Source organism: Rhodococcus sp. NPDC003382 (assembly GCF_053589135.1).
In genome coordinates, this window is sequence record NZ_JBSFRH010000004.1 from 115,151 (window position 1) to 172,821 (window position 57,671).

Genomic DNA, 57,671 nt, shown 5'->3' on the forward strand with positions numbered 1-57,671 from the left:
GGGTGCGGTGCGGGAGGCCGGGCTCGGTCAGGCGCTGGTGACCAACACCGGCCGCCGGTTGTGCGATGTGGCGCTCGAGACCCTGGGCCGTACCCATTTCGACCACACGGTGTGCGGGGACGAGGTGCCGGCGGGCAAGCCGGATCCGGCGCCGTACCTGCGGGCCGCGGAGCTGCTCGGGCTGGACCCGGCGCAGTGCCTGGCGGTGGAGGATTCCCCGACCGGGGCGGCCGCGGCCGACGCCGCGGGCTGCACGGTGCTGGTGGTGCCGTCGCTGACGACGGTGCCGGGTTCGCCGCGGCGGGTGTTCCGGTCCACCCTGGAGGGGTTGACGGTGGCCGACCTGCGGGGACTGCACGCCGCCGGGGAGCGCTGAGCATGGCCGTCCCGAAGATCGTGTTGTTCTACAAGTTCACGCCGCTGCCCGATCCGGAGGCGATCCGGTTGTGGCAGCACACGCTCGCGTCGGCGCACAACCTGACCGGGCGCATCCTGATTTCCGAGCACGGCATCAACGGCACCGTCGGCGGGGACATCGCCGATGTGAAGAAGTACGTGCGGGGGTTGCGCAGCTATCCGGCGTTCAAGGACACCGACGTGAAGTGGTCGGACGGCACCGGCACCGATTTTCCGCGGTTGTCGGTGAAGGTGCGTCCCGAGATCGTCACCTTCGGGGTGCCGGACGAGGTGAAGGTCGACGAGCACGGCGTCGTCGGCGGCGGGGAGCACCTGTCGCCGCTGGCCCTGCACGCGTTGATGTCCGAGCGCGGCGACGACGTGGTGTTCTTCGACGGCCGCAACCGGTTCGAGGCGGAGATCGGCCGGTTCCGGGATGCGATCGTGCCGGACGTGGCCACCACCCGCGATTTCGTCGCCGAACTCGACAGCGGCCGCTACGACCACCTCAAGTCGAAGCCGGTGGTCACCTACTGCACCGGTGGGGTGCGGTGCGAGGTGCTGTCGGCGTTGATGCGCAACCGCGGTTTCGACGAGGTGTATCAGCTCGACGGCGGCATCGTCCGCTACGGGGAGACGTTCGGGGACGGCGGCCTGTGGGAGGGCTCGCTGTACGTGTTCGACGGGCGCATGAACGTCGAATTTTCCGACGATGCGGTGACCTTGGGGCGGTGTTCGCTGTGCGAGGCGCCGACCTCGCGGTACCGCAACCATCCGGACGTCAACGGGCGGGCGCAGACGCTGGTGTGCGAGGACTGCGTGCCCGATCCGGTCGGTTCCTGACCGTGCCGGCCGCGCCGCTGCCGATCCGGGACGGGCTCGGCCCGGACCGGGTGCGGATGCCCGCCGGGGCCGCCGCGCGCACCGTCGTCGAATACCTGCATGCCGCGCATCCCGGGGAGGACTGGGCCGGGCGCATCGCGGCCGGGGAACTGGTCGACGAGCACGGCCGCGCCGTGGACGTGCACACCCGCTATCAGCCGACCCGGTTCGTGTACTTCTACCGGGAACCGCCGCCGGAGGTGCCGGTGCCGTTCGCGGTGGACGTGCTGTACCGGGATGCGGGGCTGGTGGTGGTCGACAAGCCGCATTTCCTGGCGACGATCCCGCGGGGCGCGCACATCCGGGAGACGGTGGTGGTGCGGCTGCGCCGGGACCTGGGGTTGCCGGATCTGGTGCCGGTGCACCGGCTGGACCGGATGACCGCGGGGGTGCTGTTGTGCACCGCGGATCCGGCGTTGCGGCGGCCCTATCAGGAGTTGTTCGAGCAGCAGCGGGTCCGCAAGGTGTACGAGGCGATCGCCCCGCACCGGCCCGGGGTGCAGTTCCCGCGGGTGGTGCGCAGCCGCATCCGGAAGCGGCACGGGGAGCTGACCGCCGTCGAGGTGGAGGGGGAACCGAACGCCGAGACCCGCATCGAACTGGTCGAGCGGGCCGGGGACCGGGCCCGGTACCGGTTGTTTCCGCGCACCGGCCGCACCCACCAGCTGCGGCTGCACCTGAATTCGCTGGGGGCACCGATCGTGGGGGACAACTTCTATCCGCAGTTCCGGCGCCGCGCGCCCGACGATTTCACCGATCCGCTGCGGCTGCTGGCGCGCACCCTCGAGTTCGACGATCCGCTGACCGGGCGGCCGCGGCGTTTCGACAGTCGCCGGGTGCTGGATTTCTGACGGGGGACGCCGCGCGCAGGGCATCGGGCCGGTCATGAAACAATGGGCTCCCGTGAAGACCTTCGAATCCCTGTTCGCCGAGCTGTCCGAGCGTGCCGTGACCCGTCCCGAGGGGTCCGGCACCGTTGCCGCGTTGGACGCCGGCGTCCATGCGCAGGGCAAGAAGGTGATCGAGGAGGCCGGCGAGGTGTGGATCGCCGCCGAGTACCAGAGCGACGAGGAGTTGGCCGAGGAGATCTCGCAGCTTCTGTACTGGGTGCAGGTGCTGATGGTGGGGCGCGGTCTGAAGCTCGAGGACGTCTACAAGCATCTGTGATCGTCGATCGATCCCAGCCTGTTTGCCCGCATCGTCCCGCCCCCGTTTGTCGCTGTTTCCCCAGAGAGGCCGAGTCCCGAATGCTGCGCGTCGCCGTTCCCAACAAGGGTTCCCTGTCCGAGTCCGCCGCCGAGATCCTCAGTGAGGCCGGGTACCGGCGTCGCACCGATTCGCGGGATCTGACGGTGCTCGACCCGGTCAACGAGGTCGAGTTCTTCTTCCTGCGTCCGAAGGACATCGCGATCTATGTCGGGTCCGGGGAGCTGGATCTGGGGATCACCGGGCGGGATCTGGCCGGGGATTCCGGTGCGCCGGTGACCGAGCGGTTGTCGCTGGGGTTCGGCCGGTCCTCGTTCCGGTATGCGGCGCCGAAGGGCCGGGACTGGAAGGTGGAGGATCTGGCGGGGCTGCGGATCGCCACGTCGTACCCGAATCTGGTGCGCAAGGATCTCGCGGCGCGGGGGATCGAGGCGACGGTGATCCGGCTCGACGGTGCGGTGGAGATCTCGATTCAGCTCGGGGTCGCGGATGCGATCGCCGATGTGGTCGGGTCGGGTCGCACGCTGCGCCAGCACGAGCTGGTGGCGTTCGGGGAGTCGCTGTGCGAGTCCGAGGGCGTGCTGATCGAGCGGGAGGGCTCGAACCGGGACGACGCGGCCCGCAACCAGTTGATCGCGCGGATCGAGGGTGTGGTGTTCGCGCAGCAGTACGTGATGCTCGACTACGACTGCCCGAAGCACCTGCTGGACGAGGCGGTGAAGGTGACGCCGGGGCTGGAGTCGCCGACGATCTCGCCGCTGGCGAACGATGATTCGGTGGCGGTGCGGGCGATGGTGCCGCGCAAGGGCCACAACGCGGTGATGGATCGGCTCGCCGAGATCGGGGCCCGCGCGATCCTGGCGTCGGATATCCGCTCGTGCCGGGCGATGCGCGGCGTGGACTGACCCCGCCCGCGCGTGTAGACGAAACGCCGCGGCGCCGCCCCCGTATCGGGGGCGGCGCCGCGGCGTTTCTCGGGGTCGGTCGCGGGTCAGCGGGCGCGGACCTGCACGTTCTGCACGATGCGGCCGAGGGGGCCGTGTTCGTCGTGGAGGGATCCGGCGGTCATGCCGACACCGTCGGGGCCGTAGGAGGTTTCGGCGCGGATGCCGGTCCAGTCGCCGGTGGGGGCGCGGAACAGGTGCACGGTCAGTTCGGTGTTGAGGAACAGCCACTTGCCGGGATGCAGCTTCGAGCCGACCCCGTTGGCGACGTCGGCAACGCTGAACAGTTTCTCGAGCCCGGTGGGTTCCTCGCCTTCGACCAGGGCGGTGTCGGTGCGCAGCCACGCCGAGGCGGGGCCGGGGCGGCCGAGCGGGGTGAGCAGCCGCCAGTCGAGGGTCTCGACGTAGCCGTGGTGCCAGAAGTCGCCGTCCGGTTCGGCGGGGGTGGCCTCGGACACCGGCGGCAGCGGTTCGTCGGCGGCGTTCGCGACCTCGGGCAGTTCGACGGTTTCCAGGCGCCACGCGGAGCCGCGCGCCACCGCCCGGTGGGTGCCGTCGGGGCCGGCGGCCCACAGTTCGGCGACGACGAGTTCGATCTTGCGGCCGGGCCGTTCGATCCAGGAGCGGACCTCGAGGTCGGTGAGCGGGACCGGTCCGAGCAGGTCGACGGTGATGCGGGTCAGGCGGGTGCCGGGGCGGGCGCCGCACCGGTCGAGGGCGCGGGCGAGCAGCGCCGACGGGGGCGCCCCGTGCTGCAGGGTGGTGCCCCAGGTGCTGACGGTGCGGTCGGTGGGGCGGAACCACTCGATGTGGACTGCGCTGTCGGTGGTGCCGGCCGGGCCGGTCGTCGGCACGTAGTAGGCCGCGTCGCTCACTTCGGTTCTCTCCTCGGGACTTCGCGGCGGCCGGGGGTGAACCGCCGTCCGACGATGATGACACCGGGTGCCGGAACGAGGCGGCGGTGGGTGGGGTGTGTGCAGCGACGCTCGGGTGACCTGGCAGGCTGTGGGACGGTCCGGCGCAGTGCCCGGGCCGATTCGACAGGCGAGCAGACGAGGGTGGACACGGCGATGGCAGCAGGCGGACTCGGGCGTAGCGGACCGTTCCAGGTCGGTGATCGCGTGCAGTTGACCGACGCCAAGGGCCGCAAGTACACCGTGGTGCTCGAGCCGGGCAAGGAGTTCCACACCCACCGCGGCGGGATCCTGCACGACGATCTGATCGGCACCGACGAGGGCGTGGTGGTGACCTCCACCAACGGCACCCCGTACCTGGCGTTGCGGCCGCTGCTGGTGGACTACGTGATGTCGATGCCGCGCGGGGCGCAGGTGATCTACCCGAAGGACGCCGCGCAGATCGTGCAGGAGGGCGACATCTTCCCGGGGGCGAGGGTGCTCGAGGCGGGCGCCGGGTCCGGGGCGTTGACGTGTTCGCTGCTGCGGGCGGTCGGGTCCACCGGCCGGGTGATCTCGTACGAGGTGCGCGAGGACCATCTCGAGCACGCCGAGCGGAACGTGGCCACGTTCTTCGGGGAGCGCCCGGAGAACTGGACGACGCAGCTGGCGGATCTGGCGGACTACGACGTGGAGACCCACGGGCGGGTCGATCGGGTGGTGCTGGACATGCTGGCGCCGTGGGATGTGCTCGAGACGGTGAAGAAGGCGCTGGTGCCCGGTGGGGTGCTCATCGTCTACGTGGCGACGACGACGCAGCTGTCGCGGGTGGTGGAGGCGCTGCGGGAGCAGACCTGCTGGACCGAGCCGCGGTCGTGGGAGTCGATGGTGCGCGGCTGGCACGTGGTGGGGTTGGCGGTGCGTCCGGAGCATCGGATGCAGGGGCACACCGCGTTCCTGGTCAGTGCCCGCCGGTTGCAGGACGGGGTGGAGACCCCGAAGCCGCAGCGCCGCCCCAGCAAGGGCTGAGCGTCCCCACCGGGGTGGTGCCGTGGCCCGGTGCGTCCGGGCCCCGGCGTGCCGGTGTCAGCTGCAGGGCAGGTGGCCCATCTCGAAGATCGAGCAGACGCTCTCGTCGGCGATGACCCATTGGCCGTCGACCTGTTCGAAGGTCAGCGGCATGGGGGCGCCCCCGTGCGGGCCGGCGACCTCGGTGGTGGCGGTGACGGTGTCCTCGTCCACGGCGGCGACCTCGCCGACGGTGCCGGTGAGCGGGTAGCCCGCGAGCACCCCGTTGAACTGCTCGAGCACGGCGGTGCGGTCCGCACCGTTCTCGACGACGGCGGCCTTGGCGTCGACCGGGGCGGCCGGGTCGAAGAAGGTGTTCACCTGCTGCTGCAGGACCTCGGCGGTGACCGCGGCGTCCGCGGCCGCGGCGCTCGTGGTGGCACCGGTGGCGGCGCCCGACGTGGTGGCCGAGGCGGTCTCGGTGGAGTCGTCGTCGCTGCTGCACGCGGTGAGGGCGGCGAGGGCGGCGGCGGTGGCCGCGGCGGCGGCGAGCTTGCGGATGGTCACGGAGGACACCTTTCGTGTGAACCGTCGGAACAGAAACCAAAAGATAGGTAAGGCTAACATCGTGGGCGCGGGTGGTTCCGGCCCCGGCGGTGTGAGTGCGGCGACACATGTTCGGAACACGGCTGTTTCGTGTCCCCCCGCACATCGGCCCGACTGCCGGTAGCGTGGAAACACCCACAGTGGAGGGAGTCGCACATGTCAGAGAACCCGGATTCGGTTGCCGCCCGTGAGATCGACGAACTGCGAACCGAGGTCGCCGCGTTGCGACGCCGGCTCGCCGAGCCGTCCGACCAGGTACGCGACCTCGAGGCACGCCTCGACTCCCTGACGGTCCGCAACGGCAAGTTGATGGAAACGCTCAAGGAGGCCCGCCAGCAGCTGATCACCCTCCGGGAGGAGGTGGACCGGCTCGGGCAGCCACCGAGCGGCTACGGGGTGCTGCTGAGCACCTTCGAGGACCAGACCGTGGACGTGTTCACGTCGGGCCGCAAGATGCGGGTGGCGGTGTCGCCGAATCTCGACACCACGGATTTCGAACCCGGACAGTCGGTGCGGCTGAACGAGGCGCTCACCGTCGTCGAGGTCGGCGGTTTCGAACGCGTGGGGGAGATCACCGCGCTGCGGGAACTGCTCGACGACGGCACCCGCGCTCTGGTCGTCGGGCACGCCGACGAGGAACGCGTGGTGTGGCTGGCCGCGCCGCTCGCCGCGGCCGCCGCGCGCACCCTGGACCCGGGGAACGCGGACCTCGCCGACACCGACGACAACTTCAAGCTGCGCCCCGGCGATTCGCTGCTGGTCGACAGCAAGGCCGGGTACGCGTTCGAACGCATCCCGAAGGCGGAGGTCGAGGACCTCGTCCTCGAGGAGGTCCCGGACGTCGACTACGGCGACATCGGTGGCCTGGGCCGGCAGATCGAGCAGATCCGCGACGCGGTGGAGCTGCCGTTCCTGCACAAGGACCTGTTCCGCGAGTACGCGCTGCGTCCCCCCAAGGGCGTGCTGCTGTACGGGCCGCCCGGCTGCGGCAAGACGCTGATCGCCAAGGCGGTCGCCAATTCGCTGGCGAAGAAGATCGCCGAGGCCCGCGGGCAGGATTCGAAGGAAGCCAAGTCGTACTTCCTCAACATCAAGGGCCCGGAGCTGCTGAACAAGTTCGTCGGCGAGACCGAACGGCACATCCGGATGATCTTCCAGCGGGCCCGGGAGAAGGCGTCCGAGGGCACCCCGGTGATCGTGTTCTTCGACGAGATGGACTCGATCTTCCGGACCCGCGGCTCGGGCGTGTCCTCCGACGTGGAAACCACCGTGGTGCCGCAGCTGCTGTCGGAGATCGACGGTGTCGAGGGTCTCGAGAACGTCATCGTCATCGGCGCCTCCAACCGTGAGGACATGATCGATCCGGCGATCCTGCGGCCCGGCCGCCTGGACGTGAAGATCAAGATCGAACGTCCGGATGCGGAAGCGGCGCTGGACATCTTCTCGAAGTACCTGACCGAGGCGCTGCCGGTGCACGCCGACGATCTCGCCGAGTTCGGCGGCGACCGCGGCGCGTGTGTGCGGGCGATGATCGAGCGGGTCGTCGACCGGATGTACGCCGAGTCGGAGGAGAACCGGTTCCTGGAGGTGACCTACGCCAACGGCGACAAGGAGGTCCTGTACTTCAAGGACTTCAACTCCGGCGCGATGATCCAGAACATCGTCGACCGCGGCAAGAAGTACGCGATCAAGTCGGTGCTCGAGACCGGCGCCCCGGGTCTGCGGGTGCAGCATCTGCTCGATTCGATCGTCGACGAGTTCGCCGAGAACGAGGACCTGCCCAACACCACCAACCCGGACGACTGGGCCCGGATCTCCGGGAAGAAGGGGGAGCGGATCGTCTACATCCGCACCCTGGTCACCGGCAAGAACGCCAGCACCAGCCGGGCCATCGACACCGAGTCGAACACCGGCCAGTACCTGTAGCGGCGTGAACCGACGGGGTGGGCCGGGAGGGTGTCTTCCGGCCCACCCCGTCACGGCTGCAGCAGGTCCGCCAGCAGCACCCGGCTGTCCGGCACGAACGGCCACGCCGGGTCCCGCACATGCGCGCGCAGCTCGTCGAGGGTCCACCACCAGCCCGCGGCGATCTCGCTGTCCTGGTGCCGCACCTCCCCGCCCCAGCAGGTTTCGAACGCCCACAGGTGACACCGCAGGGGATGGCCGCGCCAGCTGCCGTCCCACGAGGCCTCGGCCAGCGGCGTCAGATCCACTCCGGTCACGCCGAGTTCCTCGGCCAACTCCCGGCGGGCCGCCTCGATCGGGGTTTCCCCGGCGTCGATGACCCCCCCGGCGAGACAGTCGTGGTGCGCCGCGAACACCGTCTTGGTGGTGGAACGGCGGTGCACGTAGACGCGGGTGCGGTCCGGGGAACGCAGCAGCACCCCGGCGCTGCCGTGCCACAGCCCCTGCGCATACACCTGCGAACGCGGGGCCTGCCCGGTGCAGCGGCCGGCGTCGTCGTACACGGCGACGAGTTCGTCGGAGCCGCGCTCGAACCAGGGTGTCGCATCCATTGGGATCATGCTGCCACCCGGGCCCGGACGACGGCCGGGCGGCGTAGCGTCGAGGCGGTGCGCCCGGCCCACCCGGAGGGAGCCCCGATGCCGCTGCCCGCCACCCTGGCCCGGTTCAACCGGGTCGTCACCAACCGTCTGCTGCGGCCACTGGCGGCGCACCTGCCGTACATGGCGGTCGTCGAGCACCGCGGCCGCCGTTCCGGGCGGCTCTACCGCACCCCGGTCAACGTCTTCGTCGACGGCGACCGGTACCGGTTCGCGCTGACCTACGGCACCGACGTGGACTGGCTGCGCAACGTGCGGGCCGCCGGCGGCTGCACCGTGATCACGCGCGGCCGCGCCGTGCCGGTGGCCGACCCGCGGCTGGGCCACGACCCGCACGCGGCGTGGGCGCCGCCGCCGGTGCGCTGGGTGCTCACCACGATCGGGGCCCACCACTACCTGGACTGCACCGCCGTGGCCGGGTGATCGGGGCCGCCGCACTCCCGCCGCGGCGGTGATCACCTAGTCTCGATGCCATGCAGCGGATCATCGGTATCGAGGTCGAGTACGGGATCTCTTCACCCAACGAACCCACGGCGAACCCGATCCTGACCTCCACCCAGGCGGTGCTGGCCTACGCGGCGGCCGAGGGGGTGCCGCGCGCCAAGCGCACCCGGTGGGACTACGAGGTGGAATCGCCGCTGCGGGACGCCCGCGGCTTCGACCTGGGCCGCTTCAACGGGCCGGCCCCGATCATCGACGCCGACGAGGTCGGCGCCGCCAACATGATCCTCACCAACGGGGCGCGGCTGTACGTCGACCACGCGCATCCGGAGTATTCGGCGCCGGAGGTCGCGGACCCGCTGGACGCGGTGATCTGGGACAAGGCCGGCGAACGCGTGATGGAGGCCGCGGCGCGGCACGCGTCCAGCGTGCCGGGGGCACCGCGGCTGCAGTTGTACAAGAACAACGTCGACGGCAAGGGCGCCTCCTACGGCACCCACGAGAACTACCTGATGTCGCGGGACACCCCGTTCTCGGCGGTGGTGGCGGGCCTGACCCCGTTCTTCGCGTCCCGGCAGGTGATCTGCGGGTCCGGCCGGGTCGGGATCGGGCAGTCCGGGGACGAGGCCGGGTTCCAGCTCTCGCAGCGCGCCGACTACATCGAGGTCGAGGTGGGGCTCGAGACCACCCTCAAGCGCGGCATCATCAACACCCGCGACGAGCCGCACGCCGACGCCGACAAGTACCGGCGGCTGCACGTGATCATCGGCGACGCGAACCTGGCGGAGATGGCCACCTACCTGAAGGTGGGCAGCACCGCGCTGGTGCTGGACCTGATCGAGGCCGGTGTCGACCTGTCCGATCTGCAGCTGGCGCGGCCGGTGACCGCGGTGCACCACATCAGCCACGACCCGACGCTGCGCAAGACGGTGGCGCTGGTCGACGGGCGGGAGCTGACCGGGCTGGCGTTGCAGCGGATCTACCACGAGCGGGCCGCCGAGTTCCACGACGGCACCGAGGACAAGCGGGTCCTCGACATCCTCGACAAGTGGGCGATGGTGCTCGACCTGCTCGAACGCGACCCGATGGAATGCGCGGACCTGCTGGACTGGCCGGCGAAGCTGCGGCTGCTGGAGGGTTTCCGCAACCGGGAAGGGCTGGCGTGGTCCGCGCCGCGGCTGCACATGGTGGATCTGCAGTACTCCGACGTGCGCCTGGACAAGGGCCTGTACAACCGGCTGGTGGCCCGCGGGTCGATGCAGCGGCTGGTCACCGAGCAGCAGGTGCTCGACGCGGTGCACACCCCGCCGGCGGACACCCGGGCGTTCTTCCGCGGGGAGTGCCTGCGCCGGTTCGGCGCGGACATCGCCGCGGCCAGCTGGGATTCGGTGATCTTCGATCTCGGCGGGGAGTCGCTGGTGCGGATCCCGACGCTCGAACCGCTGCGCGGCAGCCGCGCGCACGTCGGGGCGTTGCTCGAGTCGGTGGAGTCGGCGGCCGAGCTGGTGGACCAGTTGACGCACTGACCGGGGTGCGTGCGCGCCGACACACGGGCGCGCCGCACCACAAGTCGCACTCGGTACCGGGTCGGCTCGGTAGGGTGGAGTTCTGAGCAGGATGGTGGCCCGTCCGGTCGTCGACCGGAGCCGGACACCCCAGTGATCGAGGAGGTCGCGGCTATGGCGCAGGAGCAGACCACACGCGGCGGTGGTGGCGACGACGACGAGGTCGTCGGCGACGGTGGTGCCGGTCAGGAACGGCGCGAGAAGCTGGCGTCGGAAACCGACGATCTTCTCGACGAGATCGACGACGTGCTCGAGGAGAACGCCGAGGACTTCGTGCGGGCCTATGTGCAGAAGGGCGGCCAGTGACAACGGATCGTTCGTCCCTTCCCTATCGCGAGGTGCAGCCCCGGCTGCACCTCGCGTCTGAGATGTCGTCGTTCACCGAGCATCTGCGGATGCACGCCCCGGAGTTGCTGCCGGAGAACCGGTTCGCCGGTCGGCTCGGGACGCTCGGCGAGATCGCCCCGCACGGCACGACGATCGTGGCGGTGACCTTCGACGGTGGGGTGCTGCTCGCCGGTGACCGGCGCGCCACGATGGGCAGCCTCATCGCGAGCCGCGACGTGGACAAGGTGCACATCACCGACGACTACTCCGCGGCCGGCATCGCCGGGACCGCGGGCCTGGCCGTGGAGATGGTGCGGCTGTTCGCGGTCGAGCTCGAGCACTACGAGAAGATCGAGGGTGTGCCGTTGACGTTCGACGGCAAGGCCAACCGGCTGTCCTCGATGGTGCGCGGCAACCTCGGCGCGGCCATGCAGGGTCTGGCCGTGGTGCCGCTGCTGGTCGGGTTCGATCTCGACGCCATCGATTCGCACCGCGCCGGCCGCATCGTCTCGTACGACGTGGTCGGCGGCCGGTACGAGGAACGCGCCGGCTATCACGCCGTCGGGTCCGGGTCGTTGTTCGCCAAGTCGTCGCTGAAGAAGCTGTTCCGGGCGGACGCGGACGAGCAGTACGCGCTGCGCACCGCGGTGGAGGCGCTGTACGACGCGGCCGACGACGACAGCGGCACCGGCGGCCCCGACACCACCCGCGGCATCTATCCGACCGCCGCGGTGATCACCGCGTCCGGGGCGACGATGGTGCCCGAGGCGACATTGTCCGAACTGGCCCGCGCGATCGTGGCCGACCGCACCGCAGGAGGTGGGCAGTGACGCTGCCGTACTATGCGTCCGCCGAGCAGATCATGCGCGATCGCTCGGAGCTGGCCCGCAAGGGCATCGGCCGCGGCCGCAGCGTGATCGCCCTGATCTACGCGGACGGGGTGCTGTTCGTCGCGGAGAACCCGTCGAAGGCGCTGCACAAGATCAGCGAACTGTACGACCGGGTGGGTTTCGCGGCGGTCGGCAAGTACAACGAGTTCGAGAGCCTGCGCCGCTCCGGGATCATGCACGCGGACATGCGCGGCTACGCGTACGACCGGCGGGACGTGACGGGCCGGTCGCTGGCGAACGCGTTCGCCTCCACCCTCGGGTCGATCTTCACCGACCAGCCCAAGCCGTACGAGGTGGAGATCTGCGTGGCCGAGGTGGGCCGGTCCGACACCGAGGACGCGCCGCAGCTGTACCGGATCACCTACGACGGGTCGATCGTCGACGAACCGCAGTTCGTGGTGATGGGCGGCACCACCGAGCCGATCGCGACCGCGCTGCGCGAGGCCTATCGGCCCGGTCTCGAGCTCGATGCCGCGGTCGCGGTGGCGGTGACGGCGCTGCAGCGCGGCACCGGCTCGGAGGCGACGCCGCGGACCCTGGGCATCGGGGAACTCGAGGTCGCGGTGCTCGAGAAGCCCCGGCCGCGCCGCGCGTTCCGGCGGATCACCGGCGCCGCGTTGGAGGCGATGCTGCCGACCACCGGCGACGGCGCCGCCGCGGCGGACACCCCGGAGACGGCGGAGACGCCGGGCACCGACACCGACACCGGCACCGCCGGTCAGGACGGGTCGGGCAGCCGGTAGAGCGTCAATGCCGCGGGGGCACTGCGGAATTCGAAGACGGTGCCGTCGGTGACGACCTCGCCGTCGGTGGCCAGCGCCACCGGGGGCCCGTCGATCCGCACCGACACCGCGGCCACGTTCTGCTGCGTGTAGGTGGGGGACCGGTCCAGGCTGCCGGTGACCACCGCGGTGAGCAGCCGCAGCCGGGACCAGCGCCGGTCCGCCCGCAGGTACCGCAGATCGAGGGTGCCGCCGGTCAGCGCCGGCCGGGACATCGGGACCCGATCGGTCGGGGTGTACCGGCCGTTGCCGACGAACAGCAGCCACAGCGCCATCTCGGTGCCGTCGATCCGCACCGTCAGCGGTGACGCGGTCGCCAGCACCCGCGTCATCGCCGCCGCCGCGGCCGGCCACTTGCCGATGCGCGGTTCCCAGCGTTCTCGCAGCCGCACCGAATCGGGGTAGCCGCCGAGACTGGCGGTGTTGACGAAGGTGTACTCGGTGCCGCCGTCGCCGGTGGCGGTGCCGGTGCCGGGGGCGTCGGGGACGGTGACCCGCCCGAGGTCGATGCGGACGGCGTGCCCGCCGGCGACGGCGCGGATGGTGTCGCCCGGTTCGGCGGCGCCGGCGTCGCGCGCGAAGTGGTTGAGGGTGCCGCCGGGGAACACCGCCAGCGGCAGACCCGCGGCGACTGCGGCCGCCGCGACCGCGACGACGGTGCCGTCGCCGCCGTCGACGCCGAGCGCCACCGGATGGTGCTCGGTGATCAACCGGTCCAGTTCGGCGGCGAGGTCCTCGCCGGTGGGCAGCGTGACGATGCGCGCCTCGGGCAGCGCCGCCCGCAGGTCCTCGTGGTCGCTGTCGTCGGGTCCGGAGCCGGGATTGACGACGACCAGCAGCCCGCGGCCGGTGGGCAACGCCGGGGCCTCCACCGCGGTCCCGGCGACCGCGGGTTCGTCGACGCGCACCGCCCACCAGCGGCGGGTGCCGAGCGCGACCGCGGCCCCGGCGGCGGCGCCGACGAGCACGTCGGTGGGCCAGTGCACCCCGGTGTGCACCCGCGAATAGGCGACCGCGGCGGCCAGCGGCGCCACCACCGCGGCGGTGGCGGGGGATTCGAGCGCCACCCCGGTGACGAACGCGGCGGCGGAGGCGGAGTGCCCGGACGGGAACGACGACGAGGTGGGCATGGGCACGGTGCGGCGCCGGAAGTGCGGTTCGACGCGGGCCGGGGGGCGGCGGCGCGGCAGCAGCGGCTTGAGGACCCCGTTGGCGAGGGCGCTGGCGCCGGCCACCGACAGCAGCCCGCGGACCACGGCGCGGCGGGGGGTGCCGCCGACGGCGATGCCCACCGCGGCGCACCCCATCCACAGCACGCTGTGGTCGGCGAGGCGGCTGAGAATCCGCAGCGCCGGGTCCGCGGGGGACGGGCGCAGCGCGCCGCTGCGTTCGAACAGGACACGGTCTGCGCGGCTGTACCGGGCGGCATCGAACATCACAGGTTGACCGTAGATGCCGTTGCAGCCGATGGTCGGTTGTTCGGAGCGGTACTGTCGAAGTGTGCAGCGACGAATCATGGGTATCGAGACGGAGTTCGGCGTCACGTGTACCTTCCACGGGCATCGCCGACTGAGCCCCGACGAGGTGGCGCGCTACCTGTTCCGCCGGGTGGTGTCGTGGGGCCGCAGCTCCAATGTGTTCCTGCGCAACGGGGCGCGGTTGTACCTGGACGTGGGGTCGCACCCGGAGTACGCGACCGCCGAGTGCGACGACCTGTTGCAGCTCGTCGAGCACGACCACGCCGGGGAACGGGTCCTCGAGGATCTGCTCGTCGACGCCGAGCAGCGGCTCGCCGAGGAGGGCATCGGCGGCGACATCTACCTGTTCAAGAACAACACCGACTCGGCCGGCAACTCGTACGGCTGCCACGAGAACTATCTGGTGGCGCGGGTGGGGGAGTTCTCCCGCATCTCCGACGTGCTGCTGCCGTTCCTGGTGACCCGGCAGCTGATCTGCGGCGCCGGGAAGGTGCTGCAGACCCCGAAGGCGGCGACGTTCTGCCTGTCGCAGCGCGCCGAGCACATCTGGGAGGGCGTCTCCTCGGCGACCACCCGGTCCCGGCCCATCATCAACACCCGCGACGAACCGCACGCCGACGCCGAGAAGTACCGGCGGCTGCACGTGATCGTCGGTGACTCGAACATGTCCGAGACCACCACCATGCTCAAGGTGGGGTCGGCGTCGCTGGTGCTCGAGATGATCGAGGCCGGGGTCGCGTTCCGGGACTTCGCGCTGGACAACCCGATCCGCGCGATCCGGGAGGTCAGCCACGACCTGACCGGGCGGCGCCCGGTGCGGCTGGCCGGGGGTCGGCAGGCCAGCGCCCTGGACATCCAGCGCGAATACCACGCGCGGGCGGTGGACTATCTGCGCAGCCGGGAACCGGACCCGCACGTGGCGCAGGTCGTCGACCTGTGGGGCCGGGTGCTCGATGCGGTCGAGTCGCAGGACTTCGCGAAGGTCGACACCGAGGTCGACTGGGTGATCAAGCGCAAGCTGTTCCAGCGCTACCAGGACCGCTACGGCATGGAACTGTCGGACCCGAAGATCGCCCAGCTCGACCTGGCGTACCACGACATCAAACGCGGCCGCGGCGTGTTCGATCTGCTGCAGCGCAAGGGGCTCGCCGCGCGCGCCACCGACGACGAGGCCGTCGACGCGGCCGTGAACACCCCGCCGCAGACCACCCGCGCGAAGCTGCGCGGCGACTTCATCGCGGCGGCGCAGGCCGCGGGCCGGGACTTCACCGTCGACTGGGTGCACCTCAAGCTCAACGACCAGGCGCAGCGCACCGTGCTGTGCAAGGACCCGTTCCGGTCCGTCGACGAACGCGTGGAGCGGCTGATCGCCTCGATGTAGAACATCGCGTCACGGAGATCATCGCCGGCAGGCGTGTCGCGCGACCACGCCTGCGGACGGCCGCGGGCGGGACACTAGGCTTGCGGGCGTGGCGATCTCGAAAGTCGAACGGCTGGTCAACCTGGTCATCGCGTTGCTGTCCACACGCCAGTTCCTGACGGCGGAGAAGATCCGGGCGTCCGTCGCCGGCTACGCGGACTCGGCGAGCGACGAAGCGTTCAGCCGCATGTTCGAGCGCGACAAGAACGAACTGCGCGACCTGGGCATCCCGCTGGAGACGGGCATGCCGTCGCGGTACTCCACCGTCGAGGGCTATCGCATCAACCGGGACGCCTACGAGCTGCCCGACATCGAGCTGACCAGCGCGGAAACCGCGGCGGTCGCGGTCGCGGCGGCGCTGTGGTCGTCGCCGGAGCTGACGTCGGCGGCGCAGAGCGCGTTGCTGAAGCTGCGGGCGGCCGGGGTGCAGGTCGACGCCGATCCGACCGGCACCGTGACCTCGCTGCCGGCCCGGGCCCGCGGCTCCGAACCGGCGCTGGGCGCGCTGCTCGCCGCGATCGACGCACGCCGCGCCGTGCAGTTCGACCACCGCGCGTCCCCCACGGACCCGTGGACGCGGCGCACCGTCGAACCGTGGGGCATCGTCACCGTGCACGGCCGCTGGTATCTGGTCGGGCACGACCGCGACCGCGACGCCACCCGCACCTTCCGGCTCTCCCGCATCGGCGACGAGGTCACCGCGGTCGGTCCCGCCGGTGCCGTCACCATCCCGGCGGGGGTGGATCTGCGGGCGCGGGTGCTCGAGGCCACCAGCACCGGCGATGTCACCGGCGCCGCCCGGGTGTGGGTGCCGGACGGGCGGGCCGCCGAGCTGCGCCGGCTCGGCACCGAAACCGCACGCCGCCGGATCGGGGACCGCGACGGCACGGTGCTCGAGGTGCCGGTGCGGTCGTGGAGCTGGATCGCGCGGGTGATCGCCGGGCAGGGCGCCGATGCCCTGGTCCTGGCGCCGAGCGAGCTGCGGGAGCAGGTGCGGGCCATCCTGACCCGGGTGGTCGCCGGCACGGCCGTGGAGGGGGAACGGTGAGCACACGACTGTCGGAGCGGCTGACGCGGCTGCTCAATCTGGTGCCGTATTTCACGGCGAACCCGGGGATCAGCGCGGCCGAGGCGGCCCGCGACCTGGGGGTCACGCCGAAACAGATCATGGACGATCTGAACCAGCTGTGGGTGTGCGGTCTGCCCGGGTACGGGCCCGGGGATCTGATCGACCTGTCGCTGTCGGAGGACAGCATCGTGGTCACCTTCACCGCCGGCATCGACCGGCCGCTGCGGCTGACCTCCACGGAGGCGACGGCGCTGCTGGTGGCGTTGCGGTCGCTGCTGGAGATGCCCGGGGTGGTCGATCCGTCGGCGGCGCAGGGCGCCATCGCGAAGATCGAGGCGGCCGCCGGCAGCGCCGCCGCCGACCGCGACACCCCGGTGCCGGTGTCCGACGATCCGGTCGCGGCGACCGTGCGGGCCGCGGTGCACCGCGGCCGGGCCCTGCACCTGACCTACTATTCGGCGTCCCGGGACACCGTCTCGGAGCGGGACGTGGACCCGATCCGGGTGGTGCTCATCGACGAGCACACCTATCTGCAGGCGTGGTGCCGCACCGCGGAGGGGGTGCGGTTGTTCCGGTTCGACCGGATCGATGCGGCCGAGGAACTGCCGGAACCGGCCCGGCCGCCGGTCGCGGTCGACGAGGAGGACAGCTTCGAGTTGTTCGCCGGGGATCCGACGCTGCCGGCCGCGCGGTTGCGGATCGATCCCGGCTACAGCTGGCTGATCGACTACTACCCGCTCACCGAGGTGCAGCTGCAGCCGGACGGGTCGTGCACCGCGGTGCTGCGGTTCGCGTCTCCGGAGTGGATGACGCGGCTGGCGGTCGGGCTCGGCGGCGGGGTGACGGTGCTGGGGCCGCCGGAGCTCGTGGCGGCGGTGCGGGCCCGCGCCGCGGCCGCGTTGGAGGCGTACGACACACTGCCGCTCGACGAACCCGCAGCCGGGCGTGTAACGGAGCTGTGAACCCTGCGCGAACTCCCGGTCAAACGGCTGTGGGCCGGGATCGGGCGTGTTCGGGTCCGGTAGCATCGGCAGCACACCATCTGTGGAGGTAGATAATGGGTGCAATGAGCCCGTGGCACTGGGCCATCGTCGCGATCGTCGTCGTCATCCTGTTCGGCTCGAAGAAGCTTCCGGACGCCGCGCGCGGTCTCGGCCGGTCGCTGCGCATCTTCAAGAGCGAGGTCAAGGAGATGCAGAACGACGACGCCCGTCCGGCGCCGCCGCAGCAGGCTCCGAACTCGCTGCCCGCCGGTCAGCCCCCCGCCCAGTCCGTGGACGCGACCGTCACCGACCCGACGCAGACCCACCCGCGGTCGGCCTGACCATCGACCACCCCACCGGGGCATCCGCGACGGGTGCCCCGGTCCTCCGCTGATCCGGGGGCTTCGACAGGAGCTGAGAACCGCACGTGCGCATCCCGTTCGATCCGCGCCGCAGCCGGCGCAAGACCAATCCCGACGGCACCATGTCGCTGGTCGAACATCTGTACGAACTGCGCACCCGTCTGCTGATCGCGCTCGCCGCGGTGCTGGTCACCACCGTCCTCGGGTTCGTCTGGTACAGCCGCAACCTGTTCGGCCTGCCCAGCCTCGGCTCGATCCTGCTCGACCCCTACTGCTCGCTGCCGGCGTCCTCGCGCGCCGACATCAGCGCCGACGGCGGCTGTCACCTGCTCGCCACCGGCCCGTTCGAACAGTTCATGCTGCGACTGAAGGTCGCCGCGACCGCCGGCGTCGTGATGGCCTGCCCGATCTGGCTGTACCAGCTGTGGGCGTTCATCACCCCCGGCCTGTACGCGAAGGAACGCCGCTACGCCATCGGGTTCGTCGTCTCCGGCGCCGCGCTGTTCGTCACCGGCGCGGTGCTGGCGTACCTGGTCGTCACCCACGCCCTGTCGTTCCTGCTCACCGTCGGCAACGACGTGCAGGTCACCGCCCTGTCCGGATCCGAATACTTCGGATTCATGATCAACCTGCTGGTCATCTTCGGGGTGTCCTTCGAGATCCCGCTGGTGATCGTCGCGCTCAACGCCGTCGGGGTGCTGTCCTACGCCAAGCTCAAGTCCTGGCGACGGGGCCTGATCATGGCGATGTTCGTGTTCGCGGCCGTCGCGACCCCCGGCCAGGATCCGTTCTCGATGATCGCGCTGGCCGCGGCGCTGACGCTGCTGCTCGAGATCGCCATCCAGATCGCCCGGATCAACGACAAGCGCCGCGCCCGCCGCGACCGCGAGGACGGCTGGGCCGATCTCGACGACGACGAGAGCTCCCCGATCGCCGCGCCCACCCCGGTCGAGCGCCCCACCCCGACGCACCCCGACTACTCCGACACGCTGTGACCGATCAGCCGGCCCCGGCCGCCACGCCCGATCGGCTCACCGCCTTCGCCGCGGCGCTGCCGTTCCCCCTCGACCCGTTCCAGGTGCAGGCCTGCCACGCCCTCGACGGCGGCCACTCGGTGCTGGTGTGCGCGCCCACCGGCGCCGGGAAGACCGTGGTCGGGGAGTTCGCGGTGTACCTGGCGTTGCACGGCGGCGGCAAGTGCTTCTACACCACCCCGATCAAGGCGCTGAGCAACCAGAAGTACGCGGACCTGTGCGCCCGCCACGGCAAGGACGCGGTCGGGTTGCTCACCGGCGACCAGTCGATCAACCCGAACGCGCCGGTGGTGGTGATGACCACCGAAGTGCTGCGCAACATGATCTACGCGTCCTCGACCAGCCTCATCGGGCTGACCTACGTGGTGATGGACGAGGTGCACTTCCTCGCCGACCGGTTCCGCGGCGCCGTGTGGGAAGAGGTCATCCTGCACCTGCCCGAGGACGTCCGGCTGGTCAGCCTGTCCGCGACCGTGTCCAACGCCGAGGAGTTCGGGGACTGGATCACCACCGTGCGCGGCGACACCACCGTCGTCGTCGACGAGGTGCGGCCGATCCCGCTGCACCAGCACATGATGGTCGGCCCCCGCATCTACGACCTGTTCGACCGGCGCGCCCACCCCGACGACGGCGGCCGCCGCAGCGTCGTGGTCAACCCCGAACTGCTCTCGCAGGTGCGCCGCCGGCTGACGCTCGACCGCGCCGACGCCTGGGACCGGGGCCGCGGCCCCGGCGCCTTCCGGCCGCTCCCACGACCCGAGGTCATCTCCCGCCTGGACCGCGAGGGGCTGCTCCCGGCGATCACCTTCGTCTTCAGCCGTGCCGGCTGCGACGCCGCGGTCGCCCAGTGCCTGCGCGGCGGCATCCGGCTCACCTCCGACGAGGAAGCCGCCCGGATCCGGGCGATCGTCGACGAACACACCCGCGACCTGCCGCGCGCCGACCTCGAGGTGCTCGGCTTCTCGCAGTGGCGCCTCGCCCTCGAACGCGGCATCGCCGCGCACCACGCGGGCATGCTGCCCGCGTTCCGGCACACCGTCGAGGACCTGTTCGTGCGCGGGCTGGTGCGGGCGGTGTTCGCCACCGAAACCCTCGCGCTCGGCATCAACATGCCGGCCCGCACCGTCGTCCTCGAACGCCTGGTCAAGTACAACGGGGAAACCCACGCCGAACTGACCCCCGGCGAGTACACGCAGCTCACCGGCCGGGCCGGGCGGCGCGGCATCGACGTCGAGGGGCACGCGGTGGTGCTGTGGCAGCCCGGGGTGGAACCGGCCGCCGTCGCCGGGCTCGCCTCCACCCGCACCTTCCCGCTGCGCAGCTCGTTCCGCCCGTCCTACAACATGGCCGTCAACCTCATCGACGCGGTCGGGATCACCCGGTCGCGGGCCCTGCTGGAGATGTCGTTCGCCCAGTTCCAGGCCGACAAGTCGGTGGTGGGCCTGACCCGCGGCATCGAACGCAACGAGGCGGCCCTGGCGGAGCTGCGGGACCGGCTCGGCGGCGACGACAGCGACATCCTCGACTACCTGCGGCTGCGGGCGCAGCTGACCGACCTGGAGCGGGCCCGGGAACGGCAGGGCCGGCAGGACCGGCGGCGGGCGGCCGTCGAATCGCTGCTGGCGTTGCGGCGCGGCGACATCGTCGCGGTGCCCGGCGGGCGCCGCGCGGGACTGGCCGTGGTGATCGAACCCGACCAGAGCGTGGACGAGCCGCGCCCGCTGGTGGTCACCGCCGACGCCTGGTCCGGCCGGTTGTCGGCCGCGGACTTCCCGGCGCCCGCGCAGGTGGTGGGCCGGTTGCGGTTGCCGCGGCACGTCAACCACCGCACCGGGCGGGGACGGCGCGATCTCGCGTCGTCGCTGCGGTCGACGGGCATCCCGGTGCCGCGCCGCCCGAAGCGCACCAAGACCGGCGGCGCCACCCGGGAGATCGACGCGTTGCGGCGCCGGCTGCGGCAGCACCCGGCCCGCAAGGACCCCGAACTGGAGAAGCTCGCCCGGGTCGGGGACCGCTACAACCGGCTGGCGCGGGAACTGGCCCAGCAGCGGCAGAAGGTCGCGGCGACGACGAACTCGCTGGCCCGTACGTTCGAGCGGATCGTCGCGCTGCTCACCGAACGCGGCTACCTGACCGCCGGACCGGACCCGGAGACCACCGAGGCGGGGGAGCGGCTGGCCCGCATCTACGGCGAGGCCGATCTGCTCGTCGCCGAATGCCTGCGCAAGCGGGTGTGGGCGGGGTTGTCCCCGGCGGAGCTCGCCGCGGTGGTGTCGGCGGTGGTGTACGAGTCGCGGATCGAAGGCGGCGGCGAGGTGATGCGCGGCCCGACCGAACCGGTGCGCCGCGCGCTCGCCGAGACCGTGCGGTTGTGCGACGGGCTGCGCGCCGACGAGGTGCGGCACAAGCTGCCGCCGACGCGCGAACCGGATCTCGGGTTCGTCGCGGCGCTGTACACGTGGGTGAACACCCAGTCGCTGGCCGAGGCGCTGCTCGCCGCCGGGGGCGGCAGCCGGGACCTGTCGGCCGGCGATTTCGTGCGCTGGTGCCGGCAGGTGATCGATCTGCTCGATCAGATCCGCACGTGCGCGCAGGACCCGGAGATCGTGAAGACGGCGGGTCGGGCCGTCGCCGCGATCCGGCGCGGGGTCGTCGACGTGGACGCGGTGTGATCGCCCCGGCGGGGTGATTGCCTGGGCGGCAGGGCGTTGCGGTTCGGCTCGGCGGACACCGTCACGGCCGGATGTGGTTTGATTCGCGCTGCGGCACGGCTTCCACGCGGTGGATGGGCGCGAAGTGGATCAACGAAGTGAAGGTGAGTGGGAGGCGACGATGAGCGGGCCGAACGAACCCCAGGACCAGTCCGGAAACGCGGCCGGTCAGGAACCGACCCAGCAGTGGGCGCGCCCCGGCAGCGCCGCCCCGGGTGCGGAGCCGACGCAGGCGTTCGACGCCTCGTCCGCCGGTCACTCGCCCGCCGGGCAGGCCCCGCAGTGGGGCCCGCAGCCCGGTCCGGGTGGGGCCGCCGGTGCGCAGGGCGGTCAGGCTCAGCCGCAGTGGGGCCAGACCGGCCAGGCGTGGGGCCAGCAGCCGGCGCCCGGACAGCAGCCGTGGGGTCAGCCGGCCGCCGCCGCACCCCAGTGGGGTCAGCAGCCCGCCCAGCCCCAGCAGCAGTGGGGGCAACCGCACCCGCAACCGGGTCAGCAGTGGGGGCAGGGCGCTCCCGCCGCCGGCCAGCAGTGGGGACAACCGCAGCAGCAGTGGGGAACGGCGCAGCCGCAGTGGGGACAGCCCCCGCAGCCCGGTCAGCAGCCGCAGTGGGGACAGCCCGCGGCCGGTCAGCAGCCCTGGGGCCAGCCGCAACCGGGCCAACCCCAGCCGGGTCAGCAGCCGCAGTGGGCGCCGGCCCAGGCCGGTCAGCAGCCACCGAAGTCGAAGAAGCCGCTGATCCTCGGTCTCGGGGCGCTGGCCCTGGTGCTGATCCTCGCGATCGTCGGGGTCCTCGTCGCCACCTCCCTCGGGTCGAAGACCCTCGATTCCGCGGCCGCCGAGGCCGGGGTCGCGAAGGTGCTGACCCAGTCCTACGGCGCCACCGCCGTCGACGACGTGTCCTGCCCCGACGGCCAGAAGGTCGAGGCGGGCAACAGCTTCGAATGCACCGTCACCGTCGACGGGCAGCATCGTTCGGTCACCCTGACCTTCACCGACGACGAGGGCACCTACGAGGTCAGCCGCCCCAACTGACCGGCCCCAAACCGATCGGAGCGGACGGTCCGGTCAGCCCGCGGCCGCGGCCAGTGCCGTGGTCAGCGTCGTGACGGACCGTCCGATCCCGAGCGTGTCGGCCAGCGCCGCCAGCGCCGGCGCGTCGACGGGCGCCGCGGGCAGGGTGTCGGCACCGGACAGCTGCACCGGGGCGTCGCGCGCGACCCGCACCACGGGCAGTGCCGCATCCAGATAGTCTGCGGCCGCGGCGAGTTTGGCGCGCATGCCCTTGGCCATGCCCGATTCCGGATCGGCCGCGGACGCCCGCATCCCGTCGAGCGATCCGTACAGCAGCAGCAGGCCCGACGCGGTCTTCTCGCCGATGCCCTTGACGCCGGGCAGCCCGTCGGACGGGTCGCCGCGCAGCAACGCCAGTTCGGCGTAGGCGGCGCCGGCCCGCTCGGCGGGCACCCCGTACCGGTCGGCGACCTCGGTGGGCCCGAACAGTTCGGCCTTCGCCAGTCCGCGCCCGGCGTAGAGCACCCGCACCGGGACCGGGTCGTCGGCGACGACCTGCAGCAGGTCGCGGTCGCCGCTGACCACGACGACCGGGTCGGTGGTTTCCCGGGCGGCGAGGGTGCCGAGCACGTCGTCGGCCTCGAACCCGGCGGCGCCGCCGGTGGCGATTCCGGCGGCGGCCAGCACGTCCAGGATCATCGGTACCTGCGGGGTCAGGGTGTCGGGAACCTCCTCGACGGTGCCGTCCGAGCCGGCCGCGACCCGGTGCGCCTTGTAACTGGGCACCGCCGCGACCCGGAACGCCGGACGCCAGTCCAGGTCCAGGCACACCACGAGCCGGTGCGGCCGGTACCGGGTGATCAGCGAGGCCAGCATGTCGGTGAAGCCGCGCACCGCGTTGACGGGACGCCCGTCGGGGGCGGTGATCGAGTCGGGCAGCGCATAGTAGGCGCGGAACCACAGGCTCGCCCCGTCGAGCAGCAGCAGCGGGCGCCGCCCGGTGTCGCCGTCCGGGGCCGTCACAGGAGTCGTCACGGTCCACATCCTGCCATCCCCGACTCGCACTACGCTGATGCCCATGAGTGCTGCCGCATCCCGATTTCCCGCCGCCCGTTACGCCGAACGTCTCACCCGCGCAGCCGAGCTCGGTGCCGCCGCCGGTCTCGATGCGCTGCTCGTGACGCCCGGACCGGACCTGCGGTACCTGCTCGGGTCCCGCGCCGAATCCTTCGAACGGCTCACCTGTCTGGTGATCCCCACCGACGGCAGCGCGGCGACGGTGGTGGTGCCGCGTCTGGAGCTGGCGTCGCTGAACGATTCGGCGGTCGAGGAACTGTCGGTGCCGGTGCGGGACTGGGTGGACGGGCAGAACCCCTACGAACTGGTGGCGGCGCTGCTGCCGGGCGCCGCGCGCACCGCGGTGACCGATGCGATGCCGGCGCTGCACCTGGTGCCGCTGGCCGGGTTGTTCGGGTCGGTGCCGGTGCTGGCCACCGATGTGCTGCGGGAGCTGCGGATGATCAAGGACGACGACGAGATCGAGGCGCTGCGGCGGGCCGGTGCCGCGATCGACCGGGTGCACGCCCGGATGGGTGAGTGGCTGCGGCCCGGCCGCACCGAGGCGGAGGTGGCCGCGGACATCTCCGCAGCGATCCTCGAGGAGGGCCACACCGCGGCGGCGTTCGTCATCGTCGGGTCGGGTCCGCACGGCGCCGACCCGCACCACGAGGTGTCCGATCGGGTGCTCGAGTCCGGGGACATCGTGGTGATCGACATCGGCGGTCCGGTCGAACCCGGCTACAACTCCGATTCGACCCGCACCTACAGCCTCGGCGAACCGGATCCCGATGTGGCCGCGAAGATCGCGTTGCTCGAGGAGGCGCAGCAGGCCGCGGTCGACGCGGTCAAGCCCGGGGTGACCGCCGAGTCGGTGGATGCCGCGGCGCGGGATCTGCTGGCGGCGCAGGGGCTGGGGGAGGTGTTCGTGCACCGCACCGGGCACGGCATCGGCCTGTCGGTGCACGAGGAGCCGTACATCGTCGGCGGGAACACCGACGAACTGCGGCCGGGGATGGCGTTCAGCATCGAGCCGGGCATCTACTTCCGCGGCGAGTGGGGCGCCCGCATCGAGGACATCGTGGTGGTCACCGCCGACGGCTGCGAGCCGGTGAACCGCCGGCCGCACGGGTTGACGGTGCTGCCGGGCTGAGCGGCCGCTCGTTTCCGAACGAATGTACCCTTCGTCTCCTCAGACCGACCGAATGTACCGTTCGCTCGGACTCGGGGTGGGTCGACACCGGTTCCGGGCGCGGTTATCGGCCGTCCGGAGCGGTGACCCGCTCGGTGTGGGCGCGCAGGGTCCGGGTGACATCGGTGAGGAACGCGGTGATCGCCGCCTGCTGGTCGTCGCTGTGGGCGGCGAACAGTTCCGCGACATCGCGCGCGAACGGCTCGTAGAGGGGCTGCAGGCGTGCTGCCATCCGGTCGGCGGCGACGACCAGGAGGATGCGGCGCCGGTCGGTGGTGTCGGGGACGCGGGTGACGTAGCCGGCGGCGGCCAGTCGGTCCGCGATGCCGGTCACCGCCCCCGGGGTCAGGTGCAGGGCCCGGGCCAGATCCCCGGCGGTGGTCGGCCCGGACCGGGACAGCACGTCCAGGGCCCGATTGTCGGTGGCGGTCAGGCCGAGTCGGTGCGCGACGGCCTCGTGGAACATCACCACGGCCGTCGCGAAATCCCGGCCGAGGAGGTCGCCGGGTGTGATCGGTTCGTTCGTCATGCCTACCCCAAATTATTTCAGTGTTCTAAACTATATACCGCACTGAATCGAAGGAGGGTGAGATGACTGCATCGACCCACGACACCGTCGGTGTGGACCGGGCACTGGCACGCGTCGCGGCTGCCTGGGAAGAAGGAAATCCCGAGTCCTACGCGCAGGCCTTCACCGCCGACGCCGACTACACGGCCTTCGACGGCACCCGCATGAGCGGACGCAGAGCCATCGCCGACGGTCACCGCGCACTGTTCGCGGGCATCATGCGCAATTCCCGCATGGTGACCGAACGTCGCGACGTGCGTTTCCCCGCTCCCGACGTCGCGGTCGCGTGCGAACGCGGCGGAATCGTCATGTCCTGGCAGAAGCGGCGCACCGTCCCGACCGCGAAGCGCCGCTCCTCGGTGACCTTCGTCCTGGTCCGGCGGGACGGCACCTGGCTGGTGGACACCTTCCACAACACCCGCTATCGGCCGTGGTCGAACACCCTGCTCGGGCGCCTCACGCGGCGAGGCAACCCCACCTGACCCGAGCGAATGTACCGTTCGTCTCCTCAGATCGACCGAATGTACCGCTCGCTCGGAACAACCGGGGGCAGGTAGGGGACGGAAACGCCGATGTGGGTCGGTCCAGCACCGGGATCAGTCCAGCACCGACCCCATCACCCGGTCCACGGCGATCTCGACGACCACGCGAGTCGGGTTCTCCCGCGGCGGCCGGTACCGCCGGGTGTAGCGGTCGACCCCCTCGGCGACCGCGGCGACGTCGCTGCACACCCGCGCCGAGCCCTCCAGGGTGAGCCAACGCCCGCCGTCGACCTGCGACACCGCGGCGTAGCCGCCCCGGTCGGCGTTCAGGGCCTTCTGCGAGCCGGCGTTGGTGATCACCCGCACCACCCGGGCCTGCGGATCCCAGGTGAACCCGACCGCCACGACGTGCGGGGTGCCGTCCTTGCGCAGCGTCGTGAGGGTGCCGAGGTGGTATTCGGACAGGAACTGCAGTGCGCGCTCGCCGAGCGCGTCCGGGGTACGGGCCATACCCGCGAGCCTAGAGCGCCCGCCCTGTCCCGGGCACCGGCCCCGACCACACCCGCGCACGGCGGTCACGGAACACTGGCAGCCATGACCATCGCGCAGGGAAGCATCGTGATCTTCGGGGGCCGCAGCGAGATCGGACTCGAGGTGGCCCGCCGGCTGGCCCCCGGCCGCACCGTGATCCTCGCCGCGCGCCGCGCCGGCGACCTGCACGAACCCCGGGAGGCGGTGCTGGCGGCGGGCGCGAGCGCGGTGCACACCGTCGAGTTCGACGCCGACGATCTCGACAGCCACGAGCGGGTGCTCGCGCAGATCACCGCGGCGCACGGGCCGATCGACGTGGCGGTGCTCGCCTTCGGGATCCTCGGCGACCAGTCCCGCGCCGAAACCGACGCCGCGCATGCGGTCGCGGTCGTGCACACCGACTATGTCGCGCAGGTCGCGCTGCTGACCCGGCTCGCGACGCGGCTGCGCGCGCAGGGTGCGGGCCGGATCGTGGTGTTCTCGTCGGTGGCCGGGGTGCGGGTGCGCCGCGCCAACTATGTGTACGGGTCGGCGAAGGCCGGGTTGGACGGGTTCGCGTCCGGGCTGGCGGACGCCCTGCACGGCAGCGGGGTGTCGTTGCTGCTGGTGCGGCCCGGTTTCGTGATCGGCCGGATGACCGAGGGGATGAGCCCGGCGCCGTTGTCGAGCACCGCGGATCAGGTGGCCGACGCGACCGTGCGGGCGTTGGGCCGCGGTCGCGGCGAGGTGTGGGTGCCGGGCCTGCTGAGGCCGGTGTTCTTCGGGATGCGGCTGCTGCCGCGGGCGATCTGGCGGCGGCTGCCGCGCTGACCGGCCGTCACAGTTTGTAGCCGATGGTGCGCAACAGCGCCTTGCGGTCCGCGACGTCGGCGTCGGATTCCACCCCGAGCGGCGGGCTGCCGTCGATGACACCGATGATGCCGCGGCCGAGATCGGTTTCGGCGATGACGATCTCGACCGGGTTGGCGGTGGCGCAGTAGATGCCGCACACCTCCGGGACCAGCTTGATCGCGTTGAGGATGTTCACCGGGTAGCCGTTGTCGACGAACACGACGAAGCAGTGTCCGGCGGCGAGCGCGAGGGCGTTGCGGGTGGCCAGGTCCGTGAGCGTGTCGTCGTTGCCGGAGTGCCGCACCAGGCGCACCCCGGACGCTTCGCAGAACGCGATCCCGAACCGCAGGTGCGGGCTGGATCCGGCGAGCGTTTCGTGCAGGTCCTCGACGGTCTTGATGAAGTGGGACTGGCCGACGATCACGTTGGTGTCCTCGGGTTTGTCGATGGCGACGACGCTCAGCTCCACGGGGTTCTCCCTTCGGGTCGCGGGTCAGGGCCGGCGGGTTTCGAGCAGGCGCAACCACACCTCGCTGACCGTCGGATACGACGGGACCGCATGCCAGAGCGTGTCCAACGGCACCTTCCCGACGAGCGCCACCGTCGCCGCGTGCACGAGTTCGGCGACCTCGGTGCCGGCGAAGGTGGCGCCGACGAGGGTGTCGGTGGCGCGGTCGACGACGAGCGCGGCGTGCCCGGCGAAGTCGTCGCGGGCCAGCGCCGAGCCGGCCACCGCCAGCTCCACCTCGAGGGTCTCGACGTCGAGGCCGGCGTCGCGGGCAGAGGCGGCGGTGTGCCCGACGGACGCGATCTCCGGTTCGGTGAAGATCACCTGCGGCACCTGCCCGTGGTCGGCGGTCGCCCGGTAGCGGGGGTGATCGAGGTCGCGGCCCTCGGCGCGGGCGGCGATCACGTCGCCGCACACCCGCGCCTGGTATTTGCCCATGTGCGTCAGCGCGGCCCGGCCGGCGACGTCCCCGACCGCGTACAGCCAGGTGCCGTCCACCCCGGTGACGTTCAGGTGATCGTCGACGGGGGTGGCCGCCCCCGGGTCCAGGCCCAGCACGTCGAGCCCGAGGTCCGTGGTGGCGGGGCGGCGGCCGGCGGCGACCACGATTTCGTCGACCTCGACGGTGGTGCCGTCGTCGAGCTGCACGGTCGCCGGGCCGCCGTGGATGCGCCCGATCCCGGTGTCGCGGGCGTCTTCTCGGGTGACGCGGCTGATCTCGGTGCCGAACCGCACGTCGACGGCGTGGCGGCCGAAGGTGTCGGCGACGGCGGCGGCCGCGAACGGTTCGACGCGCGGCAGCAGCCGTGATCCGCGCACCGCGACGGTGAGTTCCTCGACGCCGAGCTGGCGCAGCCACGTCGCGGCCTCGCACGCGACCACCCCGCCGCCGACGAGCAGCACCCGCCGCGGAATCTCGACGAGGTTGGTGGCGTCGCGCGAGGTCCACGGCAGCGCCGCGCGCAGTCCGGGGATGTCGGGGACGGCCGCGACGGAGCCGGTGGCGAGCACCACCGCGTGCCGGGCGCGGAGGGTGCGGGGGCGGTCCCCGTCGACGGCGACGGTGCATTCCCCGGTGATGCGGGCGTGTCCGCGCAGCACGTCGATGCCGACGGAGTCGGCCCACAACACCTGGGAGCTGTCGTCGCGGCGGTGGGTGAACTCGTCGCGGCGGGCCAGCACCGCGGCGGCGTCGACCCCGTGCGCGTTGATCTTCTGCTCGACGCCGTGCATGTGGCGGGCGGCGGCAAGGATCTGACCGGGACGCAGCAGCGCCTTGCTCGGCATGCACGCCCAATACGAGCATTCGCCGCCGACGAGTTCGTGCTCGATCAGCGCGGCGGTGCGGTCGCTGCCGTTGATCGCGTAGTGTGCGGCGTTCTCTCCGGCCGGGCCGCCGCCGATCACGATCACATCGAAGACGTCGTGGTCGGAGCCGGCGGTATCGGGACTCACCCGTTCTACGGTAGGCGGATCCGGCGCCGTCCGGACCGGTTCGGCCGGTTCACTCCACGTGCGGGGAGTCCGCGTCGAAGATCAACCCCATCGGGGCGAGGACCCGCACGACCTGTTCGGCGGCCCATTCGTCGAGGTCACACAGCAGCAGCGAACGCCACGGGGTGATCACCACCGGGCGTTCGACGGCGGCGAGGAATTCGGCGGTGCGGGCCGGGAGCACCCCGCCGGCGAGGGCGGCGGCGAGCACGACGGTGCCGTCGGCGCGGTCGAGCCAGCCGATGGGGTGCGGGGGTGGGGTCGGCAGCGGCGCCGTGTCGGTGTCCGGTGCCGTAGCGTCGGCGGGTTCGAGCAGCACGTCGACGACGTCGCCGGTCTCGACCCGCACCCCGGTGTCGCGGCCGCCGCGGGTCAGCATCCACGACCCGTCGGGCAGCGCGCACACCGCCACGTCGGGGGACAGGGCCACGATGTCGCCGCTGCCGTCGTCGACGCCGAGGACGGTGTCTGTGCTCGCGGTGACCCCGTGCACGGGGTCGGCGGTCGCGGCGGTGCCGTGCAGCCGCCGGTGCAGTTCGGCGGCGATCGCGCGCACGTCGGCGAGCCCGCCGATCCGCCCGGACAGCGGGGAGGCGACGACACTGCGGCGGTAGGCGCCGTGCACGGTGAGCCCGGCCGCGTGGAGGGACCCGGTCAGGGTGTCGCGGTCGCCGTGCATCCGCAGCCCGGCGTGATCGGTGAGCAGCAGTTCCGCGTCGCCGTGGGCGTGGGCGAGTTCGGCGAGGGCCTGCAGTTGCGCGGCGGTCAGGGCACCGCCCGGCAGGTGCACGTCGACGGCGGATCGGGACTCGGACATGCCGTCCAGGCTAGAACGGTTCCGGTCGGCGCGCCCCGGCGGCCCGCGCGCCTGCGTAGGGTGTGGTCATGTCCGATGGGGATCTCACGCGGCCGTCGTTCGCCGACCTCGCCGCCGCCAAGTTCGTGCTGCTCAGCACCTTCCGCAAGAACGGCACCGCGGTGCCCACGGCCGTGTGGGCCGCGGCCGACGGTGACCGGTTGCTGGTGTGGACCGAGACCGACTCGTACAAGGTGCGCCGGTTGCGCCGGGACCCGCGCATCACCCTGGCGGTGTGCGACGCGCGGGGCGGGCCGCGCAGCGCCGCGGTCGCGGGCACCGCGGTCGTGCTCGACGACGCCGGCACCGACCGTGCCCGCGCCGCGATCGCCCGCAAGTACGGGATCCTCGGGTGGCTCTTGGTCAAGGCCAGCCTGCTGCGCCGCGGCCGGTCCGGCACGATCGGTCTCGCCTGCAGCGTCGACGAACCGTAGTCTCGCCGTGGGCGGCGATCTTGGTTCGGTCGCCACGCCCGCCCCGTTCCATCCACCCGACCACGAGGAAACGATTCATGAGCGTGCACAGCTTCACCGTCGCCACCGCCGACGGCACCACCGAGGACCTGAGCGGCTACGCCGGCAAGTACCTGCTGATCGTCAACGTCGCCAGCAAGTGCGGGCTGACGCCGCAGTACGAGGGACTCGAGGCGCTGCACCGGCAGGCCGGGGACAAGCTGCAGATCATCGGGTTCCCGTGCAACCAGTTCGCCGGTCAGGAACCCGGCACCGACGCCGAGATCCAGGAGTTCTGCCGCGTCAGCTACGACGTGACGTTCCCGGTGTACGGGAAGATCGACGTCAACGGTGACGACGCGCATCCGCTGTACCGGCACCTGCGCGCCGAGGCGCCCGGCGACTTCGGGCCGGACCACGGGTTCCTGTACGAGCACGTCAGCAAGACGATGCCGGAGACGATCGGCACCGACGCGGTGAAGTGGAACTTCACCAAGTTCCTCGTCGACCCGAACGGGGCGGTGGTGCGCCGCTTCGAGCCGACGGTCACCCCGGAGGAGATCGGCCGGGAGATCGCCGAACTGGTGGCGTGAGACCCCGGGCTCGGGAACCCGCGCGGTTCCCGAGCCCGGTCCGTCAGCGGGCCGCGCTGACCGACGACATGTGGAAGTCGGGGATCCGCATCGGCGGCATCGCGGTGCGCGTGAACCAGTCCTTCCACTCCCGCGGCAGGGTGCGTTCGGTGGCGCCGACCTCGGTGGCGCGCCGCAGCAGATCCAGCGGGGATTCGTTGAACCGGAAGTTGTTCACCGCCGCGACCACCTCACCGTCCTCCACCAGGTACACCCCGTCGCGAGTCAGCCCGGTCAGCAGCAGCGTCGCCGGATCGACCTCCCGCATGTACCAGAGGGTGGTCAGCAGCAGACCCCGCTCGGTGCAGGCCACCAGGTCGTCGATGCTCGCCGCCGATCCGCCGGTGAGCAGCAGGTTGTCGCCGGGCGCGGTGACGGTCGCCCCGAACTCGGCGGCCGCGGCCCGCGAATAGGTCAGCGCGTGCACGGTCCCGTCCCGGATCCAGTCGACCCGGCCGGTGTCGAGTCCGTTGTCGAACACCGACACCGCGTCGGTGGAGGCGGTCGCCGTGACGAACGGCGCGCACTCGAGGCCCGGCGCGGCCGGATCCGAGTACAACGTCAGCGGCAGCGGGGTCAGGATCTCGCCGAGCCGGGTGCCGCCCGGCCGGGACAGCGCGGTGTGCCCCTCCTCGGCGCCGCGGCCCTCCATCGACCACATCAGGTAGATCATCAGGTCGGCCACCGCGGACGGCGGCAGCAGCGTCTCGTAGCGGCCCGCCGGCAGTTCCACGGACTTGCGCGCCCAGTCCAGGCGCCGGTCCAGCTCCACGAGCAGGGCGGTGCTGTCGACGTCCCGGAAGTCGCGGGTGCCGGCGCCCGCCCAGGCGCCGGGACCGGTCGGCCCGCCCCGCTTGCCGTGCACCTCGATCGAGCCCTCCGGCTGGGTGTACCGGCGCCGCAGCCCGGTGGAGGTGCCGAGCCAGGTGGTGCACACCTGGTGGTGCGCGAACCCGTAGAGCAGGTCGGAGCCACCGAACCCCTCGGTCAGCGCGTCGATGACCTCGTCGAACACCGCGATGCCGGTGCCGGTGAACGCGTCCCCCCAGTCCCCGGGGCTGCCGGGGCCGTCGAGCAGCGGCATCGCGTCGGTCGCCGGGGCCGCGTCCTCGGCGGCGGCCTGCGCCGCGGCGACCACCGCGCCGACGTCCCCGGGATCGACGCTGCTCGAGGTGACGATCCCGACGCGGGTCACCGGTTCGCGCCGGATCGCCAGCACCGTCCAGGACCGCGACCGCGACACCCCGTTGGTGGTCATCGAGTTGCCCGCCCACCGCAGCGCCGCCTCCGACACCTCGGTCACCAGCACGATCGTCTCGTCCGCGGTGGACGTGCGCAGCGCCCGCTCCACCAGCTCCTGCGGCTCGATCATCGTCCGCCCTCCGTCCGGGTGTTGAGCACGTTGATGCCGCGCAGCAGCACCGACGGGCAGCCGTGGCTCACCGCCGCGACCTGCCCGGGCTGCGCCTTGCCGCAGTTCAGGGCGCCGCCGAGCCGCCAGGTGGACGGCCCCCCGACCGCCTCGAGCGCACCCCAGAAGTCGGTGGTGGTGCCCTGGTAGGCGACGTCGCGCACCTGACCGGCCAGTTCTCCGCCGCGGATGCGGTAGAAGCGCTGGCCGGTGAACTGGAAGTTGTAGCGCTGCATGTCGATCGACCAGGACTTGTCGCCGACGATGTACAGCCCGTCCTCGACGCCGGCGATCAGGTCCGCGGTGGAGCGATCCACGTGCGGATCCGGTTGCAGCGACACGTTCGGCATCCGCTGGATCGGCACGTGGTGCGCCGAGTCGGCGTAGGCGCAGCCGTTCGAGCGCGGCAACCCGAGCCGCGGCGCGAACGCCCGATCCACCTGGAACCCGACGAGCACCCCGTCGCGGACCAGGTCCCAGGACTGCGCGGCGACCCCGTCGTCGTCGAAGCCGACGGTCGCGAGGCCGTGCGGGTCGGTGCGGTCCGCGGTCACGTGCATCACGTCGCTGCCGTAGCGCAGCGACCCCAGCAGATCCGGGGTCGCGAACGACGTGCCCGCGTACGCCGCCTCGTAGCCGACGGCCCGGTCGTATTCGGTGGCGTGCCCGACCGACTCGTGGATGGTCAGCCACAGGTTCGTCGGATCGATCACCAGATCCGTCGGCCCGGCGACCACCGACGGCGCCGCGGCCTTCTCCGCCAGCCACTGCGGCAGCGCCGCCAGCTCCCCGGTCCAGTCCCAGTGATCGTCGGTCGCGAGATACTCCCAGCCCCGCCCGGTCGGGGGAGCGAGGGTGCGCATGGTCTCGAACACCCCCGCCGCCTGATCGACGGTGGTCGCCTCGAACTGCGGCTGGATCCGCACCCGCTGCTGGGTGATCGTCGATCCGGCCAGGTCCGCGTAGAAGGTCTGCTCCTTGACCTGCACACAGTGCGCCGTCACATGGTCGACGCCGTCGGCGGCGAGCAGCCGCTGCGACAGGTCGGTGAGGATCGCGACCTTGTCGGCGGTCGGCACCGCGAACGGATCGAGGTCGTACCGTGAGACCCACACCGCGTCCGGATAGACCGGTTCGTCGGCCCACAACACCGGATCCCGGTTCAGCGGCCGCAACGTCCGCGCCACCTCCAGCGCCTGCCGGGCCGTCGCCGCGGCCGTGTCCGCGGTCAGTTCGGCGTGCGAGGCGAAGCCCCAGGTGCCGTCGACCAGCACCCGCACCGCGAGCCCGGCATCGACGCCGTCCACCGCGGCCTGCACCCCGCCGTCCCGCAGCGCCAGCGACTGGCTGCGCACCCGGTGCACCCGCAGGTCCGCGTGGGTGGCCCCGCCGCTGCGGGCCACCGACAGCGCCGCCTCGGCGAGCGCACGTAACGGCAGATCGAGGAAATCGGAGTCGACGGTGTTCACCCGCTCACCGTAGAACTCGATCATCCGAATTGCTGCCAACCGAGCCGCACCACCATCACCAGCACGACGATCAGCAGCACCGCCCGCACGAACCCGGCGCCGCGCGCCAGCGCGGTCCGCGACCCCAGCACCGCCCCGGCGACGTTGCACACCGCCATCGTCAGCCCCAGCGCCCACCACACGTGCCCGGTCGCGGCGAAGAACACCAGCGCGCCGAGGTTCGAGCCGAGATTGATCACCTTGGCCATCGCCGCCGACCGCACGAACTCGGTACCCAGCAGGGTGGCGAACGAGATGATCAGGAAGGTGCCGGTGCCGGGACCGAGGATGCCGTCGTAGAACCCGATCACCGCGGCCGAACCGAGCACGACGATCAGCGTGCGCCGCAGGCTCGGCCGTTCCCGGGCCAGGGTGGTGCCGACCTGCGGCCGCAGCGTCACCATCATCGCGACGGCGACGAGGGCGACCATCACGATCGGGATGAACAGCGCCTTGTCGATCAGCGCCACCGCGGCCGCCCCGCACGCCGCGGACACCACCGCGACCGCCGCACCCGGGGCCAGCACCTTCCACGGCAGCCGGATGCGCCGCGCGAACGTCACCACCGCGGCGCTGGTGCCGCAGATCGCGGTGAGCTTGTTGGTCGCCAGCGCGGCCTGCGGGGTCAGGTGCGGCGCCACCAGCAGCAGCGCGGGCAGCAGGATCAGCCCGCCGCCCCCGACCACCGCGTCGACCCATCCGGCGGCGGTCGCCGCGGTCAGCAGTAGCGCCCAGTCACCGGCATCCATGCCCGTGATTCGATCATGGAGCCGCGGTGCCGGCCGATCGGGAGCAAATTCACCGGCCCGTTCGTTGCACCGGTGTGGCCGCCCGGAAGGAGCCCTGATGTTGCCCCTGTTGTTCCTCGTCTACGTCGTCGCCGAGATCGCGGTGCTGGCGGTGCTCGGTTCCGCCATCGGGGCCGGGTACACCGTGCTGCTGTTCCTCGGTGTCAGCGTCCTCGGCTATCTGATCCTCGGGGCGCAGGGCCGCCGGGCGCTGCAGAACCTCGGGAAGGTGCGGGCCGGCGGCTCGCCGGATCGGGCGCTGACCGACGGGGCGCTCGTCGGGGTCGGAGCCGGCCTGGTGCTGGTGCCCGGTCTGCTGACCAGCGTGCTGGGCATCCTGCTGCTGCTGCCGCCGACCCGGGCGTTGCTCCGCCCGGCCGTCAAGGTTCTCGCCGCCCGCAAGATGGCGAACCTCGCGGCCCGCGGGAGCTGGCACGGTGAGCGCATCACCGTCGTCGATGGGCAGGTCGTCGAGCACACCGTCGTCGACACCACGCCGCGGCTGACGTCCGCGCCGATCCTCGACGGCGAGATCGTCGAGACCCCGCAGCGCCCGCAGCGGCCCTGACGGGGCACACTGGACGCTCGTGAGTCCAGCACCGCACACCCAGCTTCTCGTCGGCGGCCGTATCTACAGCGCCGGCGCCCCCGATGCCACCGCGATGGCCGTCACCGACGGGCAGGTCGTGTGGGTGGGGGCCGACCGGCCCGGCCGCGCGCTGCACCCGGACGCCGAGATCGTCGACCTGGACGGCGCTTTCGTCGCCCCCGCGTTCGTCGACACCCACGTGCACGTCACCGCCCACGGCCTGGCCCTGACCGGGCTGGACCTGACCGGCGCCACCAGCCGGGAGGACGCGCTGCGGCGGCTGCGTGAGCACGCCGCCGGCTGCGACGACCCGGTGCTGTGGGGGCACGGCTGGGACGAGAGCCGCTGGCCGGACGCGACCGCCCCGACCACCGCCGACCTCGACGCCGCCGCCCCCGGCCGCGCCGTGTACCTGACCCGCATCGACGCGCATTCGGCGGCCGCGTCCACCGCGCTGCGCGCTGCCGCCGACCCGGCCGCACTTGCCGGCTGCCACCCCGAGCAGCCGCTCACCGCCGCCGCGCATCACGCGGTGCGCGCCGCCGCGCGCGCCCGGCTCACCGCGGCGCAGCGGGCCCGGGCGCGGGCCGCCGCCCTCGACGACTACGCCGCGGCGGGCATCGTCGCCGTCCACGAATGCGGCGGCCCCGACATCTCCGGCCGCGACGACTTCACCGAACTGCTCGGCACCGACCACCCGGTGCAGGTGCGCGGCTACTGGGGGGAAGCGGTCGGCACCGCCGAGCAGGCCGCCGAGCTGCTCGCCGCCACCGGCGCGCACGCCCTCGGCGGTGACCTGTTCGTCGACGGCGCGTTCGGCTCCCACACCGCGTGGACGACCGGCCCCTATGCCGATCGCCCCGACTGCTGCGGCACCGCCTACCTGACCGGCGAGGAGATCACCGCGCACGTGCGGGCGTGCACCACCGCCGGTATCCAGGCCGGGTTCCATGTCATCGGGGACGCGGCGGTCGCCGCCGCGGCCGCCGCGTTCGCCGCCGTCGCCGACGAGCTGGGCGGGCCCGCCGTCGCCGCCCGCGGGCACCGGCTCGAACACGCCGAAGCCCTCACCGTCGAGCAGGCCACCCGGTTGGGCCGGTGGGGGGTGATCGCGAGCATGCAGCCGATGTTCGACGCGCTGTGGGGTGGCCCGGGCGGGATGTACGCCACACGGCTCGGCGCCGACCGGGCGGCCGGACTGAACAACTTCGCCGGGATCGCCTCGACCGGGATGTCGCTCGCGTTCGGCTCCGACGCGCCGGTGACCGCGGCGCGGCCGTGGCCGATGCTGCGCGCCGCCGTGCACCATCACACACCGGGCAGCGGCATCTCACCGCGCGCCGCGTTCGCCGCCGCGACCCGCGGCGCGTGGCGGGCCGGTGGGGTCCGCGACGGGCTGGCCGGCACCCTCGATCCGGGGGCGCCGGCCTCGTATGCGGTGTGGGAGGCGGGGGAGTTGGTGATCAGCGCCCCGAAGGACAGCGTGCAGCGGTGGTCGACGGATCCGCGGTCGCGGGTGGCGCCGCTGCCGGATCTCGCACCGGGCACGGACGATCCGGTGCTGGTGCGCAGCGTGCACCGCGGCCGGATCGTGTACGAGCGGTGACCGGGCCGGCCGCGCGGGCGGTGCGGGCGGTGGCCGTGCGGGCCGTGCTGTCGGTGCTCGCCGGGCTGTTGCTGTTCGCGAGTTTCCCGCCGCGCCCGTTGTGGTTCCTCGCCCCGCTCGGCATCGGTTTGCTGATCACTGTATTGATTGCACAACCGCTGCATCGACGTGCCGGGTTCTGCTATGGATACCTCGCCGGCCTGGGCTTTCTGGTGCCGCTGCTGCCGTGGATCGGGGTGTACGTCGGGCCGTTGCCGTGGCTGGCGCTGGCCGCGGTCGAGGCCCTGTTCGTGGGGTTGTTCGGAGCGCTGGTCGTGCACGTGCGGTCGCTGCCCGCGGCGCCGCTGTGGATCGCGGCGTGCTGGTCGCTGACCGAGTTCCTGCGCGCGAGCGTGCCGTTCGGCGGATTCCCGTGGGGGCGGCTGGCGTTCGGGCAACCCGACGGGCTGCTGGTCGCCCTGGCCGCGGCCGGCGGCGCCCCGCTGGTGTCCTTCGCGGTCGCCCTCACCGGTGCCGGGGTGGCCGCCCTCGTCGTCCGGTCCAGCGCGCCGCGGCGCGGACCGCTGCTGCGGGCCGCCGCGGTGACCGTGGCGGCCCCGCTGTGCGCGGCGGCGGTGTGGCCGTTGCTGCCCGCCCCCGACGCCGGGGACCGCACGATCACGGTCGCCGCGATCCAGGGCAGCGTGCCGCGCCTGGGCCTGGACTTCAACGCGCAACGCAAGGCGGTCCTCGACAACCACGTCGCCCGCACCCTGGAACTGGCCGCCGAGGTGCGCGCCGGGACCACACCGCGCCCGGACGTGGTGATCTGGCCGGAGAACGCCTCGGACATCGATCCGCTGCGCAACCCGGACGCCGCCGCCGACATCACCGCCGCGGCCGCCGCGATCGGTGCGCCCATCTCCGTCGGTGCGGTCCTCGTCAACGGCGACGGCACCACCACCAACTCGGTGATCGTGTGGGACGCGGCGACCGGGCCGGGGGAGCGGCACGACAAGAAGATCATCCAGCCGTTCGGCGAGTACCTGCCGTACCGGTCCTTCTTCCGGTTGTTCTCCGAATACGCGGACCGCGCCGGGCATTTCGTGCCCGGCCACGGCGACGGGGTCGTGCACGCGGCCGGCATCCCCATCGGGGTCGCGACCTGCTACGAGGTGGCGTTCGACCGGGCGCTGCGGGAGGCCGTCGACGCCGGCGCGCAACTGCTGGCGGTACCCACCAACAACGCCACCTTCGGCGACACCGAGATGACCTATCAGCAGCTGGCGATGTCCCGGCTGCGGGCCGTCGAACACGGCCGCACCGTCGTGGTGGCCGCCACCAGCGGGGTCAGCGCGATCGTTGCCGCCGACGGATCGGTCCTGGAACAGACCCCGTTGTTCGAGCCCGCGGTGTTGGTGGCGCAAGTGCCGCTGCGCACGACGACTACGCTGGCTAGTCGGCTCGGCCCGATCCCGGAACTCGTTCTGTGCGTCGGCGCCGTCGCCGCCGCCGGTGCCGCCCTCGTGCGGGCCCGGCGACACAACACCGCGGGGTCGCGTCCACAGCCCGGACACGGCACCGAGCCGGCCGACGCCGGCACCGCAGGATCACCGGCCCAGGCCGGTTTCGACAGGGAGGACCATTGATGGCAGCGGCGACGCCGGCCGGGGATCACAGCGCGCCGAGCGCACGGACCCTGGTCATCATTCCGACGTACAACGAGCGGGAGAACATCCGCCTGATCGTCGGCCGGCTGCATGCGGCGCTGCCGGACGTGCACGTGCTCATCGCCGACGACGGCAGCCCGGACGGCACCGGCGCGGTCGCCGACGAGCTGGCCGCCGCGAGCGAGGGCCGCATCCACGTGCTGCACCGCACCGAGAAGAACGGTCTCGGCGCCGCCTACATCGCCGGCTTCCGGTGGGGTCTCGAACGGGACTACACGGTGCTGGTGGAGATGGACGCCGACGGCAGCCACGCCCCGGAACAGCTGCACCTGCTGCTCGAAAAGGTCGACGCCGGCGCCGATCTGGTCCTCGGCTCCCGGTACGTGCCCGGCGGCACCGTCGTGAACTGGCCGTGGCACCGCGAGGTGCTCTCCCGCGGCGGCAACCTCTACTCGCGGCTCGCCCTCGGAGTGAAGATCGCCGACATCACCGGCGGCTACCGCGCCTACCGGCGCGAGGTGCTCGAGACCCTCGATCTGGACGCGATCGAATCGCACGGCTACTGCTTCCAGGTCGACCTCGCCTGGCGCACCCTGCAGGCCGGGTTCACCGTCGCCGAGGTGCCGATCACCTTCACCGAACGCGTCATCGGCGACTCGAAGATGAGCGGCAACATCGTGCAGGAGGCGCTGCTCAAGGTCACCGTGTGGGGTCTGCGCAACCGGTGGGGCAAGCTGCGCGGACTCGTCGGCCGCGCCTGACGGTCACCCGCCGGCGCCGGTCGAGCGACTGTCCGTACGCCCGGCCGGCGCCGGCGGACACCCGTCCGGAAGATCACCAGTCGATGTGCAGCTCCTCCGCGACACCGAGTTCCGTGCACAGCGACCGGATCGCGCTGCAGTCCTGGACCACCCGCCCCGACTCGGCGGCGGCGACGGCTTCGGCGATCAGTTCCTTGCCGCCGGGGATGCGTTCGTGCTCGACGATCGCCGCCCAGGTCGCGGCGTCACCGCCGGTGAACGCGACGATGCCGTCGGCCAGCGCGTCGAGCAGCACGCGCCGATCGGTCCGCCCCAGTTCGGCGAAGACGATCTTGAGCAGTTCCGCAGCCAGCGACGAGTGACACAGTTCGTCCCGTCGGTGCAGGGCCACTGTAGCCCGGTTGACCGGTTGCAGCGCGTCGTCCTCGGTGAGCAGCCCGAGGTAGGCGCTGATCGAGGTTTCCGCGACGGTGGTGAACGCGAGACGCACCAGCGCCTCGGCGCGGGGGGAACCGGCGCGGGCGACCGCGTCCCGGTGCGCGCGCACGGTCCGGGACGGGGGCAGCACCGACTCCGGCAGCATCCATCCCCGCCGCCGCCGGGTCAGCGCGCTCGCGTTGTGGTGCATCAGCGTGTGGTACTGCTCGTCGACCATCGCCTGCATCACCCCGAGCACGAGGGTGTCGTGCGGTCCGATGCCCAGGGCGTCGCCGGTGACGGAGGCGAATCCGGGATTCACGACGTACTGCTCGATGTCGACGACGTTCTTGTTGTAGGCGATCCAGGCCCAGGCGCGCAGCCGGGCACGACGCCGCTCGTCGAGCTCGCGGTACCGCCGATGGGTGTGGAACGCGATCAGCACCTCGGGGAAATCGAGGCGGTCCGGATCGAACAGGTCGTCGAGGTCGGGTTCGCGTTTCTTGACGGTGGCCCGGATGCCCCAGGACCGGGTCAGGGCCCGGATCACGCTGCTCTCGACGGGCTCGGTGGGGTCGTGCCGGGGCAACGACGGTGGGCGCAGTTGAGCGCGTAGCGAGGTGATGTCGGGTTCAGCCATCACGGCACCCCTGTCTCCCCGGGCGGCGGACGGTCCGTCGTCTGTGGTAGGTCGGCGAAGATCTGCGCGCAGGTTTCACGGTACCGCTCGAGTCGGTCGCCGAGGGGCCGCCGCGCGTGTTCCATGAGGTCCGCGAACCCGGCCGGGTCGGTGTCGACGGCCGCGTCGAGTTCGTCGAGCCCGGCCCGCAGCGCCCGCCGGGCCGCGTCGGCGTAGGGGTTGCCGGTCTGCACGTCCCGGTACACCTCCGGCACGCCGGTGGACACGCGGGCGAGCAACGAGCGCATCAGCACGTGCGGCGGCGGCGCGGTCGCGGCGGCGATGTCGGGGACCCGCAGCCGATCCAGGGCCAGGCCGAACGCGAGGATCGCGGCGTGGGTGAGGGCCTGGGTGGCGGCGGTGACCCGGTCGTGTTCGTCGGCGGACAGTTCCACCACGTGCGCGCCCCAGCGGGTGAGATCGGCGAGGAACCCGGTCACCGCCGGTCCGCGCTGGTGCGCGACGGCCACGACCGGCCGGCCCGCCGGTTCGAGCGACGGCGCGAACATCGGGTTGATGCCGACCGCCTGCACCTGCGGGGCGTGGGTGTGCAGCACGGCGGGCACCGTGGATTTCACCGACAGGGTTTCGACGAGCAACGTGCCCGGGGCGAGCAACCCGCCCAGGACCGGGATCGCCGCGAGCGCCACCGGTTCGGGGACGGCCAGCACCACGGTGGAGGCCGCGCGCAGCGCGGTGGCGGCGCGGGCGATGGGGGCGGTGATGTCCGTGGCCAGCGCGGTGTCGTCGTCCGGTGGCGGGGTCGGATCGAGGATGAGCACCTCGGCGCCGTCCGCGCGCAGCGCCGTCACCAGCAGTGCCCCGACCGCGCCCGCGCCGCCGGCCACGATCACCGGGCCGCCGGTCATCGCCCGGGATCTTCCGGGAGGGGCGGGGTTTCGGACAGGGTGCGGCGCATCGCGACCGCCTTGACGAGGGTTTCGTCGAGTTCGTCGGCCGCGTCGGACAGAGCGACGATGGCGCCGCCGATGCCGAAGCTCACCTCGTGGTCGGTGGCGACCATGGTGCGGATGACGATCGACAGGTCGGCGGCGCCGGTCGGGGACAGATAGCCCAGGGCGCCGGAGTACACGCCGCGGGGGCCGTCCTCGAGTTTGTCGATGATCTCCATGGTGCGCAGTTTCGGGGCGCCGGTCATCGACCCGCCGGGGAACGCCGCGCGCACGCAGTCCACGGCGGACACGTCCGGTCGCAGGGTGCCGCGCACGGTGGACACCAGCTGGTGCACCGCCGCGTAGGTTTCGACGTCGAACAGCTTGGGCACGTGCACCGAACCCGGGACGCACACCCGGGACAGGTCGTTGCGCACCAGGTCGACGATCATCAGGTTCTCGGAGCGGTCCTTCTCGCTCGAGTGCAGGTCCTGCCACAGCATCTCGTCCTCGGCCTCGGTGGCGCCGCGGGGCCGGGTGCCCTTTATCGGTTTGGATTCGACGACACCGTCCGCGTCGATCCGCAGGAACCGTTCCGGGGACGCGCTGAGCACCGAGATGCCCGGGAACTGCAGCAACGCGCTGTAGGGGGTGGGGCTGATCTCGCGCAGGCATTCGTAGGTGCGCAGCGGATCGATGCTGCGTTCGACGGTGGCCATGTTGGTCAGGCACACCTCGTAGGTTTCGCCGCTGCGGATCTCGGCGACGCACTGGCCGATCAGATCGAGATAGCGCTGCCCGTCGTGCCGCAGCCGCATCGGGTGGTCGCGGTCCAGGCGCAGCAGCGGCGCCGCGTCGGGTGCGGGCACGGTCACGTCGTCGAGTTCGGCCAGGGCGGCGGCGGTGCGGTCGAACCAGTCGGTGGTCGCGCGCTCGCCGGGCTGCGCGCTCAGCGCGAGCAGGTAGCAGTGGCCGGCTTCGTGGTCGAGGACGACGGCCCGGTCGGCGAACACCATCGCCGCGTCCGCGGTGGGCGAGGTGTGGACGAGCTGGGCGCCGGCGTCGGCCTTCAGTTCGTAGCCGAGATAGCCGACGTAGCCGAGGCCGAAGGCGAACGGCAGGTCGTCGCGGCGCGCGACCGGACGTTCGGCGAGGCGCCGGTCGATGTGGTCGAAGAAGGTGCTGTGGTGTTCGGTGACGGTGCCGTCGACGGCGTGTTCGCGCACCAGGGTTTCGGCGACGCTGTAGGTGACGAATTCGGCGCGGGGCCCGGAGCCGTCGCCCATCACCGTGAACCGGGATCCGGGTTCGGCCGCGGCGCTGCCGTCGAGCCAGAAACTGTGCGGGCCGTCCGCGAAGAGCCGCTCGAACACGGCCTGCGGGTCGAGATTGCGGTCGAGGCGGCGACTTTCGATGAGATAGCGGGGTTTCGGCGGGGGCAGCGGTGGTGGGGCGGCGACGACGACGGGGCCGCGGGTGGGGGTGGCGTCGCGGAAGTTCACGAGCAGGTCGCGGCCGTGTTCGGTGCAGATGGACTCGGGATGGAACTGCACGCCCCACAAGGGTCGGGTGCGGTGGGCCACCCCCATGAGCAGACCGTCCTCGGTCCAGGCGACCGCTTCGAGTGCGTCGGGGACCTGCTCGACGATCAGCGAGTGATAGCGCACCGCGGCGAAGCGTGGGGGCAGCCCGGCGAACAGCCCGGTGCCGGTGTGCACGATCCGGGCCAGGCGTCCGTGCACCGGTTCGGGGGCCCGCACGACCGGCGCCCCGAACAGGTGGCACAGGCCCTGGTGGCCGAGGCAGACGCCGAGCACGGGCAGTCCGCCGTCGAGCAGTGCCCGGGCGCTGATCCCGAAGTCGCGGGGGCGGTCGGGGCGGCCGGGTCCGGGGGAGACGACGATGTTGTCGAACCGGGCGGGGTCGATGTGGTCCCACGGGGTGTCGTTGGTGACCACGGTCGGCGGCACGCCGTTGACCTCGGCGAGCAGGCTGTAGAGGTTGTAGGTGAACGAATCGTAGTTGTCGACGAGCAGGGTGCGGGTGGGCCGTGCGTCGATGGGCATGGCGGCCTCAGCTCCGGTTCTCGCCGACATCGGCGAGGCGCTGGCGGGCAGGGGGGTCGCCGTCGACGAGCAGGTCCTCGACCCGGCAGGCCTCGTCGATCAGCAATTCGTAGAGGTCGTGCAGAAATTCGGTGGACAGACCGTGGCGGTGGGCGTAGTTCGCGGCGCGCTCGTGGACCTGCTGCATCCGTGCCGGTTGCATCACCGGGATGGCATGGCGCTGTTTGAGATCGGCGATCCGCGCGATGATGCTCAGCCGGTCGCGGACGTCGTCGAGCAATTGGCCGTCCACGTGGTCCAATTCGGCGCGCAGCCTGGCGAGTTCCACTTCCGGATCCGGTGCGTGGTTGTCGTTCATGGCCGTCACTCCCTGGTGCAGCAACAGGGAAATTCCCCCCGGGAATTTCCGATTCGCACGTACGAGTCGTCGCTTTCGATATCGATCGGAGTGCGCTCATGATTACACGCGAAACGATCATGATGCCTTCGATTGACCGTTTTGTGGCGTGCCCGCGTCGCGGCCTTCACACACCGTCGGGAAAAACGCCGAATGCCGCCGCGTGGACGGTGCCACGGGGCGGCATTCGGCGGAGTTTCGGTCGTCCGGGTTCAGGCCGGTGATCAGGCTCCGCGACGCTTGGTCTTGAGCAGTTCGAGGCGCTCCTTGAGCAGCTCTTCGAGTTCCTCGATCGAGCGGCGCTCGAGCAGCATGTCCCAGTGGGTCCGCGGCGGCTTGACCTTCTTCGGCTCCGGTGCGGCGCCTTCGACGAGCGTGCCTTCGAGGCCGTTCTTGCAGATCCAGGTACCGGGGATCTCGGCGTCGTCGGCGAACGGTACGTCGAATTCCTCGCCGTTGTCGCAGCGGTACCGCGCGATGCGGCGTGGCGCCAGATCGTGGTCCCGATCGGTTTCGTAGCTCACCGCTCCGAGCCGGCTGCCTCGCAGTACACGATCTGCCATGGTGGTGTCCTCTCTTGTGTGCTCCGCCCGGGGGCCGCCGTCGGACGGCGAGCAACGACCGGGCGTCGATACGTCCTGTATGCACAACGTCGACGCGGGCGAATCCGTTCCCGCAGCCCGCGGCGCAGCGGGGATGCATCATTTTACCGGCCGCGTGCCCGGCCCCGGTAAGGTGTCGGCCCATGACCGGACGTGAGCGCAAACCGGAGACCTGCCTCTGGTGCGGGCGACCGGTCCCCGATGCCGGGGTGGGCCGTCGGCGCCGGTACTGCCGCCGCTCGTGCCGGCAACGCGCCTACGAGCAGCGGACCCTGACCCGGGAGGCCGGCCTGCCCGACGGCGCGGTGGTGCTCTCCGCGGAGGAAGCGGTCGCGCTCGCCGACCGGGCGTTCGAGGTGCGGTGCGCCGCCGAGGACGTCGCGACCGCGGTCGCCGAAGGCGCGGATACTACAGAGCTGACCGAACTGTGTGCCGAGCTGCTGCGGGTGGCCCGCGCCGCCGAGCGGATCCGCTGACCCGCCCCGTCCTTCTCGGACGCGGAAGCCACCCGCTGTCGCCGTCGGGCGGAGAAACCGCCCCCCTCGCCGTCAGGCGAAGAAGCCGCCCCCCTCGCCGTCAGGCGAAGAAGCCGCCCATCGTGTACACGACCTGGCAGAAGGTGCCGTTGACGTATTCCACGGACCCGAACAGGGCGGACAGGACCGGTCCGGTTCCGGTGTTCACGGTTTTCGACAGCTGGGGGACGCCGTTGACTGTGTCGTCGAGCGTTTCGATGCCGCCGCGGAAGTTGTCCATGTTCAGCCACACGAACTTCAGGTCGGCGCGGGCGGGCTGCACCGGGATGGTGGGGGCGACGAAGATCTTCAGCTGCCCGATCGCGACGTCCGGGTTGACGTTCGGGCCGGGTTGCGCCCACCCGGTGGTCATGGCGTAGGGAATGAATCCGCCGCCGCAGCCGATGCCGAAGGTCGGCGCCGGTTCCATGAACGGCTGGGGCGTGTTGCGCGGCGGGTAGAGGAGGTCCTCGATGATGCCGGCGGGGTTCTTCGCGGCGTCGAGCAGGGCGTCGACGGCTGCGGCGGCGTCGGGGGAGTCGGCGGTGGCGGTGACGCGCAGGTCGTCGGGGGTGAGTCCGGGTGGCGCCGGCTGCGCGCTCGCGTGCGCGGGTAGGGCGACGGCCACGGTTGCGGCGAACAGGGTGCAGAGCGATCGAACGGTCCAGCGACGCGGCATCTCGTGCTCCTTCGGGTCGCGCGGGCGTGCGTGGGGATTGTCCGGTGCGCCCGAGAATAATGGGGTGGGGGCCGGTCACTCGGGGAATTCGCGTTACATCCAGTTACAGAACAGACAATTCGTATCCGGATATCGTGCGGTGATCGAATCGCTATCGAATAGTGATATCAAACCGCTGACGTGACGGAGAATGCACTCGGTATGTCGGCATCGGATATCGGTTCGGTTTCGGACCCCGGGTGAGCCCCGAATTCCCGTGCCGGTTTTGCGTCCTGCGGTTCGGCAATGGTCTAGCTTGAGGAGCGTCCACGCCGGATTTCCGCCTTGACACGATCACCGGCACGCGGACGATCGAAACGAGAGAGAGCAACACCACCGTCGATTCGACGAGGTCGGACCTGCCATTGGTCGGGGGACGAGCAGGCCCGTACCGGAATCGCTTTCTTGAGGGGAGATTTCTGTTGCGAGACGCTCAGCAGACGCCGTCGGAAGCCTTCCCCCTATCTTCCGCGCAACGCTCCATCTGGTTCGCTCAGCAACTGGAACCCGACGTCCCGATCTGCATCGCCCAATACGTCGATCTGCACGGCGACCTCGACATCGATCTGCTGCGGCGTGCCGGCCGCACCGCCGGCGCCGAATTCCAGTCCGCCTTCCTGCGGGTGATCGACGTCGACGGCGAACCCCACCAGTTCGTCGACCCCGCCTTGGAACACCAGGACATCCCGGTGCTCGACTTCCGCGACGAACCCGATCCGCTCGCCGCGGCCCGGACCTGGATGGACGCCGACTACGCCACCCCGGTGGATCTGGCCCGCGACACGCTCGTGAACATGACCATCCTGCAGGTCGCCGACCGGCACTACCTGTGGTACAGCAGGATTCACCATGTCGCCCTCGACGGCTACGCGGCCATGACGGTGGTCAACCGCATCGCCGAGTTGTACACCGCGGCGTTCGAAGGCCGCGATCCCGAACCCGCCCGCGCCGCGGACCTGCGCACCCTCTACGACTGGGACCGCGACTACCGCGAGTCCAGCCGCTTCGTCGCCGACCGCGACTACTGGGTGGGCCGGGTCGCCGGCATGGACGCCGGCACCACCCTGGCCCGGCGCACCGGACCGGTCGCGGCGCACAGCACCCTGACCGGCACCGCGCTGCCCGAGGAGCTGGTGCGGGATCTGACCGCCACCGAAACCAGCACCGTGTCCTCCTCCAGCGCGGTGCTGGTCGCCGCGTTCGCCACCTACCTGACCCGTCTGACGGGCCACGACGACGTGGTCGTCAACCTGCCGGTGTCGGCGCGCACCACCGCGCTGGTGCGGCGGTCCGGCGGCATGCTCGTCAATACGGTGCCGTTGCACATCCGCGTCGACCCCGACGACACCCGCGAAGCCCTCGTCGGCCGGGTGCAGCTCGAGCTGACCGGGGCGCTGCGGCACCAGCGGTGCAGCCTCGAGGACGTGCGCCGCGAAACCGGGGCGGCGGGGGACAGCAGCCGGTACGCCGGGCCGCAGATCAACATCATGCTGTTCGACCAGCGGATCCAGCTCGGCCCGCTGCGCGGCGACTTCCACATCATGACCTCCGGTCCCGTCGAGGACCTGCTGGTGAACATCTACCAGTCCGGCACTCCGGCCCGCACGTTCGTCGATTTCCGCGGCAACCCGAACCGGTACGACGAGGACGAGCTGCGGATCCACCACGAGCGGTTCGTGGCGCTGCTCGACGAATTCGTGCGGGCCGCCGCCGACACCGCGGTGGACCGGATCCACCCGGAGTCCGCCGCGATCGGCCGGCGGGTCCGCCGCGCCGCCGCCACCGCCGCGTTCTGGGAACGCACCCTCGCCGGCGCCCCGGAACGGCTGGAACTGCCCGCGTTGCGGCGCCGTCCCGCGCAGCGCTCGAGCACCGCCGAACTCGACGTGACGATCCCCGCCGACCTGCCCGCCCTCACCGACCTCGCCGGGGGCGGCGCGCACCTGCCCCGGGTGTTGCACGCCGCGCTGGCGGTGCTCGTCGCCCGCCTGACCGGCAGCGAGGACACCGTCGTCGGGATGCCTTCCGGCGCCACGGTGCTGCCGCTGCGGATCCCGGTCTTCGGCGCCGAGTCGTTCGGCACCGTCCTCGCCCGGGTGCACGACGTCGTCGCCGGCGCCCTCGCTCACGCCGACGTGAGCGCGGAAACCCTGGAGCGGGCCGCCGATCTCGTGCTGCCGGTGGTGCTGAGCGTCGACGACCCCGACCCCGCCATCAACACCACCGCCACCGACGCCGCGCCCGGCCGTCCGCCGGCCCCGGTCGACGTCGCGTTGCACGTCACCCCCGGCGACACCGAACTGCGGGTGCACTGCACCTACGCCGACGAGGTGTTCGACGCCGCCGCGATCCGCGAACTCGTCGACCGCTGGGCCCGGATCCTCGCCGCCGTCACCACCGACCCGGAGGTCCCGGTCGGGGACATCGACTTCGTCGCACCCGCCGACCTGGCCGGACTCGTCCCGGCGCGGGGACGACCGACGATGTCGCCGCAGCTGTGGCACGAGCTGCTCTCCTCGGTCGCGGCGATCGTGCCCGACACCGTGGCACTGTCCTGCCTGGACCGCACCGTGACGTACCGCGAACTCGACGAATGGTCCAACCGTGCCGCCCGGGTCCTCGTCGACGCCGGTCTGGGCCCGGAGAAGTTCGTGGCGCTGGGCATCGCCCGCTCCATCGAGTCGGTCGCCGCGATCTGGGCGGTCGCCAAGTCCGGCGCGGCGTTCGTGCCCGTCGACCCCTCCTACCCGCGCGACCGCGTCGAGCACATGCTCACCGACTCCGGTGCCGTGCTCGGGCTGACCACGGCCCGGCATCACGGAACCCTGCCCGACACGGTGCCGTGGCTGGTGCTCGACGGCCCCGACTTCAAGGAGCGGGTGGACGCGGCGTCCCCGCTGCCGCTGACCGACCTCGATCGCCGCGCGGACCTGCACGTCGACCATCCCGCCTACCTGATCTACACCTCCGGTTCCACCGGCCGCCCGAAGGGTGTCGTCGTCCCGCACCGGGGCCTGTCGAACCTGGCCGCGTCGCTGCACAACCGGCTGGCGCCGCTGCCGACCGCCAGGGTGTCGCACTTCTCGTCGCCGAGCTTCGACGCGTCGATCTTCGAGTACATGACCGCGTTCGGTGTCGGCGCGACCCTCGTGATCGTGCCCGACACCGTCTACGGTGGCGACGAGCTCGCGCGGATCTGGCGCGAGCAGGGCGTCACCCACGCGTTCGCGACCCCGGCCGCGCTGGCCTCGGTCGACCCCGCCCAGGTCGACCTGGAGGTCGTGATCGTCGCCGGGGAGGCGTGCCCCCCGGAGCTGGCGGCCCGCTGGGCGCCCCGCTGCCGCATGTACAACGGGTACGGGCCGACCGAGACGACGGTGGTCGTGAACATCGCCGCGCTGCGAGCGGGCAATCCGATCACCCTCGGCACCCCGGTGTGCGGAGTCAACGAGGTCCTGCTCGATCAACGGTTGCACCCGTTGCCTCCCGTGCTCGCCGGCGAGCTGTACATCGGGGGACCCGACGTCACCCGCGGCTACCACAACCAGCCGGGGCTGACCGCCACCCGGTTCGTCGCCGACCCCTACGGCCCCCCGGGCTCCCGCATGTACCGCACCGGCGACGTGGTGCGCTGGCGTTCCAACGGTGAGCGGGCGAACGCCGAGTACCTGGGCCGCTCCGACTTCCAGGTCAAGATCCGCGGGTTCCGCATCGAACTCGGCGAGATCGACGCGGTGCTCACCGACCACGAGGACGTCGCGTTCGCGGTCACCCTGGGCCGCACCGCACCGTCCGGCGACACCCTGCTCGCCTCCTATGTGCTGCCCGAGACCGGGCACACCGTCGACGTCGCCGCGCTGCTCGCGCACGTCGGCCGCCGGCTGCCGGGGTACATGGTGCCCGCCGCGGTTACCGTGCTCGACCGGATCCCGCTGACCCCCGTCGGCAAGCTCGACCGCCGCGCGCTGCCCGACCCGGTGTTCACGTCCGCGACCGAGTTCACCGCCCCCACCACCGACATCGAACGCACCGTCGCCGAGGTGTTCACCGACCAGCTCGGCCTCGACCGGGTCGGGATCGACGACAGCTTCTTCGATCTGGGCGGCAACTCGCTGATCGCCACCCGGGTGCTGGCCCGCATCAACGCCGCGCTCGGCACCGACCTGGGGGTGCGCGCGCTGTTCGAGTCGCCCACGGTCCGGGCCCTGTCCGCGGCCCTGCACGCCGCCGGCGCCGTGGACCGGCCGCCGCTGGTCGCCGGGCCCCGCCCGGACCCGGTGCCGGTGTCCGCGGCGCAGCAGCGCCTGTGGTTCGTCAACCAGCTCGACACCGCGTCGGCGGCCTACAACATCCCGATGGCGATCCGGCTGACCGGCCGGCTCGACGTCGAGGCGCTGTCGGCCGCGGTCCGCGACGTGGTGACCCGCCACGAGGCGCTGCGCACGGTGTTTCCCGCCACCGCCGACGGCCCGGTCCAGCGGGTGCTGTCCCCGGACACCGTGCCCGCCCTCGACCCGGTCCCGGTCCCCGCCGACCGCCTCGACGACGCCCTCGCCGCCTGCGCGGCCACCGGATTCGACGTCGCCACCGACCTGCCGCTGCGGGTCACGCTGTTCGAACTCGGCGACGACGAGCACGTCCTGGCGGTGATCGCCCACCACATCGCCGCCGACGGTGCGTCCCTGGCGCCGCTGGCCCGCGACGTGATGACCGCCTACCTGGCCCGCAGCAGCGGCAGCGCCCCCGCGTGGGAACCGCTGCCGGTGCAGTACGCCGACTTCGCGCTGTGGCAGCGCGGCTGGCTCGGCGACCCCGCCGATCCCGAGTCGGTCGCCGGCCGCCAGCTCGCGTTCTGGCGCGACCGCCTCGCCGGCGCCCCCGAACTGTTGTCCCTGCCCACCGACCGGCCGCGGCCGCCGCAGCAGTCCTTCCGCGGCGACACCGTCCGGTTCGACATCGCCCCGGAGCTGTACCGGCGCATCGGGGCGATCGCGCAGGCCCACGCCGCGACCCCGTTCATGACGGTGCACGCCGCGCTGGCGGCGCTGCTCGCGCGGCTGTCCGGCAGCGACGACATCAGCATCGGCAGCCCGGTCTCCGGCCGCGGCGACCGCGCCCTCGACGAGCTGGTCGGCATGTTCGTCGGCACCGTCGTGCTGCGCACCCCGGTGTCCGGCGGGCGCTCCTTCGCCGAGCACCTGCAGGCGGTCCGCGCGATCGATCTCGACAGCTTCGAGCACACCGACGTGCCGTTCGAACTGGTCGTCGACACCGTCGCCGCCGGCCGCTCCGCCGCCTACTCGCCGCTGTTCCAGGTGATGCTCGCCTTCCAGAACAACGAGGCCGCCCACCTCGAGCTGCCCGGGCTGACCGTCGACGCCGGCGAGATCGCCACCGACACCACCAAATTCGACCTGCACCTGCTGCTGTCCGAGGTGCCCGGCGACGACGGCGGCCCGGTCGCGCTCAGCGGGGCGCTGTCCTACGCCACCGACCTGTTCGACCGCGCCACCGCCGCCGCGTTCGCGGACCGGTTCGTGCGGCTGCTCACCGCCGCCGTCGACACCCCCGACGTCCCGATCGGCGACCTGGATCTGCTCACCCCCACCGAACGCACCCGGATCCTCGCCGAGTGGAACGCCACCGACGTCCCCCGCGTCGACGGCACCCTCGTCGACCTGTTCGACGCGCAGGTCCGGCGCAGCCCCGACGCCCCGGCCGTGGTGTTCGGCGACACCACCCTCGGCTATGCCGAGTTCGACGCCCGCGCCAACCGCCTCGCCCGCCACCTCATCGGCCTCGGCGTCGGCCCCGGCACCATCGTGGCGCTGGCCATGCACCGCTCGATCGACCTGCTCGTCGGCATGTACGCCGCCGGCAAGACCGGCGCCGCGCACCTGCCGCTCGACCCCGACCATCCCGCCGACCGGCTCGGCTACGTGCTGGCCGACGCGGCCCCGGCCTGCGTGCTGACCACCACCGCCGACCACGCCGACCTGCCCGCCGGCTCCGCCGTCGTGTATCTGGACCGGCTCGACACCGGCGGCTACCCGGACACCCCGGTCACCGACGCCGAACGCACCGCGCCGCTGCGCCCCGACGACCTCGCCTACGTCCTGTACACCTCCGGTTCGACCGGCCGCCCCAAGGGCGTGGCGGTCTCCCACGCCGCCATCGTCAACCGGCTGCGCTGGATGCAGCACGCCTACCCGCTGACCGCCGACGACACCGTGCTGCAGAAGACCCCCGCCACCTTCGACGTGTCGGTGTGGGAGTTCTTCTGGCCCCTGCAGACCGGGGCGCGGCTGGTCGTCGCCGCCCCCGACGGACACCGCGACCCCGCCTACCTGACCCGGCTGATCGAGGACACCGGCGTCACCGTCGTGCACTTCGTGCCGTCGATGCTCGCGGTGTTCGTCGAGGCCATCGACCCGCACCGCTGCCGCTCGCTGCGGCTGGTGTTCTGCAGCGGCGAGGCGCTGCCCGCCGACACCGCCCGCGCCGCCCGCGCCGCGCTGCCCACCACGGCGCTGCACAACCTGTACGGGCCCACCGAGGCGGCCGTCGACGTCACCGCCTGGCAGGTCACCGACGCCGACACCGGCGACGTGCCCATCGGCACCCCGGTGTGGAACACCCGCGTGCACGTGCTGGACGCGCGGCTGCAGCCGGTGCCGGTCGGCGGCGTCGGCGAACTGTATCTGTCCGGCATCCAGCTGGCCCGCGGCTATCCGTTCCGCCCCGATCTGACCGCCGACCGGTTCGTCGCGAACCCCTACGGCACCGGCGAACGCATGTACCGCACCGGCGATCTGGTGTCCTGGCGCGCCGACGGGGCGCTGCGCTATCTCGGCCGCAGCGACTTCCAGGTCAAACTCCGCGGCCAGCGCATCGAACTCGGCGAGATCGAACACGCGCTGCGCGCCCACGAGCACGTCGCGCAGGCCGCGGTGCTCGTGCACCACGGCGCCGACGACCGGCTCGTCGGCTACGTCGTGCCCGCCGCCGGCGGCTCCGTCGACCCCGCCGCGGTGCTCACGTTCGCCGCCGGGCGCCTGCCCGACTACATGGTGCCCGCCCAGCTCACGGTGCTGGACCGGATGCCGGTGGGCCCCACCGGGAAACTGGACCGGCGCGCCCTGCCCGCCCCGGAACCGGTCACCCCCGCCGACCACACCGCCCCGCGCAGCACCGTCGAGGAACTGCTCGCCTCGATCTTCGCGGACCTGCTCGGCGTCGACCGGGTCGGGGTGCACGACAACTTCCTCGATCTCGGCGGCAATTCGCTGCTCGCGATGCGCCTGGCCGCGCGGATCTCCGCGGCACTTGGCACCGACATCGGGGTGCGCGACCTGTTCGACAGCCCCACCGTCGCGGCGCTGGCCGCCCGCCTCGAACTCGGCGACGACACCGCGCTGCGCCCGACCCGGCCGCCGCTGCAGCCGGTGGAACTGCCGGAGAGGATCCCGCTGTCCCCGGCGCAGCAGCGCATGTGGTTCATCAACCAGTTCGACACCGCCTCCCCGGCCTACAACATCGCCGTCGCGCTGCGGCTGACCGGCACCCTCGACGTGGCCGCGCTGCGGCACGCGCTCGCCGACGTGGCGCTGCGCCACGATTCGCTGCGCACCCGCTACCCGCTCACCGACGACGGGCCGACCCAGGTGGTGGTGCCGGCGACCGCGGCGCTGCCCGAGCTGACCGTCGCCGCCGTCACCGACCCGACCGACCCGATCCCCGACATCACCGCCGTGGTGTCCGCCGGTTTCGACGTGGCCGCCGAGGTCCCGGTGCGGCTGCGGCTGCTCACCGTCGACGAGCACGAACACATCCTGGTGCTCGTGGTGCACCACATCGCCGCGGACGGGTTCTCGATGCTGCCGCTGACCCGCGACGTCATCGCCGCCTACACGGCCCGCAGCGTCGGCGAGGCCCCGCAGTGGACGCCGCTGCCGGTGCAGTATCCCGACTACACGATGTGGCAGCACGCGGTGCTCGGCGACGACACCGACCCCGACTCGACCGCCGGGCGGCAGCTGGCGTTCTGGCGCGACACCCTCGACGAGGTACCCGAACTGCTGGAACTGCCGCTGGATCGGCCGCGGCCGGTGCAGCAGAGCCAGCGCGGCGCCCGCATCCCGTTCACCGTCGACGCCGACACCCACCGCGCGCTGACCACCCTGGCCCGCACCCACGACGCGTCGCTGTTCATGGTGGTGCACGCGGCGCTGTCGGTGCTGCTGGCGCGGCTGTCGTCGTCCACCGACATCGTGGTCGGCACGCCGGTGGCCGGCCGCGGCGACCGCGCCCTCGACGACATGGTCGGCATGTTCGTCAACACCGTGGTGCTGCGCACCGGCGTCGACGACCGGGAGTCGTTCACCGCGTTGCTCGAGCGGGTGCGCACCACCGACCTGTCCGCGTTCACGCACGCCGACATCCCGTTCGAGCGGCTCGTGGAGGTGCTCGATCCGCCCCGCTCGACCGCCTACTCGCCGCTGTTCCAGGTGCTGCTCGAGTTCCAGGACATCGAACGCCCCGAGGTGACCCTGCCCGGCCTGACCGCCACGGTGCTCGACCTCGAACCGGCCCTGTCGCACTTCGATCTGCAGCTGGCGATCGCCGAATCCACCGACGAGCACGGGCCGGCCGGGCTGCGGGCGGCGTTCACCTACGCCACCGACCTGTTCGATCCGGACACCGTCGTCTCCTTCGCCGACCGGTTCCGGCGGATCCTCACCGCGATCGTCACCGCCCCGGACCGGCCGGTCGGCGACATCGAGATCGTCACCCCCACCGAGCTGGCGACCCTCGCCCCGGCGCGGGGCCTGCCGCCGGTGTCCCCGCAGCTGTGGCCGGAACTGCTGTCCTCGGTCGCCGCGATCGTCCCGGAGTCGGTGGCGTTGTCCTTCGAGGGCCGCACCGTCACCTACGGCGAACTCGACGCCTGGTCCAACCGCGTCGCGCGGGTGCTGATCGACGCCGGCGCCGGCCCGGAAACATTTGTCGCCCTGGGTATCTCCCGGTCCATCGAGTCGGTCGCCGCGGTGTGGGCGGTCACCAAGTCCGGGGCCGCGTTCGTGCCCGTCGACCCGACCTATCCGGCCGAGCGGATCGGCTACATGCTCACCGACTGCCGCGCCACCATCGGGTTGACCACCGCCGCGCACCGCGCCGCGCTGCCGGAGACGGTGCCGTGGCTGGTGCTCGACGACCCGCAGGTCCGCGCCCGCCTGGCCACCGTCTCCGCGGACCCGGTCACCGACGCCGACCGCCGCACCCCGCTGCACTTCGACCACCCCGCCTACCTGATCTACACCTCCGGCTCCACCGGCCGACCCAAGGGCGTCGTCGTCGCGCACCGCGGCCTGACCAACCTCAACGCCGAAGTGCGGCAACACTTCTCCATCACGCACGGGGCGCGGGTGTCGCATCTGGCCTCGCCCAGTTTCGACGCGTCGATCTTCGAGCTGACCAAGGCGTTCTGCGCCGGCGCGACGCTGGTGATCGTCCCGCCCACCGTGTACGGCGGCGACGAACTGGCCCGCATCCTGCGCGACGAACACGTCACCCACGCGTTCATCACCCCGACCGCGCTCGCCTCGCTCGACCCGGCCGGGCTCGACCACCTGGACGTGCTCGTCGTCGCGGGGGAGGCGTGCCCACCGGAACTGGTGGCACGCTGGGCCCCGAACCGGCACATGTACAACGGCTACGGGCCGTCCGAGGCGACCATCGAAACCAGCGTCAGCCCCGACATGCACCCCGGGGAAACCGTCACCGTCGGCCGCCCGGCCATCGGCTTCCACGAGGTGATCCTCGACGACCGGCTGCGTCCGGTCCCGGTCGGGGTGGCCGGCGAACTCTACATCGCCGGCCCCGGGGTGGCCCGCGGCTACCACCGCCGCCCGGACCTGACCGCCGCCCGGTTCGTCGCCGACCCCTACGGCCGCCCCGGGGAACGGATGTACCGCACCGGCGACGTGGTGCGCTGGCGCGCCGACGGCACCGTCGAATACCTCGGCCGCACCGACTTCCAGGTCAAGGTCCGCGGCTTCCGCATCGAACTCGGCGAGATCGACGCCGCGCTCGCCGCCCACCCGGACGTGACCTTCGCGGTCACCCTCGGCCACACCGCCCCCTCCGGCGACACCGCGCTGGTGTCCTACGTGCTGCCCGACATCGGCCGCACCGTCGACACCGCCGCCCTGCGCGTCCACGCCGCCGGCCGGCTGCCCGCCCACATGGTGCCCGCCGCGATCGTGGTGCTCGACGAGATCCCGCTGACCCCGGTCGGCAAACTCGACCGGCGCGCCCTACCGATACCGGACCTGACCGTCGGGGGCGGCGACTACCACCCGCCGAGCTCCGAGCTCGAGGCGACCATCGCCGAACTCGTCGCCGAGGTGCTCGGCCACGAGCGGGTCTCCGTCGACGACAGCTTCTTCGACATCGGCGGCAACTCGCTGCTCGCCACCCGGGTGCTGGCCCGCATCAACACCGCGCTCGGCACCGACGCCGGGGTCCGCGCACTGTTCGAGGCCCCGACCGTGCGGGCGCTGGCCGCCCGCATCCTCGACGACCACGGCGGCAGCACCCGCATCCCGCTCACCGCGGGGCAGCGGCCGGAGCAGCTCCCGCTGTCCCCGGCGCAGCAGCGCATGTGGTTCGTCAACCAGTTCGACCCCACCTCCGCGGCCTACAACATTCCCCTCGCCATCCGGCTGACCGGGCGGCTGGACACCGCGGCGCTGACCACCGCCGTGCACGACGTGCTGACCCGCCACGAAAGCCTGCGCACCTGGTATCCGGCCGACGCCGGCGGCCCGGTGCAGCGGATCGCGCCGCCGGAGCGGGCCATGCCGGACCTGCAGCCGATCCCCATCGCCGCGGCCGACCTGCCGGACCGGATCTTCGCCACCATCACCGCCGGTTTCGACGTCGCCACCGAGGTCCCGCTGCGCGCCGCCCTGTTCACCCCCGGCCCGGACGAGCACGTGCTCGTGCTGGTCGTGCACCACATCGCCGCCGACGGCGCCTCCATGGCGCCGCTGGCCCGCGACGTGATGACCGCCTACCTGGCCCGCAGCAGCGGCAGCGCCCCCGCGTGGGAACCGCTGCCGGTGCAGTACGCCGACTACGCCCTGTGGCAGCGGGAGCTGCTCGGCGACCTCGACGACCCGGACTCGCTGGCCGCCCGGCACCTCGAGCACTGGCGCCGCACCCTCGCCGGCGTCCCGGAGGTGCTGGCGCTGCCCACCGACCGGCCGCGGCCCGCGCAGCAGTCCTTCCACGGCGACACCGTGCACTTCACCGTCCCCGCCGAGGTGCACCGCCGCCTGCAGGACCTGGCCGCCCGGCACGGCGCGACCCTGTTCATGACCGTGCACGCCGCCCTGTCGGTGCTGCTCGCCCGCGTCTCCGGCAGCGACGACATCACGATCGGCACCCCCATCGCCGGCCGCGGCCACCGCGCCCTCGACGACCTGGTCGGCATGTTCGTCAACACCCTGGTGCTGCGCACCCCGGTCACCGGCGCCCTGTCCTTCGCCGACCACCTCGAACGCACCCGCGAGGTCGACCTCGCCGCGTTCGGGCACACCGAGCTGCCGTTCGAGAAGCTCGTCGACGCGCTGGCCCCGGCCCGCGCCCTCGACCACACCCCGCTGTTCCAGGTGGTCCTGGAATTCCAGAACAACGAACGCCCCCACCTGGACCTGCCCGGCCTGACCGTCGAGGCCCTCGACGCCGACCCGCACGTCGCCAAGTTCGACCTGCAGCTGACGATCGGGGAGCAACCCACCACCGGGGTCGCCGAACCCGCGGGCCTGGACGCCGCGTTCACCTACGCCACCGCCCTGTTCGACGCCGACACCGTCACCGCGCTGGCGCAGCGG

At 72.1% G+C, this 57,671-nt stretch carries 49 protein-coding genes (2 of these 49 running past the window's edge); 30 read left to right on the top strand and 19 right to left on the bottom strand.

Annotated elements, in window-relative coordinates:
* The 5 genes from ACWDUD_RS04865 to hisG form a co-directional block, all read left to right on the top strand.
* Positions 1-376, top strand: partial view of an HAD family hydrolase gene (locus tag ACWDUD_RS04865; RefSeq protein ID WP_450108516.1) — the 3' portion only. 353 nt of this gene lie to the left of the window's left edge; the window shows 376 of its 729 coding nt (coding positions 354-729); its start codon lies beyond the left edge, outside the window; its stop codon occupies positions 374-376.
* Positions 377-378: 2 nt separating this feature from the next.
* The gene (gene trhO, locus ACWDUD_RS04870; RefSeq protein WP_450108517.1) at positions 379-1,239 is read left to right on the top strand and encodes an oxygen-dependent tRNA uridine(34) hydroxylase TrhO; all 861 of its coding nucleotides are present in this window, start codon (positions 379-381) and stop codon (positions 1,237-1,239) included.
* Positions 1,240-1,241: 2 nt separating this feature from the next.
* Positions 1,242-2,129 (top strand): pseudouridine synthase, encoded by an 888-nt coding sequence (locus ACWDUD_RS04875; RefSeq protein ID WP_450108518.1) that lies wholly within the window; start codon positions 1,242-1,244, stop codon positions 2,127-2,129.
* 34 nt (positions 2,130-2,163) lie between these two features.
* Positions 2,164-2,445, top strand: coding sequence for a phosphoribosyl-ATP diphosphatase (locus tag ACWDUD_RS04880; RefSeq protein WP_197250468.1), 282 nt, complete (start codon positions 2,164-2,166; stop codon positions 2,443-2,445).
* 80 nt (positions 2,446-2,525) lie between these two features.
* A complete protein-coding gene (hisG, locus tag ACWDUD_RS04885) occupies positions 2,526-3,389 on the top strand; it encodes an ATP phosphoribosyltransferase (RefSeq protein ID WP_450108519.1) in 864 nt (287 codons plus the stop codon).
* 86 nt (positions 3,390-3,475) lie between these two features.
* On the opposite strand, the gene ACWDUD_RS04890 is transcribed toward hisG, so the two are convergent.
* Positions 3,476-4,303, bottom strand: coding sequence for a thioesterase family protein (locus ACWDUD_RS04890; RefSeq protein ID WP_450108520.1), 828 nt, complete (start codon positions 4,301-4,303; stop codon positions 3,476-3,478).
* Positions 4,304-4,498: 195 nt separating this feature from the next.
* Between ACWDUD_RS04890 and ACWDUD_RS04895 the strand changes: the two genes are divergently transcribed.
* Entirely contained in the window at positions 4,499-5,350 is an 852-nt protein-coding gene (locus ACWDUD_RS04895) for a tRNA (adenine-N1)-methyltransferase (RefSeq protein ID WP_450108521.1), read from the top strand.
* Between the two features lie 57 nt (positions 5,351-5,407).
* Here ACWDUD_RS04895 and ACWDUD_RS04900 read toward each other — a convergent pair whose 3' ends face one another.
* Positions 5,408-5,896, bottom strand: coding sequence for a nuclear transport factor 2 family protein (locus tag ACWDUD_RS04900; RefSeq protein WP_450108522.1), 489 nt, complete (start codon positions 5,894-5,896; stop codon positions 5,408-5,410).
* Between the two features lie 195 nt (positions 5,897-6,091).
* On the opposite strand from ACWDUD_RS04900, the gene arc reads away from it, so the two are divergent.
* A complete protein-coding gene (gene arc / locus ACWDUD_RS04905) occupies positions 6,092-7,861 on the top strand; it encodes a proteasome ATPase (RefSeq protein WP_450108523.1) in 1,770 nt (589 codons plus the stop codon).
* 50 nt (positions 7,862-7,911) lie between these two features.
* Here the strand turns inward: arc and ACWDUD_RS04910 are convergent, their stop codons facing one another.
* Entirely contained in the window at positions 7,912-8,451 is a 540-nt protein-coding gene (locus ACWDUD_RS04910; RefSeq protein ID WP_197256335.1) for an NUDIX domain-containing protein, read from the bottom strand.
* An 87-nt stretch (positions 8,452-8,538) separates the two neighbouring features.
* Between ACWDUD_RS04910 and ACWDUD_RS04915 the strand changes: the two genes are divergently transcribed.
* The 5 genes from ACWDUD_RS04915 (at position 8,539) to prcA (ending at position 12,465) form a co-directional block, all read left to right on the top strand.
* A complete protein-coding gene (locus ACWDUD_RS04915) occupies positions 8,539-8,922 on the top strand; it encodes a nitroreductase family deazaflavin-dependent oxidoreductase (protein ID WP_450108524.1) in 384 nt (127 codons plus the stop codon).
* Positions 8,923-8,972: 50 nt separating this feature from the next.
* Positions 8,973-10,466: a depupylase/deamidase Dop gene (gene dop, locus ACWDUD_RS04920; RefSeq protein WP_248676276.1), complete on the top strand. Its 1,494-nt coding sequence runs from the start codon at positions 8,973-8,975 to the stop codon at positions 10,464-10,466.
* Positions 10,467-10,619: 153 nt separating this feature from the next.
* Entirely contained in the window at positions 10,620-10,811 is a 192-nt protein-coding gene (locus ACWDUD_RS04925) for a ubiquitin-like protein Pup (RefSeq protein ID WP_059384481.1), read from the top strand.
* Entirely contained in the window at positions 10,808-11,662 is an 855-nt protein-coding gene (gene prcB, locus ACWDUD_RS04930; protein WP_450108525.1) for a proteasome subunit beta, read from the top strand. Before ACWDUD_RS04925 ends, prcB begins: the two co-directional genes overlap by 4 nt.
* Positions 11,659-12,465, top strand: coding sequence for a proteasome subunit alpha (prcA, locus tag ACWDUD_RS04935; RefSeq protein ID WP_450108526.1), 807 nt, complete (start codon positions 11,659-11,661; stop codon positions 12,463-12,465). Before prcB ends, prcA begins: the two co-directional genes overlap by 4 nt.
* Here prcA and ACWDUD_RS04940 read toward each other — a convergent pair.
* A complete protein-coding gene (locus tag ACWDUD_RS04940; protein WP_450108574.1) occupies positions 12,441-13,940 on the bottom strand; it encodes a bifunctional phosphatase PAP2/diacylglycerol kinase family protein in 1,500 nt (499 codons plus the stop codon). The two genes, prcA and ACWDUD_RS04940, sit on opposite strands and share 25 nt — an antisense overlap.
* Before the next feature lie 64 nt (positions 13,941-14,004).
* On the opposite strand from ACWDUD_RS04940, the gene pafA reads away from it, so the two are divergent.
* From pafA to ACWDUD_RS04975, 7 genes are all read left to right on the top strand, one after another.
* On the top strand, positions 14,005-15,363 hold the full coding sequence (gene pafA / locus ACWDUD_RS04945) for a Pup--protein ligase (RefSeq protein WP_197256343.1): 1,359 nt from the start codon (positions 14,005-14,007) through the stop codon (positions 15,361-15,363).
* Between the two features lie 88 nt (positions 15,364-15,451).
* Positions 15,452-16,450 carry a helix-turn-helix transcriptional regulator gene (locus ACWDUD_RS04950; protein ID WP_450108527.1) on the top strand — a complete coding sequence of 333 codons (999 nt, stop codon included), beginning with the start codon at positions 15,452-15,454 and terminating at the stop codon, positions 16,448-16,450.
* A complete protein-coding gene (locus ACWDUD_RS04955; protein ID WP_450108528.1) occupies positions 16,447-17,433 on the top strand; it encodes a helix-turn-helix transcriptional regulator in 987 nt (328 codons plus the stop codon). The genes ACWDUD_RS04950 and ACWDUD_RS04955 overlap by 4 nt, the downstream gene beginning before the upstream one ends.
* A gap of 95 nt (positions 17,434-17,528) precedes the next feature.
* Positions 17,529-17,795 carry a Sec-independent protein translocase subunit TatA gene (gene tatA, locus ACWDUD_RS04960; RefSeq protein ID WP_450108529.1) on the top strand — a complete coding sequence of 89 codons (267 nt, stop codon included), beginning with the start codon at positions 17,529-17,531 and terminating at the stop codon, positions 17,793-17,795.
* Between the two features lie 86 nt (positions 17,796-17,881).
* Positions 17,882-18,811 carry a twin-arginine translocase subunit TatC gene (gene tatC, locus ACWDUD_RS04965; protein WP_450108530.1) on the top strand — a complete coding sequence of 310 codons (930 nt, stop codon included), beginning with the start codon at positions 17,882-17,884 and terminating at the stop codon, positions 18,809-18,811.
* Positions 18,808-21,522: a DEAD/DEAH box helicase gene (locus tag ACWDUD_RS04970; RefSeq protein ID WP_450108531.1), complete on the top strand. Its 2,715-nt coding sequence runs from the start codon at positions 18,808-18,810 to the stop codon at positions 21,520-21,522. Before tatC ends, ACWDUD_RS04970 begins: the two co-directional genes overlap by 4 nt.
* A gap of 160 nt (positions 21,523-21,682) precedes the next feature.
* Entirely contained in the window at positions 21,683-22,594 is a 912-nt protein-coding gene (locus tag ACWDUD_RS04975; RefSeq protein ID WP_450108532.1) for a DUF4333 domain-containing protein, read from the top strand.
* A 33-nt stretch (positions 22,595-22,627) separates the two neighbouring features.
* Here the strand turns inward: ACWDUD_RS04975 and ACWDUD_RS04980 are convergent, their stop codons facing one another.
* Positions 22,628-23,617 carry a 5'-3' exonuclease gene (locus tag ACWDUD_RS04980; RefSeq protein WP_450108533.1) on the bottom strand — a complete coding sequence of 330 codons (990 nt, stop codon included), beginning with the start codon at positions 23,615-23,617 and terminating at the stop codon, positions 22,628-22,630.
* Between the two features lie 34 nt (positions 23,618-23,651).
* Between ACWDUD_RS04980 and ACWDUD_RS04985 the strand changes: the two genes are divergently transcribed.
* The gene (locus ACWDUD_RS04985) at positions 23,652-24,782 is read left to right on the top strand and encodes a M24 family metallopeptidase (RefSeq protein WP_420753715.1); all 1,131 of its coding nucleotides are present in this window, start codon (positions 23,652-23,654) and stop codon (positions 24,780-24,782) included.
* Between the two features lie 103 nt (positions 24,783-24,885).
* Here ACWDUD_RS04985 and ACWDUD_RS04990 read toward each other — a convergent pair whose 3' ends face one another.
* Positions 24,886-25,350, bottom strand: a complete 465-nt coding sequence (locus ACWDUD_RS04990; protein ID WP_450108534.1) for a MarR family transcriptional regulator — start codon at positions 25,348-25,350, stop codon at positions 24,886-24,888.
* A 62-nt stretch (positions 25,351-25,412) separates the two neighbouring features.
* Here ACWDUD_RS04990 and ACWDUD_RS04995 point away from each other — a divergent pair, with 62 nt between their 5' ends.
* A complete protein-coding gene (locus ACWDUD_RS04995) occupies positions 25,413-25,871 on the top strand; it encodes an SgcJ/EcaC family oxidoreductase (protein ID WP_450108535.1) in 459 nt (152 codons plus the stop codon).
* 114 nt (positions 25,872-25,985) lie between these two features.
* Here the strand turns inward: ACWDUD_RS04995 and ACWDUD_RS05000 are convergent, their stop codons facing one another.
* Complete coding sequence (locus ACWDUD_RS05000; RefSeq protein WP_450108536.1) at positions 25,986-26,381, bottom strand: TIGR03618 family F420-dependent PPOX class oxidoreductase; 396 nt, start codon at positions 26,379-26,381, stop codon at positions 25,986-25,988.
* A gap of 84 nt (positions 26,382-26,465) precedes the next feature.
* Here ACWDUD_RS05000 and ACWDUD_RS05005 point away from each other — a divergent pair, with 84 nt between their 5' ends.
* Positions 26,466-27,212 carry an SDR family NAD(P)-dependent oxidoreductase gene (locus ACWDUD_RS05005; protein WP_450108537.1) on the top strand — a complete coding sequence of 249 codons (747 nt, stop codon included), beginning with the start codon at positions 26,466-26,468 and terminating at the stop codon, positions 27,210-27,212.
* A 7-nt stretch (positions 27,213-27,219) separates the two neighbouring features.
* Here the strand turns inward: ACWDUD_RS05005 and ACWDUD_RS05010 are convergent, their stop codons facing one another.
* Genes ACWDUD_RS05010 through ACWDUD_RS05020 form a run of 3 tightly spaced genes read right to left on the bottom strand, consistent with a single transcriptional unit; the run spans position 27,220 to position 30,052 of the window.
* Positions 27,220-27,702: an adenosine-specific kinase gene (locus ACWDUD_RS05010; RefSeq protein WP_197255908.1), complete on the bottom strand. Its 483-nt coding sequence runs from the start codon at positions 27,700-27,702 to the stop codon at positions 27,220-27,222.
* A 24-nt stretch (positions 27,703-27,726) separates the two neighbouring features.
* Positions 27,727-29,196, bottom strand: coding sequence for a dihydrolipoyl dehydrogenase family protein (locus ACWDUD_RS05015; RefSeq protein WP_248676588.1), 1,470 nt, complete (start codon positions 29,194-29,196; stop codon positions 27,727-27,729).
* A gap of 49 nt (positions 29,197-29,245) precedes the next feature.
* Positions 29,246-30,052, bottom strand: coding sequence for a precorrin-3B synthase (locus ACWDUD_RS05020; protein WP_450108538.1), 807 nt, complete (start codon positions 30,050-30,052; stop codon positions 29,246-29,248).
* 68 nt (positions 30,053-30,120) lie between these two features.
* Here ACWDUD_RS05020 and ACWDUD_RS05025 point away from each other — a divergent pair, with 68 nt between their 5' ends.
* Entirely contained in the window at positions 30,121-30,525 is a 405-nt protein-coding gene (locus tag ACWDUD_RS05025; protein WP_450108539.1) for a PPOX class F420-dependent oxidoreductase, read from the top strand.
* A 77-nt stretch (positions 30,526-30,602) separates the two neighbouring features.
* On the top strand, positions 30,603-31,136 hold the full coding sequence (locus tag ACWDUD_RS05030) for a glutathione peroxidase (RefSeq protein WP_450108540.1): 534 nt from the start codon (positions 30,603-30,605) through the stop codon (positions 31,134-31,136).
* A gap of 43 nt (positions 31,137-31,179) precedes the next feature.
* Here ACWDUD_RS05030 and ACWDUD_RS05035 read toward each other — a convergent pair whose 3' ends face one another.
* Genes ACWDUD_RS05035 through ACWDUD_RS05045 form a run of 3 tightly spaced genes read right to left on the bottom strand, consistent with a single transcriptional unit; the run spans position 31,180 to position 34,843 of the window.
* Positions 31,180-32,547 (bottom strand): metallopeptidase TldD-related protein, encoded by a 1,368-nt coding sequence (locus tag ACWDUD_RS05035; RefSeq protein WP_450108541.1) that lies wholly within the window; start codon positions 32,545-32,547, stop codon positions 31,180-31,182.
* Complete coding sequence (locus tag ACWDUD_RS05040; RefSeq protein WP_450108542.1) at positions 32,544-34,079, bottom strand: TldD/PmbA family protein; 1,536 nt, start codon at positions 34,077-34,079, stop codon at positions 32,544-32,546. The genes ACWDUD_RS05035 and ACWDUD_RS05040 overlap by 4 nt, the downstream gene beginning before the upstream one ends.
* The gene (locus tag ACWDUD_RS05045) at positions 34,076-34,843 is read right to left on the bottom strand and encodes a sulfite exporter TauE/SafE family protein (RefSeq protein ID WP_248676585.1); all 768 of its coding nucleotides are present in this window, start codon (positions 34,841-34,843) and stop codon (positions 34,076-34,078) included. Before ACWDUD_RS05045 ends, ACWDUD_RS05040 begins: the two co-directional genes overlap by 4 nt.
* A 97-nt stretch (positions 34,844-34,940) precedes the next feature.
* On the opposite strand from ACWDUD_RS05045, the gene ACWDUD_RS05050 reads away from it, so the two are divergent.
* The 4 genes from ACWDUD_RS05050 to ACWDUD_RS05065 are packed head-to-tail and all read left to right on the top strand — an operon-like array spanning position 34,941 to position 39,487.
* A complete protein-coding gene (locus ACWDUD_RS05050; protein ID WP_197251234.1) occupies positions 34,941-35,450 on the top strand; it encodes an FxsA family protein in 510 nt (169 codons plus the stop codon).
* A gap of 19 nt (positions 35,451-35,469) precedes the next feature.
* Entirely contained in the window at positions 35,470-37,077 is a 1,608-nt protein-coding gene (locus ACWDUD_RS05055; protein ID WP_450108543.1) for an amidohydrolase, read from the top strand.
* Positions 37,074-38,705 (top strand): apolipoprotein N-acyltransferase, encoded by a 1,632-nt coding sequence (lnt, locus tag ACWDUD_RS05060; protein WP_450108544.1) that lies wholly within the window; start codon positions 37,074-37,076, stop codon positions 38,703-38,705. Before ACWDUD_RS05055 ends, lnt begins: the two co-directional genes overlap by 4 nt.
* Entirely contained in the window at positions 38,705-39,487 is a 783-nt protein-coding gene (locus ACWDUD_RS05065; RefSeq protein ID WP_197250259.1) for a polyprenol monophosphomannose synthase, read from the top strand. Before lnt ends, ACWDUD_RS05065 begins: the two co-directional genes overlap by 1 nt.
* Before the next feature lie 73 nt (positions 39,488-39,560).
* Here the strand turns inward: ACWDUD_RS05065 and ACWDUD_RS05070 are convergent, their stop codons facing one another.
* The 5 genes from ACWDUD_RS05070 to ACWDUD_RS05090 form a co-directional block, all read right to left on the bottom strand.
* Positions 39,561-40,544, bottom strand: a complete 984-nt coding sequence (locus tag ACWDUD_RS05070; RefSeq protein WP_450108545.1) for a diiron oxygenase — start codon at positions 40,542-40,544, stop codon at positions 39,561-39,563.
* The gene (locus ACWDUD_RS05075; RefSeq protein WP_450108546.1) at positions 40,544-41,452 is read right to left on the bottom strand and encodes a prephenate dehydrogenase dimerization domain-containing protein; all 909 of its coding nucleotides are present in this window, start codon (positions 41,450-41,452) and stop codon (positions 40,544-40,546) included. Before ACWDUD_RS05075 ends, ACWDUD_RS05070 begins: the two co-directional genes overlap by 1 nt.
* On the bottom strand, positions 41,449-43,542 hold the full coding sequence (gene pabB / locus ACWDUD_RS05080) for an aminodeoxychorismate synthase component I (protein ID WP_450108547.1): 2,094 nt from the start codon (positions 43,540-43,542) through the stop codon (positions 41,449-41,451). Before pabB ends, ACWDUD_RS05075 begins: the two co-directional genes overlap by 4 nt.
* A gap of 7 nt (positions 43,543-43,549) precedes the next feature.
* On the bottom strand, positions 43,550-43,900 hold the full coding sequence (locus tag ACWDUD_RS05085) for a chorismate mutase family protein (RefSeq protein WP_450108548.1): 351 nt from the start codon (positions 43,898-43,900) through the stop codon (positions 43,550-43,552).
* 263 nt (positions 43,901-44,163) lie between these two features.
* On the bottom strand, positions 44,164-44,502 hold the full coding sequence (locus tag ACWDUD_RS05090) for an RNA polymerase-binding protein RbpA (protein ID WP_420753528.1): 339 nt from the start codon (positions 44,500-44,502) through the stop codon (positions 44,164-44,166).
* A 182-nt stretch (positions 44,503-44,684) separates the two neighbouring features.
* On the opposite strand from ACWDUD_RS05090, the gene ACWDUD_RS05095 reads away from it, so the two are divergent.
* A complete protein-coding gene (locus ACWDUD_RS05095; RefSeq protein ID WP_450108549.1) occupies positions 44,685-45,017 on the top strand; it encodes a hypothetical protein in 333 nt (110 codons plus the stop codon).
* A 100-nt stretch (positions 45,018-45,117) separates the two neighbouring features.
* Here ACWDUD_RS05095 and ACWDUD_RS05100 read toward each other — a convergent pair whose 3' ends face one another.
* Positions 45,118-45,735 carry a hypothetical protein gene (locus ACWDUD_RS05100; protein WP_450108550.1) on the bottom strand — a complete coding sequence of 206 codons (618 nt, stop codon included), beginning with the start codon at positions 45,733-45,735 and terminating at the stop codon, positions 45,118-45,120.
* A gap of 461 nt (positions 45,736-46,196) precedes the next feature.
* On the opposite strand from ACWDUD_RS05100, the gene ACWDUD_RS05105 reads away from it, so the two are divergent.
* Positions 46,197-57,671: the 5' portion of a non-ribosomal peptide synthase/polyketide synthase gene (locus ACWDUD_RS05105; protein WP_450108551.1), read on the top strand. It continues 10,536 nt past the right edge of the window; only the first 11,475 of its 22,011 coding nucleotides appear in the window; the start codon lies at positions 46,197-46,199; the stop codon falls past the right edge of the window.

What these genes read in the sequence shown, in the direction of transcription:
- ACWDUD_RS05035 (WP_450108541.1), bottom strand. Translation starts at nt 32,547, where the DNA reads ATGATCGAGCCGCAGGAGCTGGTGGAGCGGGCGCTGCGCACGTCCACC.
- ACWDUD_RS04915 (WP_450108524.1), top strand. Translation starts at nt 8,539, where the DNA reads ATGCCGCTGCCCGCCACCCTGGCCCGGTTCAACCGGGTCGTCACCAAC.
- ACWDUD_RS04925 (WP_059384481.1), top strand. Translation starts at nt 10,620, where the DNA reads ATGGCGCAGGAGCAGACCACACGCGGCGGTGGTGGCGACGACGACGAG.
- ACWDUD_RS04985 (WP_420753715.1), top strand. Translation starts at nt 23,652, where the DNA reads ATGAGTGCTGCCGCATCCCGATTTCCCGCCGCCCGTTACGCCGAACGT.
- ACWDUD_RS05000 (WP_450108536.1), bottom strand. Translation starts at nt 26,381, where the DNA reads ATGGCCCGTACCCCGGACGCGCTCGGCGAGCGCGCACTGCAGTTCCTG.
- tatA (WP_450108529.1), top strand. Translation starts at nt 17,529, where the DNA reads ATGGGTGCAATGAGCCCGTGGCACTGGGCCATCGTCGCGATCGTCGTC.
- ACWDUD_RS05050 (WP_197251234.1), top strand. Translation starts at nt 34,941, where the DNA reads ATGTTGCCCCTGTTGTTCCTCGTCTACGTCGTCGCCGAGATCGCGGTG.
- ACWDUD_RS04975 (WP_450108532.1), top strand. Translation starts at nt 21,683, where the DNA reads ATGAGCGGGCCGAACGAACCCCAGGACCAGTCCGGAAACGCGGCCGGT.
- ACWDUD_RS05070 (WP_450108545.1), bottom strand. Translation starts at nt 40,544, where the DNA reads ATGGCTGAACCCGACATCACCTCGCTACGCGCTCAACTGCGCCCACCG.
- ACWDUD_RS05090 (WP_420753528.1), bottom strand. Translation starts at nt 44,502, where the DNA reads ATGGCAGATCGTGTACTGCGAGGCAGCCGGCTCGGAGCGGTGAGCTAC.
- ACWDUD_RS05085 (WP_450108548.1), bottom strand. Translation starts at nt 43,900, where the DNA reads ATGAACGACAACCACGCACCGGATCCGGAAGTGGAACTCGCCAGGCTG.
- ACWDUD_RS04895 (WP_450108521.1), top strand. Translation starts at nt 4,499, where the DNA reads ATGGCAGCAGGCGGACTCGGGCGTAGCGGACCGTTCCAGGTCGGTGAT.
- ACWDUD_RS05045 (WP_248676585.1), bottom strand. Translation starts at nt 34,843, where the DNA reads ATGGATGCCGGTGACTGGGCGCTACTGCTGACCGCGGCGACCGCCGCC.
- ACWDUD_RS05025 (WP_450108539.1), top strand. Translation starts at nt 30,121, where the DNA reads ATGTCCGATGGGGATCTCACGCGGCCGTCGTTCGCCGACCTCGCCGCC.
- pabB (WP_450108547.1), bottom strand. Translation starts at nt 43,542, where the DNA reads ATGCCCATCGACGCACGGCCCACCCGCACCCTGCTCGTCGACAACTAC.
- dop (WP_248676276.1), top strand. Translation starts at nt 8,973, where the DNA reads ATGCAGCGGATCATCGGTATCGAGGTCGAGTACGGGATCTCTTCACCC.
- ACWDUD_RS05030 (WP_450108540.1), top strand. Translation starts at nt 30,603, where the DNA reads ATGAGCGTGCACAGCTTCACCGTCGCCACCGCCGACGGCACCACCGAG.
- ACWDUD_RS05040 (WP_450108542.1), bottom strand. Translation starts at nt 34,079, where the DNA reads ATGATCGAGTTCTACGGTGAGCGGGTGAACACCGTCGACTCCGATTTC.
- ACWDUD_RS04995 (WP_450108535.1), top strand. Translation starts at nt 25,413, where the DNA reads ATGACTGCATCGACCCACGACACCGTCGGTGTGGACCGGGCACTGGCA.
- ACWDUD_RS04940 (WP_450108574.1), bottom strand. Translation starts at nt 13,940, where the DNA reads ATGTTCGATGCCGCCCGGTACAGCCGCGCAGACCGTGTCCTGTTCGAA.
- ACWDUD_RS05065 (WP_197250259.1), top strand. Translation starts at nt 38,705, where the DNA reads ATGGCAGCGGCGACGCCGGCCGGGGATCACAGCGCGCCGAGCGCACGG.
- ACWDUD_RS04910 (WP_197256335.1), bottom strand. Translation starts at nt 8,451, where the DNA reads ATGGATGCGACACCCTGGTTCGAGCGCGGCTCCGACGAACTCGTCGCC.
- trhO (WP_450108517.1), top strand. Translation starts at nt 379, where the DNA reads ATGGCCGTCCCGAAGATCGTGTTGTTCTACAAGTTCACGCCGCTGCCC.
- hisG (WP_450108519.1), top strand. Translation starts at nt 2,526, where the DNA reads ATGCTGCGCGTCGCCGTTCCCAACAAGGGTTCCCTGTCCGAGTCCGCC.
- ACWDUD_RS04880 (WP_197250468.1), top strand. Translation starts at nt 2,164, where the DNA reads ATGAAACAATGGGCTCCCGTGAAGACCTTCGAATCCCTGTTCGCCGAG.
- ACWDUD_RS05100 (WP_450108550.1), bottom strand. Translation starts at nt 45,735, where the DNA reads ATGCCGCGTCGCTGGACCGTTCGATCGCTCTGCACCCTGTTCGCCGCA.
- ACWDUD_RS05005 (WP_450108537.1), top strand. Translation starts at nt 26,466, where the DNA reads ATGACCATCGCGCAGGGAAGCATCGTGATCTTCGGGGGCCGCAGCGAG.
- arc (WP_450108523.1), top strand. Translation starts at nt 6,092, where the DNA reads ATGTCAGAGAACCCGGATTCGGTTGCCGCCCGTGAGATCGACGAACTG.
- ACWDUD_RS04990 (WP_450108534.1), bottom strand. Translation starts at nt 25,350, where the DNA reads ATGACGAACGAACCGATCACACCCGGCGACCTCCTCGGCCGGGATTTC.
- ACWDUD_RS04980 (WP_450108533.1), bottom strand. Translation starts at nt 23,617, where the DNA reads ATGTGGACCGTGACGACTCCTGTGACGGCCCCGGACGGCGACACCGGG.
- ACWDUD_RS05075 (WP_450108546.1), bottom strand. Translation starts at nt 41,452, where the DNA reads ATGACCGGCGGCCCGGTGATCGTGGCCGGCGGCGCGGGCGCGGTCGGG.
- ACWDUD_RS05095 (WP_450108549.1), top strand. Translation starts at nt 44,685, where the DNA reads ATGACCGGACGTGAGCGCAAACCGGAGACCTGCCTCTGGTGCGGGCGA.
- ACWDUD_RS05020 (WP_450108538.1), bottom strand. Translation starts at nt 30,052, where the DNA reads ATGTCCGAGTCCCGATCCGCCGTCGACGTGCACCTGCCGGGCGGTGCC.